General features: G+C 48.6%; 36 protein-coding genes. 13 read left to right on the top strand and 23 right to left on the bottom strand.

Annotated elements, in window-relative coordinates:
* From JMX98_RS10525 to JMX98_RS10545, 5 genes are all read right to left on the bottom strand, one after another.
* A partial coding sequence (locus JMX98_RS10525) for a GTP-binding protein (protein WP_087553676.1) occupies window positions 1-106 on the bottom strand: 106 nt, incomplete at its 3' end.
* A 236-nt stretch (window positions 107-342) separates the two neighbouring features.
* Entirely contained in the window at window positions 343-2469 is a 2127-nt protein-coding gene (gene fusA / locus JMX98_RS10530; protein ID WP_201586450.1) for an elongation factor G, read from the bottom strand.
* A 342-nt stretch (window positions 2470-2811) separates the two neighbouring features.
* Entirely contained in the window at window positions 2812-3285 is a 474-nt protein-coding gene (rpsG, locus tag JMX98_RS10535) for a 30S ribosomal protein S7 (RefSeq protein WP_105244196.1), read from the bottom strand.
* Window positions 3286-3491: 206 nt separating this feature from the next.
* Window positions 3492-3866 (bottom strand): 30S ribosomal protein S12, encoded by a 375-nt coding sequence (gene rpsL, locus JMX98_RS10540; RefSeq protein WP_201573638.1) that lies wholly within the window; start codon window positions 3864-3866, stop codon window positions 3492-3494.
* 535 nt (window positions 3867-4401) lie between these two features.
* Window positions 4402-5511, bottom strand: a complete 1110-nt coding sequence (locus JMX98_RS10545) for an EcsC family protein (RefSeq protein WP_201586452.1) — start codon at window positions 5509-5511, stop codon at window positions 4402-4404.
* 617 nt (window positions 5512-6128) lie between these two features.
* Between JMX98_RS10545 and JMX98_RS10550 the strand changes: the two genes are divergently transcribed.
* The gene (locus JMX98_RS10550; protein WP_201586454.1) at window positions 6129-7364 is read left to right on the top strand and encodes a beta-ketoacyl synthase N-terminal-like domain-containing protein; all 1236 of its coding nucleotides are present in this window, start codon (window positions 6129-6131) and stop codon (window positions 7362-7364) included.
* Between the two features lie 3 nt (window positions 7365-7367).
* A complete protein-coding gene (locus tag JMX98_RS10555; protein ID WP_201586456.1) occupies window positions 7368-9011 on the top strand; it encodes an anthranilate synthase component I family protein in 1644 nt (547 codons plus the stop codon).
* Between the two features lie 64 nt (window positions 9012-9075).
* Here JMX98_RS10555 and hisC read toward each other — a convergent pair whose 3' ends face one another.
* The 8 genes from hisC to JMX98_RS10595 form a co-directional block, all read right to left on the bottom strand.
* Window positions 9076-10218 (bottom strand): histidinol-phosphate transaminase, encoded by a 1143-nt coding sequence (gene hisC, locus JMX98_RS10560; protein WP_201586458.1) that lies wholly within the window; start codon window positions 10216-10218, stop codon window positions 9076-9078.
* Window positions 10219-10327: 109 nt separating this feature from the next.
* The gene (gene hisD / locus JMX98_RS10565; RefSeq protein WP_201586460.1) at window positions 10328-11623 is read right to left on the bottom strand and encodes a histidinol dehydrogenase; all 1296 of its coding nucleotides are present in this window, start codon (window positions 11621-11623) and stop codon (window positions 10328-10330) included.
* A gap of 456 nt (window positions 11624-12079) precedes the next feature.
* Entirely contained in the window at window positions 12080-12772 is a 693-nt protein-coding gene (gene hisG / locus JMX98_RS10570; RefSeq protein WP_198336455.1) for an ATP phosphoribosyltransferase, read from the bottom strand.
* Between the two features lie 198 nt (window positions 12773-12970).
* Window positions 12971-14248: a UDP-N-acetylglucosamine 1-carboxyvinyltransferase gene (murA, locus tag JMX98_RS10575; RefSeq protein ID WP_105244203.1), complete on the bottom strand. Its 1278-nt coding sequence runs from the start codon at window positions 14246-14248 to the stop codon at window positions 12971-12973.
* Between the two features lie 154 nt (window positions 14249-14402).
* On the bottom strand, window positions 14403-14654 hold the full coding sequence (locus tag JMX98_RS10580) for a BolA family protein (protein ID WP_100749029.1): 252 nt from the start codon (window positions 14652-14654) through the stop codon (window positions 14403-14405).
* 157 nt (window positions 14655-14811) lie between these two features.
* The gene (locus JMX98_RS10585) at window positions 14812-15825 is read right to left on the bottom strand and encodes an alpha/beta hydrolase (RefSeq protein WP_201586462.1); all 1014 of its coding nucleotides are present in this window, start codon (window positions 15823-15825) and stop codon (window positions 14812-14814) included.
* 254 nt (window positions 15826-16079) lie between these two features.
* The gene (locus JMX98_RS10590; protein WP_201586470.1) at window positions 16080-16925 is read right to left on the bottom strand and encodes a BON domain-containing protein; all 846 of its coding nucleotides are present in this window, start codon (window positions 16923-16925) and stop codon (window positions 16080-16082) included.
* Window positions 16926-17189: 264 nt separating this feature from the next.
* Entirely contained in the window at window positions 17190-17627 is a 438-nt protein-coding gene (locus JMX98_RS10595) for a YraN family protein (protein ID WP_201586472.1), read from the bottom strand.
* 219 nt (window positions 17628-17846) lie between these two features.
* Between JMX98_RS10595 and rsmI the strand changes: the two genes are divergently transcribed.
* Window positions 17847-18746 (top strand): 16S rRNA (cytidine(1402)-2'-O)-methyltransferase, encoded by a 900-nt coding sequence (gene rsmI, locus JMX98_RS10600; RefSeq protein ID WP_201586474.1) that lies wholly within the window; start codon window positions 17847-17849, stop codon window positions 18744-18746.
* Between the two features lie 58 nt (window positions 18747-18804).
* Entirely contained in the window at window positions 18805-19824 is a 1020-nt protein-coding gene (locus tag JMX98_RS10605; protein WP_201586476.1) for an adenosine kinase, read from the top strand.
* 282 nt (window positions 19825-20106) lie between these two features.
* Here the strand turns inward: JMX98_RS10605 and JMX98_RS10610 are convergent, their stop codons facing one another.
* Window positions 20107-21417 (bottom strand): O-acetylhomoserine aminocarboxypropyltransferase/cysteine synthase family protein, encoded by a 1311-nt coding sequence (locus tag JMX98_RS10610; RefSeq protein ID WP_075102550.1) that lies wholly within the window; start codon window positions 21415-21417, stop codon window positions 20107-20109.
* Between the two features lie 285 nt (window positions 21418-21702).
* Entirely contained in the window at window positions 21703-22386 is a 684-nt protein-coding gene (gene nfuA / locus JMX98_RS10615; protein WP_201586480.1) for a Fe-S biogenesis protein NfuA, read from the bottom strand.
* A 545-nt stretch (window positions 22387-22931) separates the two neighbouring features.
* On the opposite strand from nfuA, the gene JMX98_RS10620 reads away from it, so the two are divergent.
* The 4 genes from JMX98_RS10620 (at window position 22932) to JMX98_RS10635 (ending at window position 27513) form a co-directional block, all read left to right on the top strand.
* The gene (locus JMX98_RS10620; protein WP_201586485.1) at window positions 22932-23909 is read left to right on the top strand and encodes an alpha/beta fold hydrolase; all 978 of its coding nucleotides are present in this window, start codon (window positions 22932-22934) and stop codon (window positions 23907-23909) included.
* A gap of 201 nt (window positions 23910-24110) precedes the next feature.
* Entirely contained in the window at window positions 24111-25157 is a 1047-nt protein-coding gene (locus tag JMX98_RS10625; RefSeq protein WP_201586488.1) for a bifunctional nicotinamide-nucleotide adenylyltransferase/Nudix hydroxylase, read from the top strand.
* Between the two features lie 152 nt (window positions 25158-25309).
* The gene (locus JMX98_RS10630; RefSeq protein ID WP_201586490.1) at window positions 25310-26704 is read left to right on the top strand and encodes a nicotinate phosphoribosyltransferase; all 1395 of its coding nucleotides are present in this window, start codon (window positions 25310-25312) and stop codon (window positions 26702-26704) included.
* Entirely contained in the window at window positions 26698-27513 is an 816-nt protein-coding gene (locus JMX98_RS10635; RefSeq protein WP_201586493.1) for an SGNH/GDSL hydrolase family protein, read from the top strand. Before JMX98_RS10630 ends, JMX98_RS10635 begins: the two co-directional genes overlap by 7 nt.
* Window positions 27514-27603: 90 nt before the next feature.
* On the opposite strand, the gene JMX98_RS10640 is transcribed toward JMX98_RS10635, so the two are convergent.
* Window positions 27604-27882 carry a type B 50S ribosomal protein L31 gene (locus JMX98_RS10640; RefSeq protein WP_201586495.1) on the bottom strand — a complete coding sequence of 93 codons (279 nt, stop codon included), beginning with the start codon at window positions 27880-27882 and terminating at the stop codon, window positions 27604-27606.
* Between the two features lie 424 nt (window positions 27883-28306).
* Here JMX98_RS10640 and JMX98_RS10645 point away from each other — a divergent pair, with 424 nt between their 5' ends.
* Together JMX98_RS10645 and JMX98_RS10650 are read left to right on the top strand one after the other, a co-directional pair.
* Window positions 28307-29395, top strand: coding sequence for a GNAT family N-acetyltransferase (locus JMX98_RS10645; protein WP_201586496.1), 1089 nt, complete (start codon window positions 28307-28309; stop codon window positions 29393-29395).
* An 890-nt stretch (window positions 29396-30285) separates the two neighbouring features.
* Window positions 30286-31809: an FAD-dependent oxidoreductase gene (locus JMX98_RS10650; protein WP_201586516.1), complete on the top strand. Its 1524-nt coding sequence runs from the start codon at window positions 30286-30288 to the stop codon at window positions 31807-31809.
* 194 nt (window positions 31810-32003) lie between these two features.
* Here JMX98_RS10650 and JMX98_RS10655 read toward each other — a convergent pair whose 3' ends face one another.
* Window positions 32004-32687 (bottom strand): TIGR00730 family Rossman fold protein, encoded by a 684-nt coding sequence (locus JMX98_RS10655; RefSeq protein WP_192992902.1) that lies wholly within the window; start codon window positions 32685-32687, stop codon window positions 32004-32006.
* 317 nt (window positions 32688-33004) lie between these two features.
* Here JMX98_RS10655 and JMX98_RS10660 point away from each other — a divergent pair, with 317 nt between their 5' ends.
* The gene (locus JMX98_RS10660; protein ID WP_201586499.1) at window positions 33005-33916 is read left to right on the top strand and encodes an alpha/beta fold hydrolase; all 912 of its coding nucleotides are present in this window, start codon (window positions 33005-33007) and stop codon (window positions 33914-33916) included.
* A 19-nt stretch (window positions 33917-33935) separates the two neighbouring features.
* Here JMX98_RS10660 and JMX98_RS10665 read toward each other — a convergent pair whose 3' ends face one another.
* The gene (locus JMX98_RS10665) at window positions 33936-34673 is read right to left on the bottom strand and encodes a putative quorum-sensing-regulated virulence factor (RefSeq protein WP_227680136.1); all 738 of its coding nucleotides are present in this window, start codon (window positions 34671-34673) and stop codon (window positions 33936-33938) included.
* 171 nt (window positions 34674-34844) lie between these two features.
* On the opposite strand from JMX98_RS10665, the gene JMX98_RS10670 reads away from it, so the two are divergent.
* Window positions 34845-35465 (top strand): M23 family metallopeptidase, encoded by a 621-nt coding sequence (locus JMX98_RS10670; protein ID WP_227680137.1) that lies wholly within the window; start codon window positions 34845-34847, stop codon window positions 35463-35465.
* Between the two features lie 87 nt (window positions 35466-35552).
* Here JMX98_RS10670 and phoR read toward each other — a convergent pair whose 3' ends face one another.
* From phoR to dtd, 3 genes are all read right to left on the bottom strand, one after another.
* Entirely contained in the window at window positions 35553-36644 is a 1092-nt protein-coding gene (gene phoR / locus JMX98_RS10675; protein WP_227526345.1) for a phosphate regulon sensor histidine kinase PhoR, read from the bottom strand.
* A gap of 169 nt (window positions 36645-36813) precedes the next feature.
* The gene (phoB, locus tag JMX98_RS10680; protein WP_201586507.1) at window positions 36814-37518 is read right to left on the bottom strand and encodes a phosphate regulon transcriptional regulator PhoB; all 705 of its coding nucleotides are present in this window, start codon (window positions 37516-37518) and stop codon (window positions 36814-36816) included.
* A gap of 187 nt (window positions 37519-37705) precedes the next feature.
* Window positions 37706-38161, bottom strand: a complete 456-nt coding sequence (gene dtd / locus JMX98_RS10685) for a D-aminoacyl-tRNA deacylase (protein ID WP_201586510.1) — start codon at window positions 38159-38161, stop codon at window positions 37706-37708.
* Between the two features lie 110 nt (window positions 38162-38271).
* Here dtd and asd point away from each other — a divergent pair, with 110 nt between their 5' ends.
* Window positions 38272-39126, top strand: a complete 855-nt coding sequence (gene asd / locus JMX98_RS10690; protein ID WP_201586523.1) for an archaetidylserine decarboxylase — start codon at window positions 38272-38274, stop codon at window positions 39124-39126.
* Between the two features lie 111 nt (window positions 39127-39237).
* Here asd and JMX98_RS10695 read toward each other — a convergent pair whose 3' ends face one another.
* Complete coding sequence (locus JMX98_RS10695; RefSeq protein ID WP_201586512.1) at window positions 39238-39840, bottom strand: DUF1287 domain-containing protein; 603 nt, start codon at window positions 39838-39840, stop codon at window positions 39238-39240.
* A gap of 64 nt (window positions 39841-39904) precedes the next feature.
* On the bottom strand, window positions 39905-40480 hold the full coding sequence (locus JMX98_RS10700; protein ID WP_201586514.1) for an isochorismatase family protein: 576 nt from the start codon (window positions 40478-40480) through the stop codon (window positions 39905-39907).
* Between the last annotated feature and the right edge of the window lie 405 nt (window positions 40481-40885).

The following is a 40885-nucleotide window of genomic DNA, read 5'->3' on the forward strand; positions in this document are numbered from 1 at the left end:
CTACGGTTGCGATAGCGGCGGTTAGGGTTGTTTTACCGTGGTCAACGTGTCCGATGGTGCCGACGTTGACGTGTGGCTTGTTGCGTTCAAACTTGGCCTTTGCCATGGGTAATTCCTCTTTTTTTGGGGTCGGCGCTTAGCTGATATAAATATTAAATTTCATATAGATAAAAGCTAAAGCAGTAGAGACCACATTAAAATAATTGTTAAAAGGTTGCACATACTAATGTGCAGATATTATAAGAAAATCACGGCCAATAACAAGTCTTTTAACAAGTTATTGGCGGATTCTTCGCTGACAATATAAAGATATGCTTTATATTGTCATTTTATGAGCATTATTTACTCGTCATCGTCTTTAGAGTTGTACTTAGAGATGATAGATTCTGCAACTGATTTTGGAATCTCAGCATACTTCTGGAATTCCATTGAGTAAGTTGCACGGCCCTGTGACATTGAGCGCATTTGGGTGGCATAACCAAACATTTCTGCTAATGGTACTTCAGCACGAATTTGCTTAGTACCACCAGGCAAGTCTTCCATGCCTTGGACCATACCGCGGCGGCGGTTTAGATCGCCCATGATATCGCCCATATATTCTTCTGGCGTTTCAACTTCTACTTTCATCACAGGCTCAAGTAATGCTGGGTCTGCTGCCAAGAAGCCTTTACGGAACGCGATTGAACCAGCCATTTTAAATGATAGCTCATCCGAGTCGACGTCATGGTAAGAACCATCGTACAAGGTCGCTTTTACGCCAACCACTGGGTAGCCTGCAAGTACGCCGTTTTGCATACGTTCTTGGATACCTTTGTCGACCGCACCGTGATACTCTTTTGGTACCACACCACCAACAACTTCTTCAGCGAATTCGTACTCAACATCACCTGCTGGATCAAGCGGCTCAAGGCGTAGCCAAACGTGACCGAATTTACCACGACCACCAGTCTGACGTACAAACTTGCCTTCTTGTTCAACTGAGGTACGAATGGTCTCACGATAAGCAACCTGCGGCGCACCGATGTTTGCTTCTACGTTAAACTCACGCTTCATACGGTCAACCAAGATCTCAAGATGTAGCTCACCCATACCACTGATGATGGTCTGACCAGACTCTTCGTCTGTGCGAACTTGGAATGATGGATCTTCTTTGGCCAAACGACCTAGAGCAATTGACATTTTTTCTTGGTCAGCTTTGGTCTTTGGCTCAACTGCTAGAGAGATAACTGGATCTGGGAATTCCATACGCTCTAGCGTGATAACGTTGTTTTCGTCACAAAGCGTATCACCCGTGGTTACGTCTTTCATACCTACCAATGCGGCGATATCACCTGTACGGATTTCTTCTAGCTCTTGTTGAGAGTCTGCCATCATCTGTACGATACGGCCAACACGCTCACGCTTCATTTTTACTGGGTTATAAACGCTAGCGCCTTGCTTAACCACACCTGAGTAGACACGAACGAAGGTTAGGTTACCAACGAACTTGTCGTTCATGATTTTGAATGCTAGTGCTGAGAACGGTGCATCATCAGAAGCTTCACGAGTCGCTTCAGTTTCATCTTTATCGTTCAAGATACCACTGATTGCTGGTACGTCGATTGGTGCAGGTAGATACTGAATAACCGCATCTAGCATCTTTTGTACACCTTTGTTTTTAAAGGCAGTACCACAAAGCATTGGGATGATTTCGTTGTCGATAGTCAACTGACGAAGTGCGCTGTGGATTTGCTCTTCAGTCAATTCACCATTTTCAAGATACTCATTCATCAATTCTTCTGAAGCTTCAGCAGCGTTTTCTACGAGATACTCACGGTATTCTTCTGCTTTGTCTTGTAGCTCAGCTGGAATCTCACGCTCTTCATACTGCATACCTTGAGACGCTTCGTCCCAATAGATAGCTTTCATGGTGACTAGATCGATAACGCCTTCAAAGTCATCTTCTTTTCCGATTGGGATAACCAATGGTACTGGCTTGCCGCCTAGACGCGTTTTGATTTGATCGATGACGCGATAAAAATCAGCACCAACACGGTCCATTTTGTTAACAAACGCAAGACGTGGTACTTTGTATTTGTTTGCCTGACGCCATACGGTCTCAGACTGTGGCTGAACGCCGCCTACTGCACAGTAAACCATGCAAGCGCCATCAAGAACACGCATAGAACGCTCAACTTCAATCGTGAAGTCAACGTGACCTGGGGTATCGATGATGTTGATGCGGTGTTCGTCAAACTGTTTAGCCATACCTGACCAAAAACAAGTTGTTGCTGCTGAGGTAATAGTAATACCACGCTCTTGTTCTTGCTCCATCCAGTCCATAGTGGCTGCGCCATCATGTACTTCGCCAAGTTTGTGGCTAACACCGGTATAGAATAAAACACGCTCAGTAGTGGTCGTCTTACCAGCATCGATGTGCGCTGAGATACCAATATTGCGATAGCGCTTTAGGGGAGTTTTACGAGCCATAGTGTTTTCCTAGGGAAATTCGTGTATATAATAATGTGTTGTGTCTCTGCCTAATACTCTATGACAAAGCGGTGAGCTTCGTGATATTACTTACTGATTATTGAACCTAATACGGACAACAAAAGAGCAAATACTAAGAATAGTGTGGCATCAAATTCGGGATGTTCTCTAGCAAAAACTGTATTTCTCAGAGAAACATCTTGATAGATGTCCGCCACCTCAGTCATTAATAAATAACATTTATATATGACGGAACGATGATGGCGGCAATCAGTAGAATAAACAACAATGTAGGACTAATGAGCATGAGCCATTAGTCTCAAGCTACTATTAAAAAGCAGCTTAGAAACGGTAATGTGAGAATGCTTTGTTAGCATCCGCCATGCGGTGAACTTCGTCACGCTTTTTCATAGCAGCGCCTTTACCGTCAGCAGCGTCATTCAATTCGCCTGCTAAACGTAGAGACATTGATTTTTCAGAACGCTTAGCAGCAGCTTCGGCTAACCAACGCATTGCCAAGGCAGTACGACGGGAGGGGCGTACTTCCATTGGTACTTGATAGGTAGCACCACCCACACGGCGAGCTTTTACTTCGACCATTGGGCGTACGTTTTCTAAGACTTCTTCAAAGAAAGCTACTGGATCTTCGATATTACGTTTTGCACTAACTGTCTCAAGTGCACCATAAACGATACGCTCAGCAGTAGATTTTTTACCATGACTCATTACATGGTTGATGAATTTTGCAACAGTTTGGCTACCAAACTTAGGATCCGGTAGGATCTCACGGGCAGCAACGACGCGACGTCTTGGCATAATAAATTTCCTTGTCTTCAGGAGTGTCCAACATTCACAACATCATACTTGTCATCATAGAGCATAGTGATGAGTTGTCAGTTAGCCTTACTGCATGGTGGTATGTTTAAGGGTAAGTTACATCTTATCAATCTAATTACCATCGACACCGAACCCATGCACAGTTATTGGGTAGTACTAAAAGCTAAGCAAATAACGTTTAGTTATTAAGCTTTAGGCTTCTTAGCACCGTACTTAGAGCGACCTTGCTTACGGTCTTTAACGCCTGCGCAGTCAAGTGCACCGCGAACGGTGTGATAACGTACACCTGGTAGATCTTTTACACGACCACCACGGATAAGAACAACACTGTGCTCTTGTAGGTTATGACCTTCACCGCCGATGTAGCTTGATACTTCATAGCCTGAAGTCAAACGTACACGACATACTTTACGCATGGCAGAGTTTGGTTTTTTTGGCGTGGTAGTATATACGCGAGTACATACACCGCGGCGCTGTGGGCACGCTTCCAACGCAGGAACTTTTGACTTTTCCTTGATGGACTTGCGGCCTTTACGAATCAATTGGTTAGTTGTTGCCATAAGGCATCCTTCTCCCGTTTGGTATAAAACAAAAAAATGGGGAAACACGCCAGCTATCTGACATAAATGCCAGATTTTGACGCACCCATTTTTAGGACAGTGTATTATAAAGAGTTGTTGCTGCTATTTCAACCACTTATGAATGGTTTCACTTTACAACCTGTGGTAGATATGCATGCAGCTGCTTACTATAACACTTTATCTGTTTTTCGCTAACTATCATGCAGCGAGAACCGCTAAAGTGTTGGCTAAGCGCCTAACACAACATAGTCGTATGTAGTCGTATGTAGTCGTATGCAAACCAGTAAATAAGCAAAAAATAGACAAAGCAGGCAAGCAGATAAAACTTGTACAAGATAAATGGCGACATTGGCGCGTTTTTCAAGTGCGTGTGAAGCCTTCTGCGCTAGACATAGACTTCGCTTAGAACCCGCTTAGAGGCCAAGGCCCGCCTGTTATCTCTCTAACGCGCCCCTAAGTAATATATGGCTGCTGCGCCTACTTATCAGCGGACGATTGCTCTGCAGACTTTTTATCAGCCTTTGTCTTTATGCTCTTTGCTTTTAGTATCTTTATTTTCAGCGTCCTTCTTCGCTGACTCTTTTGCTGTGTCTGTGTTTTTTGCGTCTGTTTGCTCAGCCTGCTCATCTGTTTTTTGCGCATTATCGCCGGCTTTATCGACCTTAACTTCACTACTGCTGTCATCAGTGATAGCACGGTTTGCCAATTTGGCTTCTGGGGCAAAGGTTGCTTGCGCCACGCCGATGACCTCATCAATCAGCTGGCTATTGTAACGCATACCGATAACGACAGCGGTGGCGGGCAGTAAGCGGCGCACCCATGACAAGTTAATCTGGTCTAAATCAATACCCACTTGACTGGCGACACGGTCTACTTGCTCGGCATAAAAATTGACGTTTTTATTTTTTAAGCCGAGGTTTTTTAGCTCATTATGCAAGCCGTTGTTTTGTGCATTGTCTAGCAGCCCTTTACCAATGCCTATACCCGCCAGCAGCGCTTGTTTTTCTTGCATTTTACTCAGGTCAGCATTGGCAAGCAGCTCATAAGCCATCTTGATGCCTTGCGTGCCGGTCATCGGTTTGTTGTATACAGCCGCCAGCTGATAAACGGTACGTAGAGAAACCAATAGCAACCATAAAGTGTCGGCAAGCAGTCCTGGCAATCCTGCCAAGCCTGTCAGACCGCCCATGGTCGCAAGTGCGCGGTTTTGGTTGGCGATATCTGTCGCTAAGGCATAACGCTGCTCGTCATCTAAGCTCTCGATATTGGCAAAGCGATGCTCATGAGGCAAATCAATCTGACTCCAGTTAAAAGCGAGCTTGGCCACTTGCGCAAATGCACCATCAAGGGTCGATTGAAACAAGCTATTGGGCACCACTTTTTTGGCGTATTTACCATAAGTAGCAAAACGTGGGCCAAGCAGCTGCTGAGTGGCCTTTAATGTCTGCTCACGAAACAGGTCTTGCTGATAGTCGTTGTCCCCTAAATTTACGGCTTTGTATTGACGCGGCTTGCTGGTTTTGGCATTCATGCCATCAATCACAGCGCCCATACGCTCTAAATTATTGCGGGTAAATGCGCCGATACTGCTGACGCCCTTCGAGAGAGTGCTACGCTTTGCCATCTGGTTATCCTTAATATGATGAATGGTTGTTGTATTATTTAACAATCAATTTATTTAACAATCAACGCCAATCAGCTTTATGCTGAGTGTGGTGTTTTTTAGTTTTGTTATTGCTATTTGTCATGCGCCAAGCTCGTGATACATGATAACTCGTCATATATGATAAATAGTATTTGAAGATGTGTCATCTTAGTCAATTATCTGTCTTCCTGTCAGTGCCAACAATGTTATTACCGTCACCAGTTTTGTATCTAAAAGTATAACGTGTTTATAACTGTTTTTGTCTCTTATGATGACAGATGAGCATGGGTTTAATAAGCTTGTACTGTTGGCCGCTTTTGCTGATAGCTGTAGCGCTATTTGGTGCTTGGGGCAGTTTTGTGATTATTTTGCACTTGTACAAAGATTTTGGGGCACTGATACGGTATCATATGCGCTGCTCTCAAGTGCTATACTCTCAAGCTTATCGTATCACTTACTTACTATTATTATCAGCACCATTATCTAGAGCCTGCTCATATCAAAGATGAGGTTTAATAAAAACCCGCTCTAGACGACCTATAAGTAAAATATAGGGACAGCAATTACTAAAAATTATTACTCAGAAGGAATAGAATATGCGCCGCGTTGTTATCACTGGAGCAGGGATTGTCTCTTGTATCGGACATGATTTGGCCACTGTCACTGCTGCACTCAAACAAGGACAGTCTGGCATCACATTTAACGAGTCTTATGCTGAGCACGACTTTAAATCGCAGGTCAGCGGCAGTATTGATCAGTCGACGCTAGATACCATTGGCATCGACCGTAAACTAAAACGTTTTTTTAGTGACGCCAGCCTTTATGCTTATGTCAGTGCATTGAGCGCCATCGAGCATGCAGGCTTGTCACTTGAGACCATCAATAGCAACCCGCGAGTTGGGGTGGTGGCAAGCTCGGGCGGTGCATCGACAGAAAACATCGTCAGTGCCATCGATGCGATGCGCGCCAAAGGTCTGCGCGGCGTCGGCGCGATGGCGGTACCAAAAACCATGGGCAGCTCGGTATCGGCCGCACTGGCCACAGGACTTAAAATCCAAGGGGTGTCTTACTCTCTTAGCTCAGCTTGTGCCACCTCGACACATTGTATTGGCCATGCCGCCGAGCTGATTCAACTTGGCAAAGCCGATGTGGTACTCGCTGGTGGTAGTGAGGCTGAGCACTGGACCCAGTCTTGTATGTTTGATGCCATGGGCGCGGTCAGTACTCAATATAATGACACACCAACCCTTGCCTCTAGAGCTTATGACAAAGACCGTGACGGCTTTGTCATCGCTGCAGGTGGCGCGATGGTGGTGGTCGAAAGCCTAGAACATGCCGAGGCACGCGGCGCCAATATCTTAGCAGAAATCGTCGGCTACGGTGCCAGCTCTGATGGCGCTGAGATGGTCGCCCCTAGCGGCGAAGGCGCAGTGCGCTGTATGCAACAAGCCTTGGCAGACGCAGGGCTAGAGAGCGTCGACTATATCAATACCCACGGCACCAGTACGCCACTGGGCGATATCACCGAGCTCAAAGCCATCGCGCAGGTGTTTGATGGTGATATCAGCAAAGTACCTGCGATCAGCTCTACCAAGTCGATGACTGGTCATAGTCTCGGCGCTGTCGGCGCGCAAGAGCTGATTTATTGCCTACTTATGCTACAAGAAGGCTTTATCGCTCCAAGCATCAATGTCAAAGCGCTAGACCCTGCTGCTAAAGGCTTTGATATCGTTACTGACAAGCGTGACGCATCACTTGAGACCATCATGAGCAACAGCTTTGGCTTTGGCGGTACCAATGCCACATTAATCATCAAAAAGTTTGACGCCTAAATAATGCCTGTAAACACTCATTCTACCAATCACATAAACCCCACCCCATCGCCAGCTACTCACCCTAGCTGGCGTTTTGGTGCGCTGGGTGCAGCTGAGCTGTTGCCAAAGCTGCAGCGCCACTTACTCAAGCAAGACGCTCAGGCCAACTGGCAACTGGTTTGGCTAAACAATGCTGGACGGCCAGTGATTGGCTTGCTGCCCAAAATGGCTTGGTCTGTCTATCCGACCACACCCGAGCCCCGACAGCCTGCCGCTTATACCATCGTTGGCCGCCGCCGTGGCGACAACCACGCGGCCACTTACCGCACCATGAGCTATGAAGCATGGCAAGAAGTGCTCATTGCCTATGGTCAAACCCATCAGACCGACACAAATAGCCAAGCAGATCCTAGCGCGCCACCGCACTATCACCACGGGCTGATAGGATTTATTGGCTATGACATCGCAGCTCACGAGCTGAGCCCAGCGCGCGCTATCGAGCTGGCGGCGCAGCCCTGTGCAGTATTGGGGCATTACGACATATATCTGACGCCCTGCGATAGCGGTCATGGCTGGGCGCTACGTACCGTAGGGCTTTATACAGTAGCAGATGAGACGGACCCAACGCTTGACTCGCTGATATCCTGCTTAGACTCACTAGAACAACAGCTATCTAAAGCAACTAATAGCATTGCAAAAACGCCTGCACCATTATACCTACAGCCGCGCTGGCACCAACATGACTATCAAGCCGCTTTTGATAAAACCCAATACTACCTAGAGCAAGGCGACTGCTATCAGATCAACCTGACCCAAAAATGGACAGGACAGCTGACGAGCGAGAGTACATCCACTCAGGCCATAAGTCTGATCGATTATTTGCCAGCGCTCCATCAAAACACCCAAGCGCCCTTTGCAGGGTACTTACAAACCCAGCCGCATGATGACGATAGGTTTGATAATAGCGACAATAGCCTCGATGCTCGTGACCCGCATAGCGTTAACGCTCAATTTGAGCTATTAAGCTGCTCGCCTGAGCTGTTTTTTACCTTTACCAAAGAATCTAATAGCGGCAAACATCATATCACCACAAAACCCATCAAAGGCACCATGCCACGCAGCACCAACCCCACACAAGATAATGCCTATAAGCAGCAGCTGATCGATAGTGAAAAAGATCGCGCCGAAAACGTCATGATCGTCGATTTATTGCGTAACGACTTGGGCAAGTATGCCAAAATCGGTAGCGTCAAAGTGCCCAAGCTGTTTGCTATCGAGAGCTTTAGCAATGTCCATCATATGGTCAGCACCATTCGCGCCGAGCTAAAAGACGACACCCATCCGCTTACGGTGTTGTTTGGCAGCTTGCCAGCAGGCTCTATCACCGGCACGCCCAAAAAACGCGCTGTCGAAATCATCTCTGAGTTGGAACAAGCACCGCGCGGCGCATACTGCGGTACCATGGGCTATATGAATTTTGATGGAAGTGGACAGTGGAATGTACTGATACGCACGCTACAAGCGCGCCATGCGCCGCAGCAAAACACGCAGGTCAATTTATGGGCGGGCGGCGGCATCACGGTGGCCTCTGACTGCGATGCTGAGTATCAAGAGTGTCTGGATAAAGTGGGCAATCTATTGGACGTGCTGGCGCAAAAACCCTGACATAAAAAAGCCTGCACAGTATGATACTGACAGGCGTTATGATACTGATAGGGATTGGCGCTACCTACTCAGCAGCCCTATCTATCGTATTGCTATCTGCATGCAATACCGTCAGCGCCGCTATCAATCTTTGGTGCTGCTCGGCGGTACCGACCGTGATACGCAGATACTCATTGATGCGCGGCTTGTCAAAGTGACGCACGATGATGCCTTGCTCACGTAGGGCGGCGGCGACCTCGCTGGCATTGCCCTCTTTAGGACGCGCAAACACAAAGTTGGTATGCGAAGGCAACACCTCATAGTCCAATGCTTGTAAGCCTGCCGTCAACGACTCACGTAAATCAATCACTTGCTGACGCGTTTGCTCAAAATACTCTACATCTAACACACTTGCCGTCGCCCCAGCTTGCGCCAATTTATCGAGCGGATAGCTGTTAAAGCTGTTTTTCATGCGTGTTAAGGCTTCAATTAATGAGGCATTGCCAAAGGCCATCCCAACGCGCAAACCTGCCAGTGAGCGCGATTTGGAAAACGTTTGGGTGACCAAAATATTATCACACTCGTTGATAAGACTCACAGCTGAAACCTCAGTCTCCAAACTACCCTCTTCTACTTGCGCAAAGTCGATATACGCCTCATCAATCACAATCACCGAGTTTGAATGCTCGCTTGCCAACTTACGAATATCCGCAAGCGATAATAGCAGTCCTGTCGGCGCATTGGGGTTGGCGATAATGATGCCACTACAAGGCTGACGATAAGCATCCGGATCGATACTAAAATCGTCTTCTAGCGCAATTTGCACCAGCTCTATACCAAAAGTATGGGCATACACTGGATAAAAACTATAGCCAATGTCAGGCGAGAGCACAGGGCGCTCTTTTAAGAAAAAACTGGCAAATACCAGCGCCAACACTTCATCTGAACCATTGCCGACAAACACTTGATTGGCATCAAGGTTATATAGCTGAGCCAAAGCGGCGCGCAACTCATCAGACTCAGGCGCTGGATATAAGCGCAAATCATCCGCCTGCTGCGCTAAGACCTGAGCAATGGCCTCACCGACTTTAGGTGAGGGTGGAAACGGGTTTTCGTTGGTGTTTAATTTACATAAATTGTCGTGTTGCGGCTGCTCACCTGGTACATAAGGTGACAAGTTACGTGCTTTGGATGACCAAAGTCTGGTATCTATCTTTAACTCATTCATAAGTTATCCTACTATTAGCCACAAAGACTATCAAAGTTTACAGACCTAATATTTAAAAAACTACCGCTTGCTCGTTGGCGTAAAAACATACGCCACTCTGACACGCCGATTATTGATAACGATAACGAGCTGAGCGCGCGTGGGCCTCTAAGTCCTCACGCTGCGCTAAAATATCTGCCGTTTCGGCCAAAGGCTTACTGCCCGCTTCGCTACAATAGATGATAGAGGATTTTTTTTGAAAATCATAAACACCAAGCGGTGAAGAAAAACGCGCCGTCCCCGATGTCGGTAGTACATGGTTGGGGCCTGCACAGTAATCACCGATGGCCTCAGGGGTGTGACGTCCCATAAAAATCGCCCCAGCATGACGAATATTAGCGAGCAAGGCATCAGGCTCATCGACCGACAGCTCTAAATGCTCAGGCGCCACGCGGTTGATCACTGCCATGCCCTCCGCACGGTCTTTGACCAAAATCAGCGCGCCGCGGTTTTGTAATGAGTCGCGCGCAATATCCGCTTTTGGTAGCTCGCTCAAGGCTTTTTCGATTTCAGCTGCCACCGCGTCGAGCTGCTCGCGACTGGTCGTTACAAAGATGGCTTGGGCGATACGGTCGTGCTCTGCTTGTGACAACAAATCCATCGCCAACCAGTCTGCGCGATCTTGCGCCTGCCCTTCTGCGTACACCAGCACCTCAGAGGGGCCAGCAATCATATCGATGCCCACTTGACCAAATACTGCGCGCTTGGCCGCAGCGACGTATTTATTACCAGGGCCGGTGATTTTGTCCACGGCTGGTATCGTCTCGGTACCATATGCCAACGCAGCAACCGCTTGGGCGCCGCCGATGGTAAAGACTCGGTCCACTCGTGCCAAGTGTGCCGCGGCCAGCACCAGTGGATTGAGCACACCATTAGGCGCTGGCACGACCATGATAACGTCACTCACGCCAGCGACTTTGGCTGGGATGGCATTCATCAGAACCGATGAGGGATACGAGGCCAGACCACCTGGCACATAGATGCCGACACGATCCAGCGGGGTGATTTTTTGCCCCAAACGGTTGCCCAGCGCATCTTCATACTGCCAGCTATCTTGGACTTGGCGCTCATGGAAGCTCTGTACGCGCGCAGCTGCCGTGCTTAGGGCGGTTTTCACCGTATCGTCTAATTGCTCAAAGGCCTCAGCAAGTGCCTCCTTAGATAGCTCTAGCTCTTGCATGGTAGTCGCTGGATGCTGGTCAAATTGCTGAGTCAATGCCAGTACCACGCTATCACCCTGACGACGCACTTGCGCGATGATATCATCAACAGTCGTTAACAAATCGGCATCATTGACCGTCTCAAAAGCAAGCAATTCGGTCAACTGGCTATCAAAATCGGCATCTTGGGTACTTAACTGGCGCATGAGCTAATCCTATATCTGAGCATGTATGCTACGGAACATTAACGAGTAAAAACAAGCGAGTCTGATACTGTGATACGTATCTGTGGCTAGGGCGTGTCCTCATTTTAAAAATGGCGATAAAAATGAGATAAATCGCCGTCAAACAAGGAAAATAGCGCAGATAATATTGAGATATTAGTCAGCTATTTGACACCATTTGGCCAGGTTTAACCATTTTTAGCCCATTTAGATGGCTATCGATTGAATTGAGGACAGGCCCTAGAGTTCGGTTTAGATTATACTGGGCTTTTATGTTTTGACAAACCCATACAATAAAACCAGTTTAGCACGCTATGCTTATCATAGAGCGCCAAACTGGTTTAAAAATTTGCATCACTGTACTTAATATTACCAATGAAGCACATTGTCTTTGCAAGTATGGATGAATGACACACTAAGGCATCAAACACTGAGCTGTTAAGCACTCGCAATGCTGTCTTTAAAGCTGTCCAAAATTGGCTCAAGCAAGGCAAACTTACGCTTGTAACTGACTTGATTGACAATGAGGCGTGACGATACATCGCAGATATGGTCACGGGCTTCAAGGCCGTTGGCACGCAAGGTGTTCCCTGTATCGACCACATCAACGATAAGGTCTCCGAGTCCGACCAACGGTGCCAGCTCCATCGAGCCGTATAGTTTGATCACATCGACCTGCTGGCCTTGGCTGGCAAAATACGCCCGAGCCACATTGACGTACTTGGTGGCGATACGCAGACGACGGTTGGGCAATGGCGCGTCTTTTACGCCTGCGGTCATCAATTTGCACCGGGCAATCTGCAAATCCAGCAGCTCATACACATGGTTGGCACCGTGCTCAAGCAGTACATCTTTACCCGCCACACCAAAATCCGCAGCGCCATGCTCGACGTAGGTCGGTACATCACTGGCACGCAAGATTAAGACGCGTACATTGGGGTTTGAGGTTGGAAAAATAAGCTTACGCGAGGCTTCAGGGTCTTCTAACAACTCAACGCCCGCTGCGCGCAGCAAAGGCATGGTCTCTTCTAAAATACGGCCTTTAGATAAGGCCAGCGTTAAGCCTGAAAATTCCTCATTGACTTGGTTTAATAAACCATCATTTGATTGGCGGGTGCTTGCTTCGGTCATAATGACATCGTGTCCATGTACAGTTGGCATCCCCGATAGCGGGGCGTGAATTTATCATTGCTAAGCGATGGGGTAAACCTTCATGCGCCAATCATTGAAGTGCTTGACGCATAAGAGTTTACTGAGTCGTTCAGTGTCTGACTGACTTAAGGCATGGTTTTATGTAGTTGCTGACAAAAACCAGCAAAAAACTGCCGCCTAGTCGTTGCTGTTGTTGCTGTTGATACGTTCGATATTGACGCCGAGCGCACGCAGTTTGCTTTCTACGTTTTCATAGCCGCGATCGATATGATAAATACGATCGATCAAGCTCTCACCTTCGGCGGTCGCCGCGGCCATCACCAAGGACATCGATGCGCGTAAATCGGTCGCCATCACGGGCGCGGCGGTAAAGTTTTCGACGCCCGTAACTACGGCAGTATGACCGTCCACCTGAATGGATGCGCCCAAACGATTGAGCTCTGGCACATGCATATAGCGGTTTTCGAAGATATTTTCGATAAAGGTACTGGTGCCATCGGCCAGACAGCTAATCGCCATGAGCTGCGCCTGCATATCTGTTGGAAAACCAGGATGCGGCTGAGTGCGAATATTGACAGGTCTTGGTCGACCCGTCATTTGCGCGCGAATCCAGTCATCACCTGTGGTAATCACCGCGCCCATATCTTCAAACTTCTCTAGCACAGGGGTCAATAACAGCGCAGAGGTGTTTTTGGCCAATACATCACCGCGAGTCATCAGCGCGCCTGCCAGATAAGAGCCTGTCTCGATACGATCCGCCACTACTGAATACTCACAACCATGCAAACGCTCAACGCCTTCGATGGTCATGGTCGAGGTACCGATGCCGCTTATCTTGGCACCCATCGCGACCAGCATGTTGGCCAAATCCACCACTTCTGGCTCCAGCGCGCAGTTGCCAAGCACTGTAGTACCTTTAGCCAGCGCGGCGGCCATTATGACGTTTTCAGTGCCGCCGACCGTGATCATGTCAAATGAGAAGTTACAGCCGATTAGTTTGCCGCCTTTTGGCGCTTGCGCTTTGACATAGCCGTTTTCGACGCTGATAGTAGCGCCCATGGCTTCAAAGGCTTTGAGATGCTGATCGACAGGACGCGAGCCAATCGCGCAGCCACCTGGCAATGAGACTTCTGCTTCGCCAAAACGTGCCAGCAACGGCCCCAATACCAAAATCGACGCGCGCATGGTCTTGACCAAATCATAGGGCGCATAAAAATTATCGATGGTTTTGGTATCGCACGTGACCGTATCACCTTGTTTTTGAATGTGGATGCCCATACCACCGATCAATGCAATCAGGGTACGCACATCTTGTAGCGATGGCACATTATGTAATGTCGTTGGGGTCTCAGCCAATATCATGGCCGCAAGTAACGGCAGCGCGGCATTTTTGGCTCCTGAAATCGTAACTTCCCCTGCAATACGACTACTACCCGTGATTAAAAATTGATCCATAAAAGTGGCAACCTAGCGATGAGTATAAAAAGATGAATATAAAAAATAAAAACCAAACCACCAAAACCTGCGATTTAGACAATAAATGAAACAGCAGGCTTGAGGCGTCTAATGAACAGGCTTAAGCATAACGTCTCATCATAAAGAGTGACGTTTAGCCTTTTGATTGAGCGTCCCACTCAGCGGGCGTCAATGCTTGAATATTGAGCGCATGAATATCTCCGCTGGCAATCTTGTCATTAACCAGCGCATATACCGCTTGCTGACGCTGAACGCTGCGTTTGCCTTCAAAGCTGGCATCGACCACGCGCACATCAAACTTATTGCCTTGATTGGCCGCTTGAATAAAAGCGTCTGGAAAATGAGTCTGTAAAAATGCAATCAAGTCGTCAGCGTTCATGCTCATAAATCTCTCTGCCTTAAATATAAAATAGGGTATGAATATAAAGTGAAGACATTATAACAAGAGTTTGGCTATCTTACAGTATTGTCTTGCTTTACCATGTTTTATGATGCACTAGCGACCAATCAGTCGTGCCCACAATGCCTTTCACTCTTTATCGTTATTTAAGAGCGTCATCTAGGTAGCTAAGCACTTGCGCGCGCACGTCATTGACCCAGCGTAGCGGCGGTGCCATCGCCCCAATACTGGTCGCATGGCTGGCACCTGCTATTTCACCGTTTTTGACAGAAACGCCAGCTGCTTTTAGTGCTTGCGTCATCTTGATGGTATTGCTGTCGTGGACGATGTCGTCTTTTTCGGCCGTCAATAATAAATAAGGCGGCTGCTTTCCTCTGATATGACGATCGGGCATCACCTCATCTGGCGTGGCAGCGGCGGCAAAGGCCGATGCGCTATCAAACTTACGAAAGTCATAACTGTATGGCCCCGCGATGCCGACGACTGTCCCTACAGCGCTTGGCTTGATATGATAAGGGGCCAAAAATTCCTCGTTGGCGACCGCTGCCACGGCGTTGAACGCTCCAGCAGAGTGTCCAACCACCGCCACACGAGCAGGGTCAGCATACAAGCTGGCCGCGTTGTTTAGGCTCCAAGCGATCGCCTGCGCGGTGTCTTTGACATAAGCGGGATAGACATGCTCAGGCGCCTTACGGTAATTGATCACCGCTGTGACATAGCCTGCCTGCGCCAAACTCTGGCCGACAAAGGCGTATTGCTCTTTGCTCCCGCTCTCCCATGAGCCGCCATGGACAAACACCACCATTGGATAACGATCACTGATCGTGCTTTGTGCCGTCATGGCACGGGTCAACGGCTTGGGGTAATAAATATCTAAATCCTGTAAGGGCTGATCGCCGTACAAGATGTCTTTGCTGACCCCAACACCGCCGCCTGAGGTAATTCCATTGACGAGAGTCAAGGGTGATAACGCCTGCGCGCTTTGGCTTGCCAGCACCGCGCCGCCAATTGCCAGCAGCGCCGCGCCCGTCACTTTTAGCACCTTCTTACTTGCTGCTTGAGTGTCAGCGCTTTTTGTATTTGTCTTGCGACGGTGCTGTTGCTTGTGGCCATCATCATGGTCATGATGCCGCTTGCGTGTTTTGAGATCCTTCATCGCCAGTGTCCTTTATTCACTTATCACCAATTGTTTATCGCTAGCCACGTACCACCAGTCGCTTACCGCGGATTATTTATAGCCATTCATATAGTCACTCATCTAGCCATTCATTTACAGAGTAATCAGTTTACTGGCTGCCAAAAGATTTCTCGTGTTTTTGCTGTTACTCGTGTTTAGGCTTCTTGTCATCAGCGGCGGCTATATCAGCGCCAAATACAATCGAGGCACTGGCTCACGATGAAATGAGGTATTTACGGATTTTGATAAATATCGACATTCTCACTAGCAGAGGAGTCGATAGGCGAACCCTCTTCGGTCACCACTATAGGCGTGGTGGCTCGGGCTGGGCTGGGCGCGACTGCACTACCCGGCTCATCAGCAACGCGCGCGGCAGCCGAGCGCTGCACAACTGGCGCTAACGCCGGATTGGCCAGATTGTCCTCATACATAATATCGTCTTCACCAATCTTTACCCCTCTATCGTCGACAACGGTCGTCAATAGCACAAGCTCGGTCACTCCTACGGTGTCGTTGGCGATATCGATTAAGTGGCTTTGCTGCGTCGGTGTCACACGTCCCATGACATAGACCACGCCGTTGTTGCTCACCACCTTGATTTGGGAGGCTTTGACGCCGTTACTTGTCGCGACTTTTGCCAGCATTTTTGAGGTGATATAACCATCATGGACAGTCGAGCTATAGCCCTTTGAGGCGCTGACGGTCAGCTCATTATAGACACGGCGCACATCTGGCATGGAGCTGACGACGTTTTCTATCTCCGTCTTAATCGCAGCACTTGGCACCTCACCGGTCAGCAGTACTTCACTATTAAAGCTATCGATACTCATGCGGCTGGTCTGCTGCAAGTCTTCTTTTAGACCATAAACATTGATTTTGGCAGTGTGTTCGATGCTACGATCCAGCAGGCGCTGCGGAATGGTACGCTCAGTCATGGGTACACCATAAGTCCCTTGTGTACTGTTGGTCAGATAATTGGTGGTACAACCCGTACTAATGACGCTTGCCAGCAGCACAGCACCTATCGTCATGCGGTATGATGAGCCAAAAATAACAGTGCGCAAGTGCATCCGTGTCATGATTTACCTCTTAGAGCCTGATGAAATAAGTAAGATATTGGCGATGATTGATGAGCAAGGCATGCCATCGCTTTTTTATTGAGCTACTTTACTCAATTTTTTGGGTGAACGCTTAGGCTTTTGGTAACGATAACTCAACCGACAAACACCTTGGCATCGCTCGCGCACGCTCAGACTCATTAATACAACAAGAATCATCATCAAGCGCGCCAAGTGTACTCAGTAATTATGCTCAGTCATATAAGTAAAAAAGCCAATGCCGCCTTACCAAGCATTTGCCATAAACGCGCCTATCAGCCACTGCGGCGACTCAGACATGTGGGCTTCTGCGAGTTTGTGCTTGCCTGCGGTATCATAAGCAATGACATCAAACCGGCAATCAAAATCTCTATACTCAGGGTGCTGCTGCAAAAAATAGCGCGCCGCCTTGATGAGTTTGTTTTGCTTGGATTTGGTGACGCTCAGCAGCGCATCGCCAAACCCTGATTGGCGCCGTTGACGCACTTCGACAAACACTAGGGTCGACCATGCCGCGCCCGTCTCTAGCATGACCAAGTCAAGCTCGCCGATTTTGGGTTGTTGCCAGTTTTGTGCAATCAGCGTCAAGCCTTGCGCCTGCAAAAATGCACAAGCGCGCTGCTCAAACAAGCTGCCTTGACGCTGCTTGGGCGAGCTAAGGCGTAAGGGTTTGTGATGGGTCATAAGAGCAAGTTACCTGCTGAACATTTCAGAATTATCATAGCACAACATGATAAACTAACCACTTTTACGCCTTGTCTATCTATTTGGTCTGTCACCATGGTCTGCATTCATGGGGTTGTTACAGTCTTTATTATGATGTTGTGCTAAAGACCACACATCAAACGCCAAGATAGAGCGTGGCGCTATATTGTATGCCCGACTTTTATAACAGAGGTTTTCATGTCCATCCCTACCGCGATGCCAGCTTGTTTATATATCGTTGCCACGCCGATTGGTAATCTGAGCGACATGACGCCGCATGCCATCGATGTCTTAAAACAAGTGGCCATCATTGCCTGTGAAGACACCCGCACCTCCGGCAAACTGCTATCGCACTTTGGTATCCATACCAAAGATAACAGTAGCGAGGCTGGCGCGCCCAAAGCGCATAATAAGCTATGGGCCTATCATGAGCACAACAGCGCCATCCAAACGCCAAAGATTATCGAGATGATCCAGCAAGGCCATTCCGTCGCTTTGATCAGTGATGCTGGCACACCACTGGTCAGTGACCCAGGCTATCAGTTGGTACAAGCGGCGCATGCCGCTGGCGTGAGAGTATCACCTGTGGTGGGTGCATCGGCTGCCATTGGCGCGCTATCGGTCGCAGGGCTGCCATCAGATCGTTTTAGCTTTATTGGGTTTTTGCCTGCCAAAACTCACGGTCGCCAAAAACAACTGACCGCCTTAATGACACGCACCGAAACCTTGATATTTTATGAAGCGCCGCACCGCATTCTGGCAAGCTTAGCGGACATGGCGGCGATATTTGGCGCTGATCGTGAAGTGGCGTTTTGCCGTGAGCTGACCAAAACCTTTGAGACTGTGCACAAAAGCACGCTTGGCAACTTGATTGAGTTTGTCAAAGCCGATGACAATCAGCAGCGCGGCGAAATCGTCTTGGTAGTCGCAGGTGACCATACCGCACAAGACGCCGACGACATCAGTGTGCACGATGCGTTACTACAACGTCTACTGGAGGATTTATCGGTCAAAAAAGCCGCCGCCTTGGCCGCTGATATCACTGGCGTGAAAAAAAACGCGCTCTATCAGCGCCTGCTTGAGCTACAAGCAAAATAGCTTGTGGTTATAAAAAATACTATACCAACAAATTAATCATTGAGTGAGGAGAGAGCAAATGTACGATGTAATGGCGATAGGCAACGCCTTGGTGGACCACGAGTACCTACTGTCCGATGCTGCCCTAGAAGAAACGGATCTGACCAAAGGCAATATGACGCTAGCGGCTATCGAGGAGCAGCAGCAGCTACTGGCGTATTTCAAACTGGCAGAAATCGCACCCTCAAAACAAGCTGGTGGCGGCTCAGCGGCCAATACCATGTACACCTTTGCCAGCCTCGGTGGCAAGCCGTTTTATGCTTGCCGCGTCGGTGATGATGCTCAAGGTGAGTTTTATCTAAAAGACTTGCACACTGCAGGCGTCGCTACTTCAAAAAAATCCGTACATACAGGCGGCGTCACAGGCTCTTGTGTGGTGGCGGTGACCGAAGATGGCGAGCGTACCATGCAAACCTATCTTGGAACCTCAAGCGACATCACAGCAGAAAACGTCGATTTTGACGCGCTGACACAAGCCGACTGGCTGTATCTAGAAGGCTATCTGGCGATGACTGAGAGCATCCAACCTGCGATGATCAAACTGCGCCAGCAAGCAGGTATTCATAACGCCAAAATCGCGGTGAGCTTCGCCGACCCTGCGGTGGTGAAGTTTGCCAAAGACGGCCTACTCAATATGCTCGGCAATAAAGTTGCAGTGATATTCTGTAATAGCGAAGAGGCCAAGCTATTTACTGACAAAAAACAAATCAAAGCCGCCGCCCGCGCGCTCCTTGAATATTGCCAGACCGCAGTCGTCACCGATGGCGCGAATGGCGCAATCATCGCTCATAAGTCAGATGACCACTCAGAGCTGGAGATTTATGAAGTCGCCACGCCAGCGGTGGCCAATGTCATCGACACCAATGGCGCAGGTGATAACTACGCGGGCGCTTTTTTATATGCGCTATCGCAGCACTATAGCCTGCCTGAGTGTGGTCGTCTGGCAAGCGCTGTCGCCGCCCAAGTCATTCAGCAATTTGGCCCGCGCCTTGCCTCCCAAGAATATAAAGAGATTGCGCAGCGCGTATTATCCGCTTAATAAGCATGTAGGGCGTGTCCCTAATTCAAGCGTTTATGACTAAATGGGCTAAAAATGGCTAAATCTTTGGCAAACGGTGTCAAATAGCTGGCCAATATCTTGATATTACCTGCGCTATTTTCCTTGTTTGCCTTCGATTTATCTCATTTTTATCACCATTTTTAAAATAGGGACACGTCCTAGTCTAAGCGATATTTCGTGCCAAATAAAAGCCCATATCTTATCGATATGGGCTTTTTTGTGACGTATAAATAGCGTACGGATATGACCAGTATGGCGATATTAAGCCGCAGCCAATGCTTGTGCCAGATCGGCTTTGATGTCGTCGATATGCTCGATACCGATAGAGAGACGCACCATGTCAGCACTGACCCCAGCGTTGGCAAGCTCTTGCTCATTGAGCTGGCGATGGGTGGTGGTCGCTGGGTGACACGCCAACGATTTGGCATCACCGATATTGACCAAGCGCGTGATCATCTGCAGCGCATCGATAAAGCGGGCGCCAGCCTCCAGCCCGCCTTTTACCCCAAAGGTTAAAATAGCAGAAGGCGTACCTTTCATGTATTTTTTGGCCAGCTCGTGCTCAGGGTGGTCCGATAGACCTGCGTACTTAACCCACGCAACTTTGTCATGGTCGCGCAGATACTCAGCGACGGCCTGGGCATTTTGTACATGGCGCTCCATACGTAGGCTGAGCGTCTCCATACCTTGCAAAATACCAAAGGCATTTAATGGGCTGATTGCCGCCCCAGTATTGCGTAGCGGTGCCACACGGGCACGAGCGATAAACGCCGCAGCGCCGACGTCTTTGACAAAATTGACACCGTGATAGCTCTCATCTGGGGTATTGAGCAGCGGGAAACGCTCAGGATAGTCGCCCCAAGGGAACGTACCACTATCGACAATCGCGCCGCCGATCGAGGTGCCCGTACCGCTCATGTACTTGGTCAATGAATGAATGACAATATCCGCGCCAAACTCAAACGGGCGGCAGAGCGCAGGCGTTGCCACCGTACTATCGATTACCACAGGCACGCCATACTCGTGAGCGATATCACTTAGCGCTTGGATATCTACGATATTGCCCAGCGGATTGCCGATACTCTCAGCAAACACCATTTTGGTCTTATCATCGATAAGATCGCGAATTGCTTCTGGCTCTTTGTGGTCAAAAAAACGTACTTCAATGCCTTGACGCGGTAGCGCATGGGCAAACAAATTATAAGTACCGCCATATAGCGTCGATACCGCAACGATATTATCACCCGCTTCACAAATCGTCTGAATGGCATACGTGATGGCCGCCATGCCTGACGCCACCGCCAGCGCTCCGATACCGCCTTCTAATGCAGCCACCCGCTCTTCTAGTACCGCATTGGTTGGGTTCATGATACGGGTATAGATATTGCCTGCGACCTTGAGATCAAACAAGTCAGCACCGTGCTGGGTGTTGTCAAACGCGTATGAGCTGGTGTGATAAATGGGTACGGCGACCGCTTTGGTCGTTGGCTCAACTTGGTATCCGGCATGGATGGCCAAGGTTTCAAGACGCGGTGTATTTTGGTTTTGCTGGTCTGGTTGTCCGTCACTCATGCTGTGCTCCTGTGTAGGTATTTATGATTCAATAAGGATATCATGATAAAAAATGTCAAATCGTTATCTTTACGCTGCTGTCGCTAAACGCCATCTACAAAAACGATAGGCATAAAAAAAGCTGAGTTAATCATAACTCAACTTCTTTATGAAAAGAATAGCAAATCATTCATCTCTTAATGACAAAAACTCATAAGCAACCATACTATTTGATCTAAGTAGCTTTATTTAAGATTTAAGTAGCGTTGTCTAAGCTGAATGGTTTGAGCGACTTTGCCGCGCCGATTATTTATAATACGCATTTTCAGTACGGCTGTGGTCGGTTTCGTCAACCACTTGCGTCAGCTCAGGAATCTGCTGCTTAAGCTGGACTTCGACACCTTGGCGTAAGGTCATATCCACCGCTGAGCAGCCCTGACAGCCACCACCGAACTTTAGCACGGCTGTCAGACCAACGCCTTCTTCGTCGATCAGGTCTAGCAAGTCCACCATACCGCCGTGCGCGGCCAAGCCTGGGTTAATCTCTGATTGCAAGATATAGTTGATACGCTCTTCGACACTGGCGTCAGCACCGACCTTTGGTACTTTTGAGTTTGGCGCACGGAAGGTGAGCTGCCCACCAAAACGGTCTTTATTATAATCAATCACCGCATCTTCTAAGTACGGCACTGAAGCCGCCTCGATAAACGCCGAAAAATCGTCATACGTGAGCACCAAATCTGCGCTGTCTTCTTCGCCTGGCTGATTGTACGCCATGCAGCACTCGGCGCGCGGCGTCCCTGGATGCTCAACAAAAATACGGACACCGATACCGTCGGTGTCTTGCTTGGCCAACAAATCGGCCAAATAACCTTGCGCCGACTCTGTGATAGTGATGTTACTTTTTACGTCCGCTTGCTCAGTATCTAGCGCTGACTCATAGTCTGCTGACTGATCCAACTGATTAGCAGCTTGATTGTGCTCACTCATAATGTTTCCTATGTGTTATGACACAAACGCGATACCTGTCGTGGCTACTGTGTCGTGAATGTAGAGTGTGTAACGATAAGGGGGTACCAACTGCACCGATTTATCATCTGATGGGCGTATCTGTCACGGGTTGCTCACGCCTACCAAGGCTTTGTGGCATTTATACTCATTATTATAGCGTATTCAGGCGACAATTCCGACTACCCCACTGCGAATTAACACCGCTTGCAGACAGCCTTGCCCTGTGTCTGATCGTTGATATGCTCTTCTTTATATAAAGACGACTCTCATATTTATCAAGCAGCACCTCCGTGGTTGTTTCTCAACGCTTGACGCTTTGACCTCTGATGCTCTAATTCTTGATGCTCTAATTCCTAGCGCCTTATTTCTGATGCCTTTATTATTTATCGCTCAATTTGCTTCATTCATATACTCATTTGGCTAGGTTGGTCACAAAACGGCCATCAAAGACTCATCAATTATGGTATAACTAAGCGGCAGTTATAGGGATATTGTGATAAAAACTGAGGATAAAAGAGCGCTTTATGATGACACGGACGCGGCATCTAGTGACGACCAAGGACGGCGAGCAAATAGCCGTTTGGCGGGTAGCAGACAGTATCAAACAACACGCGGACGCAATGGCTGGCGCACCTTGCGCCCCTGACACAAGCGTCAAGGCACAAAATATATTTTTGACCCATGGCACCTTTTCAGACAAACAAACCTGTCTAAAAATCGCCGAGTATCTGGCCGGTCTGGGCCATCAGTGCTACATCATGGAGTGGCGCGGCCATGGCGACAGCCCAGCGCCTAAAGAAGCGTTTGATTTTGAGACCGTCGCAACCTATGATTATGAGGCGACTTTTCGCTACTTTTTTGATGAATTACAACTCAATAATCTGCACTGCGTCACCCATAGCGGCGGCGGCTTGGGCCTGACGATGTTTTTGATTCAATATCCAGATTATATCGATAAAATCAACAGCGCCACTATGTTTGCCTGTCAAGCGTTTGGGGCGGCCGCCAGCCCTATCAGCTACGCCAAGATACTTGCTGCCAAGCTTGTGACAAAAGCGGTCGGTTATATCCCTGCCAAAAAGCTCAAACTGGGGCCGATCAACGAAAGCTATCACACCATGAACCAGTGGTTTGATTGGAACTTGCAACAAAACTTTAATAGCAGCCGCAAACAGTTTGCCGACAATGCCCCTTTTGATTATCGACAGCACATGCCGATGGTTACGATGCCTATCTATGCCATCAGTGCCAAGGGTGATAACTTCATCTCCCCAACCGCTGGCTGTCGGCGGTTTTTTGATGCCTTTAACCGCGCTACTAATAGCAGCCCTTCTTCTGCCCCCACCTCTACTAATAATAACGCTACCAATGTCTTTCGAGAGTATGCGCGCAGCCGTGGTGATTTAGACGATTATACCCATAGCCGCATTATGATTAGCCGTCATGCAGCGACAGAGATTTGGCCAACGGTCGCCGCTTGGATCGAACAGCACGCCAGATGACTTGATCGTTATAGCGCCAGATGATCACCACCGTAAAGGTGTTAGCGTCTGCTCGCTCCTTTTTTGGTAAATCAGCAAACCCATACACGGTATAAAACATCTTTGCACTTGTCAGTGGCACTGCTGCTGTGTCATATTGGCAGCATGGTTTTTAACCTTTATTTTTATTAATGAAATATCAATGGCAGGACAGTGGCACATATGGGTGATTCAGTAGAGCAGCAAACAGATAAGCGCAGACACTATCGTTATCTGGTCTTTATCGGACGTTTTCAGCCTTTTCATCAAGGGCATAAAGCGGTCGTCGACGAGGCGCTACAGCGCGCTGATGAAGTGATTATGCTGATTGGCTCAGCCAACCTACCACGCAGCCTACGCAATCCTTTTAGCGTCGCTGAGCGTGCCGCGATGATTAAGGGCGCGTACTCATCTGCTGATGCCGCGCGCATCCACTGCGTGGGGTTAGATGATGCACTATATAATGACACGCGCTGGCTTCAATACGTACAAGCCGGTGTCAAATCTGTCACAGGTGATTTGCAAAGTGATATCGGCCTGATAGGCCACTCAAAAGACAGCTCGTCGTATTATCTATCATTGTTTCCCAACTGGGATTCTGTCTCCGTTCCCAATTATCACAACCTATCAGCCACGCCTATCCGCGACAGCTATCTGATGGGGGCGACGCCAACACCTGAGCGTACGCCTGAGTCCACCCGTCAAGTGCTCGATGATTTCAAAAAAACCGAAGACTATCAACAGCTGCACGAAGAAGCCGATTTTATCGATAAATATAAAAGACAATGGCAGGCTGCGCCCTATCCGCCCACCTTTATGACTGCTGATGCGCTGATTGTACAATCAGGCCATATCTTATTGGTAGAACGCCGCAGCATGCCAGGACGTGGGCTTTGGGCGTTGCCCGGTGGGTTTGTGAACCCAAAAGAGACCTTGTTTGATGCCTGTATCCGTGAGCTACGCGAGGAGACACGGCTCAAAGTCCCTGAGCCAGTATTACGCGGCTCTTGCCATAGTCAGCATACCTTTGACGATCCGTACCGCTCCGCGCGCGGTCGTACGATTACCCAAGCGTTTTATTTTCAGCTAAAAAACGACCCGAAAGGCTTGCCCAAAGTCAAAGGCGGCGACGATGCGGCCAAGGCTTTTTGGCTGCCGCTGGCTGAGCTGGACGCCACCATGATGTTTGAAGACCACTATGCGATCATTACCAAAATGGTAGGGCTATAATAGGCAAACAGCGCGCTGAGTCTTTATGATTATTGTGTTAAAAGCAGGCTAAGTAACGTTTTTATGCCGGCACCGATAGACGGTAACGGCTCACCGCCGCAGCTGTCATATAACAAGGCAGCCGCGGCATCTCAACGCAGAGGAGTTCTGTGATGTACACTGGCAATCTGAGTAACTTAATCTTAAATAGCGACAGCTACAAGACCTCACATTGGGTGCAATACCCAAGCGGTAGTGAGTATCTGTCAAGCTACATTGAGGCGCGTAAAGGCGACTACGACGTGGTGTTTTTTGGTCTACAAGCTTTTATCAAAGAGTACCTCAGCACCCCTATCACCCATCAAGATATCGATGAAGCCGAAATGGTCATTCAAGCGCATGGCTTGACGTTTAACCGTGCAGGCTGGGAGCGTTTGGTCGATAAACACGGTGGCTACCTGCCACTACGTATCGAGGCCGTCCCTGAAGGCAGCGTCGTCCCTATCTCAAACGTCGTCTGCCAAGTCATCAATACCGATCCTGAGTTTTACTGGCTACCAAGCTATATCGAGACCGCACTGCTACGCGCTATTTGGTACCCCTCCACCGTCGCTAGCGTCTCGCATTACTGTAAAAGCATCATTCGTCAGGCCCTAGAAAAGTCTGCCGACAATAGCGACTCGCTTACGTTTCGGCTGCATGATTTTGGCGCGCGCGGTGCCTCTAGCCAAGAATCAGTCGCTTTAGGCAGTTTGGCACATTTGGTAAACTTTGCAGGGACCGACTCGATGACGGCGCTGGTCGCCGCCAGCCGTTGGTATCGGATGGATAAAGACATGCCAGCGTTTTCGATTCCGGCCGCCGAGCACAGTACCATGACCGCTTGGGGCCGCGACGGCGAGACAGCCGCCTTTGCCAATATGCTTACGCAGTTTGGCGGCGCGGGCAAAAGTGTCTCTGTGGTCTCTGACAGCTACGACTTATGGAACGCCATAGATAATATCTGGGGCGGCCGCCTCAAAGACGAGGTCCGAAACATGGGCGGCACGCTGATCATCAGACCAGACAGCGGCGAGCCTGCCAAAGTGGTACGCGAAGCTTTAGAGCGCTTGGCTGTGAAGTTTGGCACCACTATCAATCGTAAAGGCTATAAGGTATTGCCAGATTATGTGCGTATCATCCAAGGTGATGGTATCGGCCCAAACACTTTGGGCAGCATCATCGATGTGGTACTAAAGGCTGGGTTTAGCGCAGATAACATCACCTTTGGGATGGGCGGCGGATTATTGCAGCAAGTCAACCGCGACACCATGAGCTGGGCGATGAAAGCCAGCGCCATTTGTATCGATGGCGTTTGGAAGGATATCTATAAGGACCCTGTGACCAGTCGCTCAAAACGTTCAAAAAAAGGCCGCTTGGCGTTGATCAATCAGACCCAAGGCCAACCAAAAACCATCAAACTCGACGACTTATCGACTGCTGACAACCTACTACGCGATGTGTATGTCGACGGTAAGCTGTTGATCGACGACAGCCTGACCACCATTCGGAAGCGTGCAGGATGGTAGCTTCTCTAAACTTATCCAAAAAAGATATGCTGCTTGCGCCAATTTATCTGTATCAAGGTATCAAGGTCAAACGTGATACGGTACGCCTCCCTGAGCCTACCGGTGAGAGATGCGGCCGGGTCACTCTAGTATCAGCGACTAAGACGCTCGCCCAAGCATCGAAGCCTGCGCTACAGTTGATGATCGTCGGCGACTCCGCAGCAGCAGGGGTCGGGACGTTGACACAGCAAGAAGCACTGGCAGGCAAGCTAATCCCCATGCTGCAGCAACAGCCAATTATTCATAGCCAGTTTGCTGAGATTGTCTGGTCGTTGCAGGCGACGACGGGGCACACCAGCTTTGATATTTTGCGGCGATTGTATGTGCTGTCTGCACCCATCGAGCCTGTTGATATCATGGTTTTGAGCGTCGGGGTCAATGACACCACAGCGAACGTCTCCCCCGACCAGTGGCAACGGCAACTCGAGCAGATCATCACCATTGCTCAGCGCAAATTTGGCGCGCGCAAGATTGTCTTCTCAAGCCTACCACCGATGGCGCAAATGCCAGCACTACCCGCGCCGCTCAACGCCTTTATCGGTGCCAAAGCCATGGCACTCGACAAGGTATTACAAAACGTGTGCCAGGCTCAGGGCGGTGTACACTACATGGCCGCTGACTTTGCGATGATGGCCGAAATGCACAGCGGCAGCGGCCCCATTGATAGCGCGGCGATGTTTGCCAGTGATGGCTTTCACCCCAGCGGCTTGACTTATGGCTTGTGGGCGCAGCAGCTGGCGGCGCTAATCGCACAGCTCCTTGAGCGCTAACAGATGCTGGCTGATTTGACATAAAAAAACCGCTGATTATTCAGCGGTTTTTTTATACTGCGCCATATAACATGACGCGATAAGCGCATATTACTCAGCAGAGTCAGCCGCTTTTTTGCTACGGCCACTGAATGCACCAAAGCGTTTGTTAAAGCTAGCAACACGGCCTTCAGTAGAGGTTTTACGCTGCTCGCCTGTATAGAATGGGTGCGATGCACTTGAGATATCAAGTGGGAAGTATGGGTATTCTTTACCTTCGTACTCACGAGTGGCTTTTGTGCTGACCGTTGAGCGAGTCAAGAAAAACACATCAGCGTTGGTGTCGTGAAACAAAACTTCTTGGTAGTTAGGATGGATATCTTTACGCATAATAATCTCTCTATGTCCGATGTATGTATCAGGCGGCTTGATGAGCAATCAAACACATGCTGGCATACGTAACTGAGGCACTAAGGACATGTCTAAGAGTGGCAACTGCATCACTGGCTTATTCCAGCACCCAACACCACGCCTCTGTTCACTTAGCCTTTCCCCAGCGGGAAAATCAAACCGCGATTTTAACGGTTTTTGGCATTTGATGCAAGAGCGTGTCCCAACTTTGCGCGGCATCTTTTACTCACACTAGAGCCGTGATGGCACTTCTACGCCGCTCCCTGCTAAATTAAAAACCTGTACTCACACTTTTATATTCAATATATTACATAAAAGCCTTTCTCTTCTTGTTTACCCCTTGGTTTGTTGATATATTCTTACATGCGGATTTATGAATACAAACCTCTGAGGGAGCAGAAGGATGGATACCGTACAGATAGATTTTCTTAATATCGATCAACAATGGGACAAAAAAATAAAACACTGTCATTTTGATATATATCATTTATCAGGCTGGGTGGCGGCTTCGGCGATAGTCGATAAAGGCACGCCGATGGGACTGATAGCCACCTATAAAAACAAACAACTTTTTTTGCCCATTATCATCCGCAAAATAGACTCGGCATACTGGGATGCAACCACCACTTACGGCTATGGTGGCCCACTGATGGACAAGTCGCTTAGTGATGCGGAGGCAGATTGTATGCTGCAAGCAGTGAAGGAGCGGCTTTTTGCTAAAGGCTGCGTGTCGTTATTTATGCGCCTGCACCCTATTATCAATAAAGTCTGGATACCGACGGTTGGTAAGGCTTTGACTCATGGCCTTACACTGATGTCTGATCTGAGTCAGTCTGAGGCCGCGCACTGGAGCGAGACGCAAAACCGTCATCGCCGAGGCATCAAAAAAGCCATCAAGCATAATGTCGTGACCAAAATTGAGCGGTTGACCAAAGCCAGTGCGCTGGTGTTTTCTGCCATTTATAAAGAAACCATGGCGCATGTGCAGGCCGATCAATACTATTTTTTTGATGACGATTACTTTTTTAATCTGCTAGAAAACCTACAAGACCGGATACTACTCATCACCGCCTATCAAGACGATACGCCGATTGCGTCTGCTATTTATACCCTCTGCCGAGAGTCTGGCATTATACAGTTTCACCTCGGCGGCACGTGCGGTGCCTACTCTCATCTGCAGCCCTCCAAGCTAATTACTCATACCGCCCGCAGTTGGGGTAGAGAAAATAACTATCAAATTCTCCACTTAGGCGGCGGTGTGGGCGCGGCGCTGGATTCTTTATACGAGTACAAAAAGGGCTTTAGCTCACAAGAGTTGCTGTTTAAGACCTATAGGCTCATCATCAACCCAGACAAGTATGCCAAGCTGGTAGCCGCGCGTAGACTGACCCCAGATGAGTCACATTCAGACTTTTTCCCCTTATATAGAAAACCTGCCACCACCGTGCCTGCGGTAAAAACCGCACCAGCTGAAGCGCTCGCAGATATATAAAGCGCCCTTGTCACGTCCGTCTTTTATACGACCATCATCTTAATCACCATCACCCTAACAGTCATAAGCCAACACAAAAAGCAGCCACCATCATGGCTGCTCTTGACTAGGGCATATCTTTATTTTAAAAATGTGGATAAAAGTAAGACACATTGCTGTCAAATAAAAAAGTGAGTACCGGTAGCGCTGTCGCTGTTTTAAGGTTTGTTCACTATATATAGTTAGCTGAATGTAAAACTGTTATGAATTTAGACGCGCTACTGGTATAAATTTTACTTGCGTGCTGCGTTCCCAGAGGCTGCGCAACCTACGTTTAAAAATAGCATCCCAGTAGCGCTATGACATTTTTAGAATGTATCGACTATAGCGCAGGCTAAAACGCGGCATTTGTCTTAATGTGCACTGTTACAAAAGCCGGATTATTTTACAAAAGTCAACGCTACTTGCAGCGGTCACCCTTTATCGTTTGGGCTAATTTTTATTCTAAAACCAGCAGACTGCCTACCTTTTATACCAAGGCGCCTTATCGCTTTATACAGGCTCTGGGTTGTCTTGCTCTTGGCTCTACTGACAAAACTCATGCATGTACTTACGTATTTGTCATCTTATGCTCGCCTCAACTTTCGTAAAATATCCCCTATATTAAAACAGCTTTATACGAACGATCAGCATTGACTAACAATGACGATAAGATGTTGAAGTTGGCGATAGGCGCACGCATATCAAAAGCGACCGACCCTATAATTAATAAGTGCAGCCTAAGCGCGGCTCAGGCTATTAAGGATATGACAACGACAATGACGCAATCCGTTTATCACAACACCAATTCTAGCCATAGCGGCATACCAGCAAATACAGCCACTGATGAAGCATCGGCGAAGACGGCGGACATGCCGCGACCGGCAAAGCGTGTGGGTATCTTAGGCGGCGGTACGGCAGGCGCGACGATTGCCATTCGCTTGGCTGCATTGGGGCTTGAGACGTATGTGTTTGAAAAAAAACAATCTCTCATCGACGGCCCACCAATGTGCCACTTGCATGCCGGCGGCAACTTGTATCGCGAAATCCCTGACGAAGACTGCGTCGCCTTACTCAAGCAGTGTATCGATATTTTGCGCTTATACCCTTATACCATCGATGTGCGCCCCACCGTGTTTGCCGTCCCGACACGCGATGAGGGCTTGCCTGAGGATTTGTTACCACGTCTTGAGATTTTGACAGACGCCTATCGCGAGCTGATCGCGCAGGACCCAAACAATAAAGTCTTGGGCGAGCCTGAGGACTACTATCAGCTCTATAACCATGAGCAGTTGCTGGCGCTGGCCGAGCGTGAGCAAGTCGCCATTCCTCGCACCGTCGATGAGTGGATGATACCAGTTGCCAAGTATCTGGATTTAAACAAAGTCAAGTTCCCGCTTATCGTCGTCCAAGAGTACGGCTGGAATATCTTTCGCCTTGCCGCGTCAGCACAGCTGGCATTGGCAGAGTATGAGCACTCTCATGTGTTTACCGATACGACGGTGACACAGGTCATGCCTGTCGATTGTGAAAACTGTACAAACGCCGATCACCATGTGACCAAATGGCGCATCGACTACCAATCAGCAAGCAGCTCGACAGAGGCGGTGCAAGAAGACGCTATCGAGGTCGACTACCTGATCAATGCGTGCGGATTTCGTACGGGCATCATCGATGATATGGTCGGTGTCGCCGTCACCCGTATGGTCGAATTTAAGTCCTCCTATATCACCCACTGGGGCGAAGCTGGTGGTCAGATACCCGAGATCATCGTCTACGGCAATCGCGGCACCCCTGAGGGGATGGCGCAGCTGACACCTTATCCTGATGGTTATTTTCAGATTCATGGCATGAGTCATGCCATTACTTTGTTTGATGATGGGTTGGTGGCGTCGAATACTGACAGCGCCCAGCCCAAGCTACCGCAGCAGTACGTACACTACATCGAGGATGGCTGGGACAAAGCGCCGCTACAAGCGCGTAGCCAACAAGCCATCGAGTATGTGGCGCAGTTTGTACCGACCTTTCATAGTGCTCGTACCGTTGGCAATGCCCTATATGGTGGGCAGCAAATCCCTGGAGAAGACGATACTTTGCGCGTCGCTGACGTCAGCTTGTATGCCGATATCCGCTATGCCCGTGCAGAAAACGTCAAAGCCTCCTCGACCTTGATTGCAGCGGATCAAATCGTCAATGAGCTGGCTGATCTGGGTTTGGTGACAACAGATACGCCCGCAAACCGTCACCGCTATGCTCATAAATGGCCATATCTGACGCACAACGATAGCTTGACCATCGATAGTGTGGCTCGCGAGCTGGCTGAGCAGCGCGGTTTTCCAGTGGCCATGGCGGGAGTAAACCATGGTATCCGTGAGGCCATACTGTCTAGCTTATGAGGCATCGTTTATCTTGGCTTATTTTTGCTTCTATCTCGCTCACAGCGCAGACGAGGCAAAACTCCTACTCAATAATTCAATAAAAAAAGCGCAGACCACCGCTATTAGATGGTCTGCGCTTTTTGGCCTCTGAGCGTCTTGCTCTCTGAGAGCTTTAATCTCTGAGTTTGGCAACCTGTGAGACTTTGCACAATTTAGCTTTCGCTGCCCACCATTTTTTCGGTATCGACAGCATCGTCGATGGTGACCACCGTCTTTAGCATCTCAATCGCTTCACCGATGGTATTACACACCACCAGACGCGCCAAATCTTCTTGCTTCATAAACCCTTGCTCAGCGGTATAGGCCAAGTGCTCTATCATCCGGTCATAAAACCCATTGATATTCAGAATAATCATGGGTTTTTCGTGCTGATAAAGCTGACGCCACGTGGCAATCTCCATGATCTCCTCGAGCGTGCCAAGCCCACCCGGTAAGGTGATAAAAGCATCGGCATACTCTGCCATGACGGTTTTGCGCGTATGCATGGTGTCGGTCAAATGTAGGCGCGTCAACTGATTGTGAGCGATTTCGTGTTTGAGCATAAAGGTTGGAATCACACCGACCGCTTGAGCGCCGCCGTTGACGACCTCATCCGCCACCGCCCCCATCAGCCCGATGCTAGCACCGCCATAGACCAGACCCATGCCGTTTTTTGCCAGCGCAAGTCCCAGCTCGCGAGCGGCTTGCTCATACACCTCATGATTACCTAGGCGCGAGCCGCAATACACCGCAACCAACGGCATGGTCAGTGAGGATTTATCAACGGCTTTTTCGATATTGGTGATATCTTGACTGGTGATGACTTCATAAGTGTCGTTATTGATTTTCATTTGCATAGTGCTTCCTTAATTTTTATATTATTGTTTTTAGGTGAGTGATCAGTTGATTGATGACGATAAAAATGTGACAAAGCGCCGCTCCAGTCATAGCGTATAGAACTTACAAGTCATCATTGCCCGCCTCAGCTACCCTCATTTATCTTAACATAAGCGGTGCTGTTACATGAGCTTGATATCATCAAAGCCGCGCATCAGAGTCTCATAACGGACTGACCATCACGCCGTTAGAGCCAGCAGATCTGCCCAAACCTTGTAGCCGCCACAACCATAAAATACCAGCCCCCACACTATAGATCAGACCATAAGGCCAACTCATGGAAGAACCGAAAAACTCCCTACCAACAGACAGCCATGTCATAAAAACCGATGCCCTGAGTATCATGACTGAACGCAATCAGCCGCTAGCCGCGACAGTATATCGCCCGCAACATACAACAAAAGCGGCAGTCATGATAGCGCCTGCCACTGGTATTAAACGTCAGTTTTATCACCATTTTGCCACTTATTTGGCCACGTGCGGTTTTGGTGTATTGACCTTTGACAACGAAGGTATCGGCGAGTCGTTAAGCACTGAGCTGCCCAAATGTGACGCCTCATTGATCAGTTGGGGGCGTCATGACCTGCCAGCCGTGCTTGACGCCCTGCAAGATGAGTTTGCCGATACCACATATCACATCATCGGTCACAGTGCCGGCGGTCAGCTGATTGGCTTGATGCCAAACTATCATACCGTACAGTCTGTATTCAATGTCGCCTGCTCGTCAGGGCAAATCAAAAACATGGACATGCCCTATAAGCTCAAGGCCATGGGTTTTATGGATGCTTTTATTCCACTTAGTAACTTGGTATTAGGCTATACACCAGCGGATAAAATCGGTATGGGCGAGCCATTACCACGCGGCGTTGCTCGGCAGTGGCGCGAGTGGTGCAATGGCTCAGGCTATATTAAAACCGCCTTTGGTCACAGCATACATACTCATTTTTACGATGAGCTTAGCATGCCCGCTTTGTGGCTAGGGTTTAGCGACGATGATATCGCCAACAGCGACAATATAGACGACATGATACGTGTGTTTACCAAGATGCCTGCCAAAAAGCGTTTTTATACCCCGCAAGATTTTGGTTTAAGTCATATCGGTCATATGCGCTATTTTAGTCGCCGCACCCATGCAAAAGCCCCAGCACTATGGCAAATGGCGGTGGACTGGTTGGAGCAGCAGCGTTAGAGCATGGCTTTTTAAGGCGTCAATCTTTTTGCGCATCTTCTGCTTTGACACGTTGACGTAGAGCAGAGTACAGCGACGGCTGCAAATTATGGATATTACCTAGCATCCACTTGATATAGCCAATGGGGACTTCGGTGATAAGTCGGCCTTTATATTTGCCAAATGGCATCCTACTGGCAGGATTGGCTTGATTGGCGATGGCATGAGCCGCGGCAAAGTCTGTCGGCGCGATTTGTAAACGCGTGCAGCATGCTTGATACAGCAAATAACACATACGGGCGTCACCCAGCGCATCATGGGCGGCGCAGGTCAGCTCACTCGCTGCAGACTTACCCAGCAGTTGCTCGATACATTTAGACTGACCGTAGTAGCGCCACTCTGGGAAGGCCACACGGGCGAGCCGCACCGTACAGATCAGCTTGGTAGTCGGACGGCCTATCACGCGCCAGTCAAAGCGCACATTATGGCCGATGAGGTAGGTGGGCAAATCAAACGCTTGTAGATCAAAACGCTCAAGACCCGCCACATCATCGTCGGTGATACCGTGTACTTTGATGACCACCGGTGAGATGGCACGGCCACTATTAAAGTACTTCATCCACTCAAACCCCGTCGCTACGTTGATGGTAGCAACCTGAATCGGTCTTGGGTCACGGCCTTGATCGGTTTCGGTATCGATAACCAAAGCAGTATCAGTCAGACTTGGCATATTGAGGCAATCAGTCATAAAGCTCGCTGTAGCACGTTGGGTATCCATAATCGATAACAGTCTGTTTTATCCAGCGCAAACAACGCACGGTATCCCATAGACTGCCTTGTTGTTTATGGGGCTAAAAGCCAAAGATAACAAGCAGATATAACAATGCGATACAAACCTGCTAGCGCAGGTCTCTTATAATATCTATAACCATACTGACAAAGGATCGCTATGATCGCCGATGGCAACAAGCCACCACCAAGGCCCAATCCACCACCGCAGCCTAGGTTTTTTCGCCGCCTGCTCAAGCTGCTGATTAGAGCAGCAGTATTGTTGATGTTATTGTTTGTATTAGACAGATTATGGCCCAGCATCAGCCAGCAAACCCAATCCTTTGTCATCGCCAAATGGCAACAGCTCAGATTATTGCAGCAAGATCTGCCAACAGAAAACAGCCTGCCCTCGCCACTGCCTCAGCAAAACCTAAGCGACACGTGGGGCGCAGCGCGCAGTCAAGGCCGCACACACGAAGGGATCGATATATTTGCCGCGCGAGGCACACCGATACAAGCGACGACAGCAGGCATCGTCAGTAAGGTTGGCGAAAACACCCTAGGCGGGCGTGTGGTGGTCATCGTCGGTCCTGGCGGCGCTGGCCACTACTATGCGCACTTAGAGGAGTATGCCGATATCGCCCCCAATGACTGGGTCGATGCGGGTGATATCATCGGCTATGTCGGCGATAGCGGCAACGCCAAGGGCACACCGCCGCACGTACATTATGGGATTTATATCCAAGGCAATGCGGTCAACCCCTACCCGCTTTTGCAAAAATCCGAGCCTGCCCGGTAGCCTGTCATGATAAGCACGACAATTGCTTGCGTATCCATCTGACATTGGCTAATAGCCATCAAATATTATATTAATAGCCATCAAACCTCAGCTAATGGCCGCAGAGCGCACGTAATTTGGCGGAAACACCGCACTAAATGTCGAGCCGCTGCCTTCTACCGACTTGATTTGTAGGTTGGTTTCATGCTGGTATAAGACGTGTTTGACGATAGCCAGCCCTAAGCCTGTGCCACCTGTGGCACGGCTACGACCCTTGTCGATACGATAAAAACGCTCTGTCAGGCGGGCAATGTGCTGCGGCGCAATACCGATGCCATTGTCCTCGACGGCGAAACGGCAACCCTCTGCTGTTTTGGTCCAGCTGACGGTGATATCGCCACCTTTTGGCGTGTATTTAATCGCATTGATCACCAGGTTGGATAAGGCACTGGTCAGATATATCTCTGAGCCGTACAGCCCATCATAGGTATCTATCTGTAGATGGATGCTATGACCGTACTCTTGATTGTAGGCCTGTGCATCATCATAGATATGAGTCAGCAGCTTGATCATATCGATATAATGCAGCTCATGAGTCTCTTCGATTTCGATACGCGATAGCAGCAATAAATCATTGACGATTCTATTCATGCGCGCTGTCTGCTGGGTCATCAGCTCAAAGCCGCGCTTCCAGTGCGGCGGCATGTCTGGCTGATCCGAAAAGTTTTCTAAATACCCCATCATTACGGTCAGCGGCGTACGCAGCTCATGCGAAACGTTGGCCACAAAGTCGCGGCGCATCTCTTCTAGATGATGCAGACGCGTCACATCGTAGATGATCAATAGCTTTTCGTCGGCAAATGGAGTCAGCTCACACTTTAAATAGCGCTCAGGCGCGCGCCATGACTTTATATGTACGCCTTCGTCAGCCAGCGTCGGCGCTTGATAGTACTGACGAAACTCAGATGCGTCAATAAAGTCAAAAATACATCGGCCTTTATCTGCTGCCTGTAATAATAGTAAATCTTCAGCGGCCTGATTCCACCACTCCAGACCATCACTGTCATTGAGTAAAATCACCGCATCGCGCAGCGCCCGCAGCGCACTTCTTATTTTTTTTAATTGATCGGTGGTGTTTTGTAGCGCTATCGGCTCTGAGATATCTTGTTCGGTACATTGCTTTGACATTATGTTACTCATCCATTTTTCGTGACCTATTTTTTGCCCTACTTGTTATCTCGTTACTATAATGATGATTATCTCTATCTGCTAAGTGGCCCTTACTGGTAATCACTTACTGATAATTATGGTGATTATAGCTGGACTGGCAACAGAATTGCGGCGGCTATTTTGAGAGTATGAGCGCCGATCATTTGGCCTCAACAACGCTTGAGAAGCGATAACCAGTACCGCGCACCGTTTGTATCAGCTTATCGCAGTCATGAGGGCGCAGCAGTTTGCGTAGGCGTTTGATATGCACATCGATGGTTCTGTCTTCGATATAGACATTGCCGCCCCACACTTGATCAAGCAGCTGGGTGCGCGTATAGGCGCGCTCAGGATGGCTCATAAAAAACGCCAACAACCGATATTCGGTCGGTCCGACATCGATGATTTGCCCAGACGCCATGACTCGCTGGCTTTTGGGGTCGAGGCTTAACTTGCCTATCTCAATAGCCTTGTCGGCGCTCAAAGCATTGCTACGGCGCAACACCGCTTTGATCCTTGAGATCAGCTCGCGCGTCGAAAAAGGCTTGGTCATATAATCATCTGCACCCGCATCCAGACCGTGCACCTTGCTGTCCTCTTCGCTTTTGGCTGTCAGCATGATGACGGGTATCTCAGCGAGTAGCTCATCACTTTTGAGCATACGACAAAAATCAATGCCGCTTTTGTCCCCAGGCAGCATCCAATCTAGCAAAATCAGCGCTGGCCGATGGTCGACCACTTGTTGGTGCGCCTCTGATACGTCCGTTGCCTGCAAGCTATCAAAACCGGCCATCTCTAGCGTCATTACGACCATCTCGCGGATTGCAGGTTCGTCTTCAACAATCAAAATTTGCTCATTATACATAGGGTATTCTCAGTGATAAGGGACAAAACAGACGTATAAAAAAGAGCGGTAATCACTCGCCACTGCTTGTCTATTAAACGCGGTAATTGTGACAGTTTGATGACATTTGTCATTTAAGCGGCTGCTATAGACCAAGCCACTTCCCTTAAACAGACGGCACTCACCATCATGATTCACATTTGATGCTTTAGCTCACATCTAATATAAAATTCAGTGGCCCATCATTGATACTCGCAACCTGCATGTCTGCGCCAAACTGACCCGTCGCTACCTGAGGGTGCTGACTGTTGGCATAGTCGACTAGCTGAGCAAACAGTACGCGCGCCGCATCTGGTGGCATGGCACCGCCAAAATCAGGACGCCGGCCTTTGTCGGTCTTCGCCATCAGGGTGAACTGTGATATCAGCAGCAGCCCGCCAGCGACTTGCTGGACATTTTTGTCCAGTTTGCCATATTTGGTAGGGTCATCGTCGTTTTCAAAAATACGATAGCCAAGGATTTTATCAATCATTCGCTTGGCCGTTTGTAGGTCGTCTTCAGGCCCCAAACCGATATATGCCAGCACGCCGCGCTCGATACGCCCGACACAATCCCCATCGACGCTGACGCTCGCACCATGTACCCGCTGTATCAATGCTTTCATTTATGCTCCCTTACCAATTATGCTCATACAAACTTAGGCTGTCCATGATAAAATATCATCATTTATTTGCCTATTTACTACTCTCTCACCTTTATTTTGGTCGCCGTATTATGAATGTATTCACCACCTTGCAGCAGATTGTCCCGCAACAAAAGCTCAGTAAAGTCGCTGGCCGTTTGGCTGCCAGTCGCCACCCCTATGTCAAGCGCACCTTTATTCGTAGTTTTGCAAAAGCCTATCATATCAGCTTGGATGAGTATGAGCGCCAAAACTTAGGTGCTTATGAGAGCTTTAATGACTTTTTTACTCGCGAGTTAAAAGCAGACGCGCGCCCTATCGACGCCACGCCGCAGGGGATTGTCAGCCCAGCTGACGGCATCATCTCGCAGCTCGGTCAGATTGACGATCATAAGCTTTTGCAAGCCAAAGGGCGCTACTATGATATCGGCCAACTGCTGGCTGATAGCGAAGATGGACATTATTTTGCCGATGGCAGTTTTGCCACAGTCTATCTGGCACCCAGCAATTATCACCGCGTGCATATGCCATTTGCTGGTACCTTGACCAAAACCCGCTATGTGCCGGGCACACTGTTTTCTGTCAACAACACCACGGCTGCCAGCATACCTGACTTGTTTGCGCGCAATGAGCGTTTGGTGTGCCTGTTTGATACCGCCTACGGCAAAGCTGCGGTCGTGATGGTCGGTGCGATGATCGTCGCTGGTATTGAGACAGTCGCCACTGGCAAAATCAGCCGTACCGACGATATTCAAGAGGCCGAGCACGACATGAAGCTTGAAAAAGGCGATGAGCTTGGTCGCTTTTATTTAGGTTCAACAGCAATAGTAGTGTTGCCAAAAGGCGCAGAAGCAGCATGGCAAGACAATATGGTGGCTAATACTGATGTGCAAATGGGGCAACTGCTAGGCTTAGCAAACCCTATTAATATTGAAGAAACTTTGTAAGCTACAAAGCAAACTCTAAAAAGCTAAGCAATAAAAAGGGCCAATAGTATCATTCATACTATTGGCCCTTTGTGTAACCAGACTGTGAGAACTGATAGCAAGAATGGAAAACTAATAGCGAAAGTGCTTGGTAATAGGATAAGCAAACAGAATATTTTCTTCTTGCGTACCACGGCCAATATTATGAATAATAAGCGGCGTGCCGTCGGCGGCCTTATTATCGGAGACGATACCGATATGGGGTAAGTTACTATTTGGCAGCCGCCACGTCACAATATCACCAGCTTTAAAACTGTCTTTATCCGTAATAGATAGCGCCTGCCCGTGATGCTCAAAGTAAACTTCAAGGTTGGGCACACGGCGATGATCAATGTTTTTATCGGTTGATTTTAGACCCCAATGCTTCGGATACGTTGACCAGTTCGATTTCATGTCATGATTGACCAACTGCTGCAAATCGATGTTTTGCAAGCGATACGCACGTACTATCACGTCAGTGCAGACGCCGGTCTCTATTGGCACGTCTCCGCGAGGAAACGCCAACTTGCGATACGCAGGATCGTAGCTGACAGTGACACCGATTTGCTTTTTGGCATCCAGCGCCAGCTTATTACCACTACTAATAGGACTGGCAGCAACGGTTGGTTGTATGAGCATGACTGATAATACAACTGCTAGAAGACTCTTTGAACCGTAGCGCTTGTTCCTATTCATTCATTCTGCCTTGTTCTGATGGATATTTGGGTCATGTCATAGTGATCGAGATATTCATTAGATACTATTTAATTAAGTTGCTAATGGTTTTAAACGCCGGATCTTGGCTACTGCGGCACAGCTCAAACAAGATAGACTCAACCGTGCTGATCACTCCACCTGCACGGCGAATACGGCGAATGGCTTGTTTTTTGTCATACGGAAATCTCGAACCGACAGCGTCCCCGATGATGACCGGCTGCATACCGTTGTCTAACAAATCAAGCGCCGTTTGCATGACGCATACATGCGCCTCTGCCCCAAACAGCAACACAATACTGCGGTTTTGCTGCGCCAAATGGTGCCATGACTCATCGTTATCACACGCACTAAAGGTCACTTTTTCAAAGCTTTTGGCGTTGTTATCTGTAAGCACCTCACGAATCTCAGGCAGAGTATCGCCAAGGCCTTTTTTATACTGCTCGTTGAGCATGATAGGGATATCAAGCGCCTGCAGCCCCTTAATCAGTGTCACGGTTTTTTTGACGATATTTTCATGATCATAGATATGCGGGGTGAGTCGCTCTTGGACATCGATCAGCATCGCTTGGGTGTTTTCGCGGGCGATACGATACGTGCGGTCGGTAATCATGGTAGACATAGTACACTCCTTGTACGACTGACAATGATAGCTATATTATAGTGCTGGCTTATAGATTTTATTCATTTCATACGCTTGTTCGCTTCACTGTTATTTAGTCATAGATTTGTAGGGGCGTCAATGCAGATAATTTTTATTAACAATTATGAACAGGATATTAGGCTTGATTCATACTGTTTAGCTGGGGCGTATCATTAATCTAAGCATAAAACTTTAAATGGGTTAGTCTTTTAATAATGAACACCCCATTACTACATGTAATGACGTCTAGCATTACGTATAGTCTAATCCAAATAAAACCGATACAATCCTATTAACAATTGCATTTAATGAAATGAACCATGACTTATTCAATAGACTATCGCAAACAGGTACTTTTTAGCATCGCTGATGGTATGACCATAC

It is taken from the genome of Psychrobacter sp. HII-4, assembly GCF_904846595.1.
Lineage (GTDB): Bacteria > Pseudomonadota > Gammaproteobacteria > Pseudomonadales > Moraxellaceae > Psychrobacter > Psychrobacter celer.

What these genes read in the sequence shown, in the direction of transcription:
- fusA (WP_201586450.1), bottom strand. Translation starts at nt 2,469, where the DNA reads ATGGCTCGTAAAACTCCCCTAAAGCGCTATCGCAATATTGGTATCTCA.
- rpsG (WP_105244196.1), bottom strand. Translation starts at nt 3,285, where the DNA reads ATGCCAAGACGTCGCGTCGTTGCTGCCCGTGAGATCCTACCGGATCCT.
- rpsL (WP_201573638.1), bottom strand. Translation starts at nt 3,866, where the DNA reads ATGGCAACAACTAACCAATTGATTCGTAAAGGCCGCAAGTCCATCAAG.
- JMX98_RS10545 (WP_201586452.1), bottom strand. Translation starts at nt 5,511, where the DNA reads ATGGCAAAGCGTAGCACTCTCTCGAAGGGCGTCAGCAGTATCGGCGCA.
- JMX98_RS10550 (WP_201586454.1), top strand. Translation starts at nt 6,129, where the DNA reads ATGCGCCGCGTTGTTATCACTGGAGCAGGGATTGTCTCTTGTATCGGA.
- JMX98_RS10555 (WP_201586456.1), top strand. Translation starts at nt 7,368, where the DNA reads ATGCCTGTAAACACTCATTCTACCAATCACATAAACCCCACCCCATCG.
- hisC (WP_201586458.1), bottom strand. Translation starts at nt 10,218, where the DNA reads ATGAATGAGTTAAAGATAGATACCAGACTTTGGTCATCCAAAGCACGT.
- hisD (WP_201586460.1), bottom strand. Translation starts at nt 11,623, where the DNA reads ATGCGCCAGTTAAGTACCCAAGATGCCGATTTTGATAGCCAGTTGACC.
- hisG (WP_198336455.1), bottom strand. Translation starts at nt 12,772, where the DNA reads ATGACCGAAGCAAGCACCCGCCAATCAAATGATGGTTTATTAAACCAA.
- murA (WP_105244203.1), bottom strand. Translation starts at nt 14,248, where the DNA reads ATGGATCAATTTTTAATCACGGGTAGTAGTCGTATTGCAGGGGAAGTT.
- JMX98_RS10580 (WP_100749029.1), bottom strand. Translation starts at nt 14,654, where the DNA reads ATGAGCATGAACGCTGACGACTTGATTGCATTTTTACAGACTCATTTT.
- JMX98_RS10585 (WP_201586462.1), bottom strand. Translation starts at nt 15,825, where the DNA reads ATGAAGGATCTCAAAACACGCAAGCGGCATCATGACCATGATGATGGC.
- JMX98_RS10590 (WP_201586470.1), bottom strand. Translation starts at nt 16,925, where the DNA reads ATGACACGGATGCACTTGCGCACTGTTATTTTTGGCTCATCATACCGC.
- JMX98_RS10595 (WP_201586472.1), bottom strand. Translation starts at nt 17,627, where the DNA reads ATGACCCATCACAAACCCTTACGCCTTAGCTCGCCCAAGCAGCGTCAA.
- rsmI (WP_201586474.1), top strand. Translation starts at nt 17,847, where the DNA reads ATGTCCATCCCTACCGCGATGCCAGCTTGTTTATATATCGTTGCCACG.
- JMX98_RS10605 (WP_201586476.1), top strand. Translation starts at nt 18,805, where the DNA reads ATGTACGATGTAATGGCGATAGGCAACGCCTTGGTGGACCACGAGTAC.
- JMX98_RS10610 (WP_075102550.1), bottom strand. Translation starts at nt 21,417, where the DNA reads ATGAGTGACGGACAACCAGACCAGCAAAACCAAAATACACCGCGTCTT.
- nfuA (WP_201586480.1), bottom strand. Translation starts at nt 22,386, where the DNA reads ATGAGTGAGCACAATCAAGCTGCTAATCAGTTGGATCAGTCAGCAGAC.
- JMX98_RS10620 (WP_201586485.1), top strand. Translation starts at nt 22,932, where the DNA reads ATGATGACACGGACGCGGCATCTAGTGACGACCAAGGACGGCGAGCAA.
- JMX98_RS10625 (WP_201586488.1), top strand. Translation starts at nt 24,111, where the DNA reads ATGGGTGATTCAGTAGAGCAGCAAACAGATAAGCGCAGACACTATCGT.
- JMX98_RS10630 (WP_201586490.1), top strand. Translation starts at nt 25,310, where the DNA reads ATGTACACTGGCAATCTGAGTAACTTAATCTTAAATAGCGACAGCTAC.
- JMX98_RS10635 (WP_201586493.1), top strand. Translation starts at nt 26,698, where the DNA reads ATGGTAGCTTCTCTAAACTTATCCAAAAAAGATATGCTGCTTGCGCCA.
- JMX98_RS10640 (WP_201586495.1), bottom strand. Translation starts at nt 27,882, where the DNA reads ATGCGTAAAGATATCCATCCTAACTACCAAGAAGTTTTGTTTCACGAC.
- JMX98_RS10645 (WP_201586496.1), top strand. Translation starts at nt 28,307, where the DNA reads ATGGATACCGTACAGATAGATTTTCTTAATATCGATCAACAATGGGAC.
- JMX98_RS10650 (WP_201586516.1), top strand. Translation starts at nt 30,286, where the DNA reads ATGCCGCGACCGGCAAAGCGTGTGGGTATCTTAGGCGGCGGTACGGCA.
- JMX98_RS10655 (WP_192992902.1), bottom strand. Translation starts at nt 32,687, where the DNA reads ATGCAAATGAAAATCAATAACGACACTTATGAAGTCATCACCAGTCAA.
- JMX98_RS10660 (WP_201586499.1), top strand. Translation starts at nt 33,005, where the DNA reads ATGGAAGAACCGAAAAACTCCCTACCAACAGACAGCCATGTCATAAAA.
- JMX98_RS10665 (WP_227680136.1), bottom strand. Translation starts at nt 34,673, where the DNA reads ATGGATACCCAACGTGCTACAGCGAGCTTTATGACTGATTGCCTCAAT.
- JMX98_RS10670 (WP_227680137.1), top strand. Translation starts at nt 34,845, where the DNA reads ATGATCGCCGATGGCAACAAGCCACCACCAAGGCCCAATCCACCACCG.
- phoR (WP_227526345.1), bottom strand. Translation starts at nt 36,644, where the DNA reads ATGAGTAACATAATGTCAAAGCAATGTACCGAACAAGATATCTCAGAG.
- phoB (WP_201586507.1), bottom strand. Translation starts at nt 37,518, where the DNA reads ATGTATAATGAGCAAATTTTGATTGTTGAAGACGAACCTGCAATCCGC.
- dtd (WP_201586510.1), bottom strand. Translation starts at nt 38,161, where the DNA reads ATGAAAGCATTGATACAGCGGGTACATGGTGCGAGCGTCAGCGTCGAT.
- asd (WP_201586523.1), top strand. Translation starts at nt 38,272, where the DNA reads ATGAATGTATTCACCACCTTGCAGCAGATTGTCCCGCAACAAAAGCTC.
- JMX98_RS10695 (WP_201586512.1), bottom strand. Translation starts at nt 39,840, where the DNA reads ATGAATAGGAACAAGCGCTACGGTTCAAAGAGTCTTCTAGCAGTTGTA.
- JMX98_RS10700 (WP_201586514.1), bottom strand. Translation starts at nt 40,480, where the DNA reads ATGTCTACCATGATTACCGACCGCACGTATCGTATCGCCCGCGAAAAC.